Consider the following 45,362-nt stretch of genomic DNA (forward strand, 5'->3'; position numbering starts at 1 on the left):
TGCCCTGATCCCATGCTTGTGTTCCCATGCCCGCCGATGCTGCTCAGCCATCGTCACAGGCGGTTCGCCGTGGATGCGCTCTTGTCCCTGCGCTTCGGCAGCGTCGGCCAGTTCATCATCCGTCATGGGACGCCAGCCATGGCCGCAGCAGATCGGGCAGTCCTCTTCATGCACACCGGAAATGATGCCGAAGCGGCGGACCTGAACCCATCCATGGCCTGCGCAGTGATCGCACTCGACCGATGGGCCATCATAATCGCGGATAGCCATCTCCCTACCCCTTCACCGGCAGAGCATCGACCGCATCACGGAAGGATGCGGGCGCGGCGTCATGCTCGCGGATCAGATTGAGGACGGCCTCTTTGCATTCGGCGGCGGTCTTGAGGACGGGCGCGGCGTTCTTGACAGCATCGATCTTGGCCAACATGATATCGACGGCTTCGGCAACGGTTGCCGCGTGGCCATGACAGAACTTGTCCCGCGAGCAATCGCCGTTTGGATAATAGCAAGAGGCTGAAAAATAGGCCCCATCCACGCGGATGCTCAGGCCCATTTTTGCGGGCAGCGTGTCGGCCAAGAACTCCTGCGCGATCTGCGCCTTGGAAACGGTTTCGATATTCATGATCACTTCTCCTCCCGGCGCCCAAGCGCCATGAATGCGTCGATGCTCTCAGCCATCTGGTGGCGGCGGACGGTTCCGATTGCGCCGCCCGGATAGTGACGAGAGGCCACCCGCCGCAGTTCTTCGCGAGAGCGGATGCGATTGATCGCCTGCATCTCGCCAAGACCCGGCATAGCGTCCATCTCGGCGCGGATTTCCTCGCTGGTGGGCATGTAGCTCATTGCCCTGCCTCCAGCTTGGCGAGCAGTCGGCGGGCCTGACGTCCATCAGACGCGAGCGGCCCGCAGCGCCCCATCAGAAGCTTGACGCACTCCACCAGTTCCGCCTTTTCGGCTTCAAGCTTGGCGACCAGTTCACGCGCAGACCGGGCTTCCCGTTCAGCCGTGTCTATCCGCGACCGGATGTTGAACTGCGCATTGTCGATCAGATAGTCTTGGACGCTATCGAGTATTGCCTCATAGACATCATCGACATGCTTCTTGACCATCGGCTGTATCCGCTCAGCAGCGCCGATTAGCGCGCTTTCGGGGAAGTCGTGTGCGGTAGCCATCACAACCCTCCCGCCACAATCCAAAGCGGCAGAGCCACCAGAACGAGAGCAATCGTCACGGCTTCAAGGCGGGTCAGAGTTATGCTGACGCGGCCATTGCGAAGGGCGTTGGTGAAGCGGGTCATGCAGCACCTGTGGCTTTGGCGATAGCGGCGCGAATGTCGGCAAGCTGCTCGCGATGCGACATTGCGTCGGCAGGCATCATGTGCTGAAAATCGCCCTCAGGGAGATCGAGCCAGCACTCGACCTTGCGAAGAACATTCAGCATCGCCGGCCCGGCAATCAGCAGCCGCAAATCTTTTTCGGAAAATCCGGAGATGCGCCCGACAGTTCTATCTGGGCCGTCACAGTAAGAATTGGTCCCTGCCGCGATCTCATAGCTTGTTTTGCCGTCCGCTGAGCGGATCGTGGAAAACACATGCCATTCGTCCAACTTGTCCTTAGAAGCCATCATACCTGCTCCTGTGATGCTGAAATCATGGCCAGCCCGGCGCGAAACCGGGATGGAACAGATGTCAGTTGACGTTGGCGCGAACAGCGGCGTCCTTAGCCTCCAGCAGCTTGCGGAGGGCTAGGGTGCGCTCTGGATTGCGCGGCAAGGTGGTGACGATGTGGTTCGCCAATTCGCAGAAAGGCCGCGATGCTGCCTGCAACAGGACCGGCAGATGCGAATAATGGAAATAGCGCAGGATTGGGTCAGCGCCGATCTGTTCAGCGGTAAATTCCGTGGGCGCCGGGTGAATTGCTTCTGTCATTCTCTTCCTCCTGTCGTAAATCTCATCCGCGCCCTGCCCCCGATAAGAGGCAGGACAGGGGGAGATTCAGGCGGCAACCGCCGAGATCATGGCACCCGAGTTTGGGTGACGGCCGAACAGGTGGGCCATGCCGTCTTCATGAATGGCGCGCTCAACCTGCATCTGCTGGGCAAAGCTGGACGAGCGGTGGATTGCGGAAAGGCTGCGGGCATAAATACCGGCCTCGCCCATCCGCAGTGCGAGGCGAGCTTTCGCCACATCGCGAGCGTTCGCCTTGTTCAGTTTGGCGGCGGGCATCTGGGTTGTGGTAACGGTCTGCATTCTCTTCCTCCTTCGGCTTGGCCGGTAGGAGGGGTTGTAATTGGATAATTCCTACTCGTCAACTACAAGTTGGATTTAACCGACAAATAATTCCTACTGCATTGAGAATAGGCACAAAAAAGCCCCGCCCCTCAGGCGAGAGGCGGGGGCAGTCGGGTCGCACACGGGCAAAGCCCGCAGCGCAGTAGATCACGAAGGAGGGTTGATTCGCATACCGAGAATGGGGGATGGCAAAAGAAAACCCCGCTGGCGGGCGGGGATGGGGCTACAGCAGTTCTATGCGCTCAAGGCTAACTAGGCGCTTTTCAGGGTCGATCGTATAATAGGCGCGCAGGCGAGGAAGGCGCGGCACCTTTGGGCTTTCGTAGGCCCAATGCTCGACGCCAGGTGCATCTTCTCGGAACCGCTGTCCGATCGATCTGGGATCTCGCTCCAGCCGTCTATAGATGCGCCGCAATTCGTCTTCAGCGAGGGCGTTACCTTGAATCGTCCACTCGTAAGCGCGCTCTGAAAGCTCGCTCGTCCTCACTCGCCAAATATCTGGGGGGGGACGCCTCAACTTCGGCCGCCATTTGCTCGGCCCAGGATAGGGTTTGCGCTGACGGTCGGCTGCACTCTTTCCATTCCTCTAGTATCGCGCTTGGCGGGATTGTCGCGCCCCGCGCGCCGGGATCGTAATACTTCTCCCAAGCGCCGCCCGGACGGTGAGTATAATTCACCAATTGACCAGCCGACATGTGCAAAGTCATCGTGAAGGCGTCATCAATAGCGAATGCCTCTGATGTACCAAACGCGAATGTAGATGCAACCGCGATCGACGTAACAAATCCTCTATTGAAGGACTTAAGTTCATGGTAAAGCGCCGGAACTACAGGTCCATGATCCCACGCCTCGAAGTTTTCTTCGAAAAGAGGGCGCTTTTCTCTTCCAAGGTGGATCATCTGGGCTACATAGAGTATCTTCTGATACTCTAGTGGGGAAAGCTTCCAGCCACTCTCTTCGCCCAGCGTCCGTGCAGCGATCAGAACTGACATAGCTTATCTCCGGTCCATATCAGAACGCTACCACATAACCATGTGCTAGTCGAGGGAGGGCCGTTTCATGCCTACTCCCCCACCCCACAAAACACCGTCAGGGATGGGGTTGGCTTCAATCAACGGCAGACAAGCTTGATCCATGCGCTTCCTAGGCTGCCCGGCACCACTGGCTCGGTCCGCGAAGGATAAGCTTCTGTAAAAAGAACCTGACGGTCAGGCCTGTATGCCACCCTGTACAGTTGAGTAAGTTCCATGCGGGTGCAATCGAACTGATATTTTGCCTTGGTTTCGCGATATTTCACATCCGGGTTTCTGGCATGATATCCACGTATCCAAACAGTTCTATATTGCCCGGTCGCACTGTAAAGATCGGTCGCTAGGATGCCATAATCGTCGCGGCCACCCACCGGGGCTACGTTCACCCAGGCAATCAGATTTGGAGAATCAACCGTAACGTCGAATCCGTACGGCATGGAAGTTAACCAACCATCCGGCACTCCAAAAGCATCTTGAGTTGGAGTTTGCGCGGCCGACTGCGTGGCGACTGTACTGGCCAACAAAATACAACCTAAATACCGCACCTTACCCACCCCAAAACAACTAAGCGTAATCGTCGGTTGTTAGAACCCGATCGATTCGCAACACGTCCTTCATGGGAATGCGGAACACCTTGGCAGGGTTGTACTGTTCCAATTCGACATATTGCGCAGATCGGCGCACCAGTCGCTTCACTAGGACGCAGGTAGACCTATCCCCGTCATCGCTTTCATCTTGGGGGCGCAGATATACAACAACATCGTCATCGACACGAAGCCGTGCGTCCCTTTGAGCGAACAGGAATGCGCCATCACGGTGAGCCGGATACATGCTGGCGCCTTGTACGTACAAGCCATAGACCTTCTCGACACCGTGGCTGATCGGTGGACGCTTGCGATATTCGATGATGTCTCCCGTATTGAGGGTGGTTTGCTCTATCCTCTCACCCTCAATCAGCATTTCCGCACCTAAGGCAGTTCCAAATACCGGTAGATCGTCCCTCGGCCGCTCCAGTGATGCACCTTCGAATTGAACCGGAGACGCATTCGCTTGAGGCCGCTCCGCAGCATCCACCAAGTCGGCTTCCGTTTTGCCAATATGGTCCAGCAGCTTGCGGAGATTGTCACTCCTTATGCTGCCGTCCTTGCCTTTCAGATTGGTAAAGAAGCCACGGTTCAGACCCGCCGCCAGCGCCCAATTGGTCGCAGCCAAGCCTGGAGGCTTTAGGGCCATCAGTTTGTCGTAGAGGCCTTGACCTCTTGAATCATTGCTTCCTGCCATGTTGGACAAATCCCACAGGCTGCGGTCGCCATCCAGCATGACGTTTCCAACTTGCATAGTAGGATTTATCCAGTTATGTAGGATTTATGGAACAGAAGCTCCCCACAGACGCGGACATGCTCGCCAAGATCGAAGCATTCTGCGCCAAGCACTCCATCCCGCCGACCACCTTTGGCCGCCTCGCCGTTGGCGACGGTAATCTTATTCCCGGTCTACGAAAAGACAGGTCCATGACCCTGCGTACCGGGCAGAGGGTAATCGACTTCATGGCCACCTACCGCCCCACCAAGCAGGCGGATGCAGCATGAGGCGCATCCTGGAAACGCTTAGGGGGAAGCGCCCTCAGAACGCGCCGGACGACCGCCACGAGATATTGATGTCCGCGCTCCGGAAGATTGATCCGGAGAACCCTCTCCTGCGCTTTGTAGAGGAGAGTTTCCGCCATGATTAGCTCAAGTCTTGCTGATAGGCACCTCTTTGACAGCGCGCCTGAAGCGTTCGTAAATGGCAATGACCTGTGCGTCGAACGGGCGGCTGGGATCAGCTTTGCCCGCGCCAGTTCTAGTTGCCCACGCAACGGTAAGCTGGGCAGCAACAAGCGCGGCAGTGTCTTCGCTGATGGCCATCGTGATTCCTTTCGTGGTTGTTTCGCAATCGCCACGATGACCGAAGCCGCTGGGGAGTCAATCTCCAGCGGTGGAGGCTCAAGCCTGTGAACCACCCTCTCCACAACCTCCCCAATAGCAACGAGACCAGCACGGCGGATGTGTTGGCCGAACTCGCTCGCGCCAAGGCGGTATTCCAGATGCGCGCCATCGCCACCGTTTTGGGCGCTCCATCTATTATCCGCGATGTTGATGGTGACGGCCTGATGCTCACTGTCGAGCCGCTTCAGTTCCTTCGGGTCGTCGAAGGAAGCGCGGACAGGGCTGATCCCCCTTCCGGTTCTGTCCGCGCCGTTTGTTTCGAATCCGTATCTCATGAGGATGCTGTCTAATGATCAGGACAGGCAATGTCTTAGCCCGGCGCAACCGGCCGACCACAAAGTCCTACCGCACTGCGGTAAAGAAGGTCGTCCTCACTTTGCAGGCGCAGCATGACCTTTCGGACGCCGAACTGGCTGAGCGCCTTGGCTGTTCCGCCGGCACGGTCAAGAACGCCCGCAACGAAGCTGGCAACCTTGACGGCGTGACGCTGATGAACGCCGAATATGAGTTCGGCCCCGGCGCGATTGACCATGTTCTGTCGCTGTCTGGGTCGCGTGCGGTTCCTGAGGGAGCGCATTGCGATACGGACTTCAACCCCGCCCTGCCGCTGTCTCAGGCGCTGACCGCGATCATCGCAACGCAGCATGAGAACAGCCCCGGTGGCCCACGCACTGTCGCGGAGGAAATCCTGCCGATCATCCAGCAGCTTCGCGAGGCTCGCGCCACGTTGGACCGGCTCATCATCATGGGAGAGCGGGGATGAACTTTCAGGACGCCCAGACCCGTGCAGCGGCGACCTATTATCGCGCCAAGGCCGACTTCGAACGGTTAGACGCCCTGTCTCGCCAACGCGCCCTCACAGAGCAGGAAAGCCGCCTGCTGGAGAACGCCATCAATCGCATGGCTGTGTGGGGAGCGGCGGCATGATCCGCGCCATCCGCCGCTGGGCTGCAAAGCGCTCCCTCGCCCGCATGTGCCGCCAGAACATGGCGCGCATCAACTCAGGCCCGGCGCGTGATCGCTTCGGCCGCTTCACTCAAAGGAAAACAGCATGAGCGGTCCGCGCGAAGTGTGGATGCCGGTGCCGAATTATGAGAACCGGTATGAGGTAAGTAATCTTGGGCGGGTCCGGAACAGCGAAACGCTCAAAATCCTGCGGTCCGGAGTTAATCGGGGGTACGCGCATGTGGCGCTGTATCACGCGCCGGGCGAGTCCAAGACCCAGTATATCCATGTTCTGGTATTGCGCGCCTTCTGCGGCCCGCCGCCGTTCCCCGGCGCTGAAGGGTGCCACAACAACGGCGATCGCCAGAATAACGCGCTGACCAATCTGCGCTGGGGTTCGCGTCAAGAAAACGTGGATGACAGGGGGCGGCATGGCCGCACCCGGTTTGGAACCGGCCAACGCTGCGCCAAACTCAACGAGGATCAGGTGCGCGCGATGCGCCAGTCATACCGCTCCGGGAAGGGCACCCACACTCTGGCCCGTGAATACGGTCTTTCAACCCACACCGTCTGGTGCGCTGTCACCGGCAAAACGTGGAAGCATGTCGAAGGGGCAATCAACAATGTCGGATAACGTCGCTGCTGAGCAATTGAAGCTTTTCATCGAGCGAATTGAGCGCCTGGAAGACGAGAAGAAGGGCATCGCGGACGACATCAAGGATGTCTATCTAGAGAGCAAAGCCAACGGGTACGACCCCAAAACGATGCGCAAGATCGTCCGTCTGCGGAAGATGGAGAAGAACGCACGTCAGGAAGCTGAGGCCCTGCTGGCCACCTATGCCGCTGCCCTAGGCATGCAGTTGGGCTTCGACATCTGATGTCGAAGTTCCGCGCCATCAAGACCGACTGCAACCATGGGCACACCCATGACAGCAAGAAGGAGGCTGCACGCTGCAACCAACTTCATGACATGGAGGTCGATGGCGCGATCACCGATTTGCGCCAGCAGCCGTCCTTCGCCGTCAACATCGGTGACAGCTACATCTGCACCTATGTGGCAGACTTCGAATATCGCGTGCAGGACTGCCGCATAGTCGAGGACGTGAAGGGCGTCCGTACCGCCGTCTTTCAGCTTAAGCGCAAGCTGGTCGAGGCAACCCACCCCGGCGTCGTCGTCACGATCTATCCGCCTGTGCGCCGCAAGAAGCGCAAGGTGAAGAAGGAGGCGGCGCTATGACCCGCACCCCCCACAGCGGCTACCTATCGCCCACGCGCAGTTGCGGCGCCTTCGGGACGTTCGATCAGGCTGAGCGCCGCCGTGCCGCTACTGTCGGTTCCGCACGCCTGCTGGACGCCCTGATGCGCTTCTATGAGCGGAGGCGGGCGGCTTGAGCAGTGAAGCCCTCGCATGGGCCTTTAAGCAGGACATTAAGCCCTCCAGCGTCAAGTTTACGTTGGTGGCCCTATGCGAGTGCGCCAACTATCGCACCGGCCGCATCATGCCGTCCATTGCGCACCTGTCTGAGATTACAGGGCAGGACCGCAAAACCGTCATCACCAATATTGCAGAATTGGAGCGCCGGGGGTTCATCACCGACACTGGCGAGCGTTCCGGGGCAACGAAACAGATCAAGGTATACAGTGCCGCTTTGGGTACCGTTCCAAGTACGGAACCATCCCAAAAGCGGAACAGTTCCAAATTTCCCCCGAAACAGTCCCAAAAACGGGACACGGAACCTTCTAGGGAACCTTCATCCTCAGAAGCTAAAGCTTCTTCGGATAAGCGCGCGAAGCCTTCGAATGAGAATTGGCATCGCCTTCCTGATGATTGGACGCCGACCAAGCCCCTGCCCGCCGAACTAGCTGCGGCAGTCGCGCAATGGCCACCCGGCAAGATCGAACACGAATTGAACGCCCTCCGCGATTGGGCGGCCAACGCCAGCAACGAGAAAGGCAAGGGCCGCAAACTCGATTGGGACAGGGCTTGGCAAGGATGGCTCCGCAGGGCCGATGAAAGGACACCCCGCAATGGAACAGGATCACGACCAGTTCAGAAAACCGCAGACGGCCGAGGAATGGGCCGAACAGAAGCGGCAGCAAAATCAGCTTTTGAAAAACTCGCTGCTTCAGGAAATTTCCGAGTTGGAAGCCAAGCTGGAGCCGCGCTCGCTGGAGGAGATCATGGTGGCTCTCTCGCGCTGCCTGACCCTGACCGCCCCTACCGGCATGTCGCAGGAAGACCGCGATGAATGGCTGATGGTTGCTGCGCCGGAACTGGCGGACCTTCCTTCGATGCTGTTTGATGATGCTTGCGCCCATGCACGCCGCACTGCCGACCATCCGGCTAAGATCATTCCGTCGATCCTGAAATATGAGCCGTCATCCTATTGGCTCGGCCCGGCCCATGCACGCCAGCGGCTATCCGATGCCCGTGCCAGGCTGGCTAACCTGAACGCGCCGCGCCTTCAGCAGACGGTGGACGAAAACGAAAAGCATGAAGTCGGCAGCGGCATGAAGGATTTGCTGCGCGACCTGATGAAGAACGCGGAGGCCAATCTGTGAGCCGGGTCGAAACCATCGGGAAGGCGAGTGACATCGCCGCCACCCTACAAGAGCGCGGCAATCGCTACGGAGCCTTCGACCGGCACGCAGCCATAACGCAGGACATCAAGCGCACGATCTTTGAATATCGGCACCGCGACGGGTTCGCCCCCGATCAGGTGGAAGCGCTGGAGATGATCGCGCACAAGCTGGGCCGCATCGTCAACGGCGACCCCGACTATGCCGATAGCTGGGTGGACATCGCCGGTTACGCGAAGCTTGTGGCTGATAGGCTGCTGACGGACGGTGGCGCATGACATGCCCGCCAACCCCGGCCGCAATCCATTCGAAGGCAACGACAACCCGCCGCTCGTTGATATCAAATATCGCAACGGCATCGTCGTCAGAGCGATCGATCCCAACAAGCGGCGCTGGGTTCGTTGGCCAGAGGGACCGCATGACTTCGATATCGTCAGTTATCAGATCGCGACGGGCAAGGATTACGAGGTTGTGTGGCCAGCCGACGGAGATGCTGGAACGGCAAAGGAACTCATCAATAATCCGCGCAAATCTGCGGGTTTCGCGGCCCGACGGTGAGTTATGTGACTCGGCTGCAAGCCTCAATACTGGCACCGCAATGTACGACGCCGCTGAAGGAGATGAGTGATGGGGAACGAATTAGCCGTCTGGGCTGAACGCAGGCCGCAGAGATCGGAAAGCGAGAGATCACAGATTGCGAACCGTTATGCATCGCACCTCCCGTTGGCTACCAGCCCTGTGAATGTGTCCGATGCCGACCTGAGCGCCATGCGCGCCGCATTCATTCGACGGTTCGATGAAGACTTGCCGCGCACCGAAACATTGATGGCTGTGGCGCATATCGGATACCGGATGGCGCTGCGCGACCGCGACCGCAAGCACAAGGAGGCGGGGGAGTGAGGAAGGGCGAAGCGATAGAGGCAATCGCGACGGGTGCCGCGATTGGCATGGTGGCTGGTCTTGGCGGATCAGCAATCGGTCTGTTGATTGCATCATTGGTTCTGGATGCGCCCAAATTCCCCGCCACAGCCTCACCAGACGCGAAAACGCCGCCCGGATGTATCGAGGTAGCCAAGAGCATCCAATCGCGCTCTACGGGTCTTAAAACCGCCCGCCCATCCACAGAGGGGAGGTAGGGGGATGGCTAAGCTACGCGCGCATTTCGAACGGATGCAGCACATGGCTGCCCGCTACTTGGAGCCGGGCCAGTATGTAGACCGGAACGGCAAGGTCGCTGCCGCGCATGATGATGAGGCCCGCATGAGCCTATGGGAAAACGACATCATCCATATGCTTGACGGACCGGAACAGCGGGAAGCGGAATCAACGGAATAACCACCTAACGGGGGCAGAAAATGGCACGTCGCCGCAGCAAGAAGAAGGTCGCAGTTGCATATGTCCCGCCCGTGGACGCCACGCCCGAAAGGCTCGCGAAGGGGGATGACAGCGAATGGGTCAACGCCGCAGAGATCGATGATACGGAGCAGGCCATCAACCGCGTGCGCCGGTTCCGATCATCGACGCTGGACCGCCTGCACAACAATGGAAAGATCAGTTGGCCGCAATGGTATGCCGGGGATCAATACCGCAATGCCTACCACCGCGCAGCCATGTTGCCCGGCGTGGTTGCCAGCTATGGCGAGCGCACGACCGTGGGTGAATGCAGCTATGGATTGGCGCGGACAGAGAGCCAGGTAAGGGCACGCCAGTTTGTTCGGCAGTGCCGCGAGCAAATCCCCTTCGACATGCGCGGGTTCATGGACCGGCTGCTGATCCATGACGATCTGCCGCGATATGGCGGGCGCAAGGCGATGCGCTCACTTGCGGAGGTTCGGCGCACCCTCGATTCCCTCGCGGATTTCATGCGCATAGCCAGTTGACCACAGCGGAAAATTCAAGCATACGAATTGTCATTGTCGCGCATTGCGACTTCGAAGGGCTGGCTTAACCGCTGGCCCTTTTCCGTTTCGGAAGGAGCGCGCTACTCCTCTTCCCGACACTGGCGGCGGGAACGAAGGCAATGCTGCGGCAACGTCAACGCCGTCGCGCTCCGGGGACGCGAACCCCTCATTGAAGCGGCGAAGCATTGCAACGCCATTCCAGCCAACTCACCGCCCACCCTTCGGGAGCGGAAAGGACGAGGCCATGAATAAAATAACGAGCGGAAAACCCGGCCCAGGTCGGCCTAAGGGTTCTCAGAACAAAGTCACCAAGGCGGCTAAGGATGCGATAGCGGAGGCCGCTGAAAAGCTCGGCGGCGTCAATCGCATCGTGGCATGGGCAAAGGAGGCCCCTGAGAACGAAAAGGCGTTCTGGTCGCAGGTGTATCCCAAACTGCTGCCGCTCCAAGTGAACGGCGCTGGCGATGATGGAGAACATATCATCGCCCATGAGATCGTGTTGCGTGGCGTCCGTCCAGATTGAGATACCGGACAAGCTGGTCCCGGTATTCGAAGGCGAGGCGGATGTAAGAGGTTCGCACGGAGGGCGCGGGTCGGCAAAGTCGCGAACCTTCGCGAAGATGACCGCCGTTCGCACTCACATGTGGGATCAGCAGAAGCGAACCGGCGTGATCCTTTGCGGTCGCCAGTTCATGAACTCGTTGGCCGATTCCTCCATGGAGGAGATCAAGGCGGCGATCCGGTCTGAGCCTTGGCTGGCCGCGCATTTCGATATTGGCGAAACCTACATCCGCACCAAGTCAGGGCGGATCAAATATGTGTTTTCTGGTCTCGACCGGAACATTGACAGCATCAAGTCCACCTCTCGCATTCTGCTGGCGTGGATCGAGGAAGCGGAGAACGTCACCGAAGAGGCTTGGGTCAAGCTGATCCCGACGCTTCGTGAGGAAGACAGCGAGCTTTGGCTGACCTGGAACCCGGAGCGGGAAACGTCAGCGACGAACAAGCGCTTTCGCAACCCGATGGACCCGCGAACCAAGATCGTGGAAATGAATTGGCGGGACAATCCGTGGTTCCCGGAGATACTGAACCGCCAGCGTTTGAAGGATCAGAAGGAACGCCCGCACATTTACGGGCATATCTGGGAGGGCGAATACCTTTCTGCGCTGGAGGGGGCTTACTTCGGTGAGCATCTGAGAGCGGCGAAGGAAGAGGACCGCATCGCTTTCGTCCCCGAAGACCCGCATATGGTGATCCGGCTTTATGCTGACATTGGCGGCACGGGCGCCAAAGCGGACAATTTCGTATTCTGGGCCGCGCAGTTCATCGGCTTGGAAATCAGGGTGGTGAATCATTACGAGGTGCAGGGCCAGCCTATCGCCGCGCATCTCAACTGGATGCGGTCGCAGGGATACACGCCCGATCGCTGCAAGATTTGGTTGCCACATGACGGCGACACGAACGACCGGGTTTTCGATGTGTCGTACCGCTCCGCTTTTGAGGCGGCGGGATACACGGTCGAGGTTGTCCCGAACCAAGGCAAGGGCGCTGCGGCTGCCCGTATCGAGGAAGCGCGCAAGCTGTTCCCGCGTGTCCGGTTCGATGAGGTGAAGACCGAAGCCGGGCGCAAGGCGCTGGGCTGGTATCACGAGAAGAAAGACGAGAAGCGCGACATAGGGCTTGGGCCTGAGCATGATTGGGCATCGCACAGCGCGGACGCCTACGGCCTGATGTGTGTCGCCTACGAAGAGCCGCGAGCGCATCGCCCGATCCGCAGCGGCATGAGAGTGGGAGTTGTGTGATGGCACGACCGAGGAAAGCGGCGGTGGAAGGCGCTGGCATCAATGCAGCGATGCGTGGTGCAATGGCTGAGATCGCCAAGACCCCCGATCCCGTTCCCGGCAACAACGGCGAAGCGCTCGCCCGCATCGTCGCCTTCTTCCAGGCTGAGCATTCCGACGCATGGGAAGAACTGCGCCTCTGCCCGCTCCAGCATGGGCTTCAAGATATGGTTGAGCGACTGAAATAATGGACATCGCAACCGGCTTCCTCACCACTGGCGAGCAACCAGTGGGCGGCGAAGCTATGCCTGATACCGAACTGGTTTCGATCCTTGGCGGCTATGAAGCGCAGGCCATCGGCTATGATACCGGTGGCGACGGTGAAATCACCGAAGCGCAGAAGCGGGCGCTGGATTATTACAACGGCACGATGGACGATCTGCCCGCCGCAGAGGGTACGTCATCGGTCGTTGACGGGACGGTGGCGCTGGTCGTGGACAACGGCCTTGCTGCGGTCCTGAAACCCTTTGTGTCGTCCGATGAGACAGTGATGTTTTCGCCGCGTGGGCCTGAGGACGTGCAGGTCGCTGAGCAGGCGACCGAATATGTGAACTACATCTTCAATTGCGACAATCCCGGCTTCCTGATCCTGCACAACTGGTTCAAGGACGCGCTGCTGTCGAAGTTGGGCATCATCAAGGTCTGGTGGGAGGAGTCGAGCCGCTTCAACGGCGAACATGTCATCCTTGGCGATGAATTGCAGGCCGAACTGATCCGCCGTCGCCCTGACTATATGGGCGAGGATCAGGGCGTGGCCATGGTCGGCCAGATGATCAATGACGGCCGGGTCAAGGTCGAGAATGTCCCGCCTGAGGAGTTCCGCATCTCCCCCCTCGCCCGCTCGGTCGAGGACGCGGAATATGTGGCGCATGTCCCGTCCAATGTGACCCGCTCCAAGCTTATTGAGATGGGTTTTGATCCGGAGATCGTGGAATCACTCCCGGCCTATAGCGAGCGCCCTGAGGGGTCGACGCTGCGGGACAGCCGTTATGCGGACGAAGACAACAGCAGTTGGTCGATCCAGTCGGCCAATCACAAGCCATCTGACCGGATGGCCGTTCGCGATGAGTATGTGAAGATCGACTATGACGGCGACGGGGTTGCCGAGCTTCGCCGGATCATTCGCGTGGACAGCACGGTCCTTCTCAATCAGGAGATCGATGACAACCCGTTCGCCACGCTCTGCCCCATTCCCATGCCGCACAAGGTGTTTGGACACTCAATCGCTGACCGGGCGATGCAGGAGCAGAAGATCGGTACGGCGATCTGGCGGCAATCACTGGACAACCTCTACAAGTCGAACAACCCGCGCCCGGTCCTTGGTGACGGCGCCCGCTGTCAGGATGGTTCGACCGATGACAGCCTTGCGGACAATGCCCCCGGCGCTGCTGTTCTTGTCCGCGATGTCAATCAGTTCCGTTTCGACGCTGTTCCCTTCACCTCCGACAAGACGTTCCCGATGCTGGAACTGCTGGACAAGAAGGTAGAGGAGAATACCGGCATTTCCCGCGCCGGTCAGGGTCTCGATACCAACGCCCTGAAGAAGACCGGGCAGACGACCGCAACTGAAATGAACCTGATCGCGGCAGGCAAGAACGCGCGTGCCGAGATGATCGCCCGCATCTTCGCGGAAACTGGCGTGTCGCGGCTGTTCAAGCTGATCCTTGGGCTGGTGACGAAGCATCAGCAGGAGCAGCGCATCATCCGCCTGCGCAATACGTTCGTCCCGATGGACCCGCGTGGCTGGCCGGAGATGGACGTTCAGATCAGCGTCGGGCTGGGTATCGGGGACAAGCAGGAGCAGATTTTCCAGGCGCAGACGGTCCTCCAGACGATGGAGACGCTGGGTCAGACGCCTTACGCCAATCTGATCGATGCGGAGAAGGTCTATAACGCCCTCAAGCGCCTCTACAACGCGGCGGGCATCAAGAATGTGGACGACTTCCTGAACGAGCCGTCGCAGTTTCAGGAGATGCCTGAGAAACCCGATCCTGAGTTGGTGAAGGCGCAGGCGGAAGCGCAACTGAAGGCGCAGGAGCTACAGGGCAAGCAGGAAGAGGCCGCGCTCAATCTGCAACTGAAGCGCGAAGAGAGCGCGATGAAGCTCCAGCTTATGCGCGAGGAAGCCGCCGCGAAGCTGGAACTGGAGCAGCGTCGGCAGGAATCGGAGGCGGCTCTGGCGCTTCGCCAGCAGGACTTCGAAATGGAGATGGCCCGTCAGCAGATGGCCCTCCAGCGGGAGCAGGCCGCGCACAAGGCGTCACTCGATGAGCAGAACGCCATCAGCAAGAAGCGTGAAGGCGGGGATCTGGATAAATGATCGATGTCCACGCAAGCCACCAAGATCTAGGGCGCACTAGCGAGAAAACTAAACGAATTTTTATCGCGCAGGTTCTTGAGGATGGTCGCCCGGTTCGGTTGGCGGATCGAACAAACCTTATCGCTTCTCAGGTCTATTACGGTGGTGATGGGGCGGATGAGGCTGAGCGCCGGGCGTTTAGTGATTTGCGGCGCTTATGGCTTGCATTGCGGCCTGGCTCCTCTGTTCCTTCTTGTCTTCGCAAGGGTTTAGCATGACCCCCGAACAGCGCCGCGCTCGCTCCTATGCCGCAAAGGCCCTGATGGACGACGCCACCCTGAAAGAGGGCTGGGATCAGCTTGAGAACGATCTGCGGCAGCAGTGGGAGAACTGCATCTTCCCACGGCGCCGTGATCGCATCTGGAACGAATTGAAGCACCTGCGCGGCCTGCGCGGGAAGCTCGCCACTTTCGCGGGACAGGCCCGCGACTGACCGCCCCAAGGGGCATTTCTCAAAGGTGATGGACGATGGACACTGCCCAGCCGCTCGCGGCAGCAGAAACGGACCCCAATGTGCAACTCGCAAGCGCGGCGGATGCCTTCAAGGCGTTCGACAATCCCGTGGCAGCGCAGCCCCGCGATGAAAGCGGACGCTTCGCCCGTGAGGAGCAGCCCGAAGAGATCGCTGAGGACGAACCCGACGCCGAACTGGCTGAAGGTGAACCCGAAGCACAGGAAGACGAGCCTGAGGCAGCGGAAGACGCCCAGCCAATGCCGCCTTCATGGCCTGCGGACCAAGCTGAACAGTGGTCGCAACTCCCACCCGAAACGCAGGCCTTTCTGGCCAACCGTGAGGGAGAGCGCGAACGTGCGGTTCAGGCGAAGTTCCAGGAGAGCGCCAACGCCCGCAAGGAAGCTGATTCCGTGCGTGCCGAGGCGAGCGCCAGACGCGATGAGCTTATTTCGGCTTTCGAGACGGTAGAGGCCCTGTACCAGACGCCCGAACCCGATCCGCGTGCTTTCGGATATGGAACGCAGCAATTCAACGAAGCGGCATTCCTTGCCGCTCACCAGCAGTGGAAACAGACTGCCGGGGCCATCGCTCAGTTCAAGGAACAGCGGGAAGCCCTCCAGAAGGAACAGGTCGAAGCCCAACAGGCCGAGGCCGCACGGTGGCTCACCAGCCACAACGAGGAATACGCGCCCAAATTCGCTGAACTGGTCCCCGACATCAAGGACCAGACCAAGGCGGCGGCCATCTTCGATAGCGTGTTCAAATACGCGATGGAGAATGGTGTGGATGCTTCGATGTTCTCGCCTGAGAATATCAAGGACATCCCGTTGGGGCATATCCTCGCCTACTGGAAAGCGCAGCAATATGACCAGTTGAGGCAGGCCGAAAAGGCCACGCCGAAGCCGAAACCTGCTGGTCCGGCGATCAAGCCGGGGGTCTCCAGCCCGCGTTCCGCACAGAAGGCCGCACGCCGTCAGCAAGCATCTGAGCGACTGTCTCGTGAAGGCAGCATCGAAGCCGGTGCCGCCATGTTCAAACAAATCTTCCGATAAGGACATCACACCATGACGAAAGTTACCGGTGCGGTCGCCACCTATGACGTGACCACCAACCGCGAAGACCTTGCTGATACCGTCTATCGCATCTCGCCCGCCGACACGCCGTTCATGTCGGCTGTTCCCCGCACAAAGGCCACCGCCGTTCTGCACGAATGGTCGCTGGATACGCTGGAGGCCACGAACACCACCAACGCCCGCCTTGAAGGTGACGCGCTGACCCGTTCGACTTCCGGCACCCCGTCCCGCCTCCAGAACTATTGCCAGATCAGTTCGCGTGACGCGACCGTGACCGGCACGCAGCGGGCGACCAATCCTGCCGGCATTGACGACATGATGGCCTATCAGATGGCCAAAAAGTCGCTGGTGCTGCGCAAGGATATGGAATCGATCCTGCTGGGCAATCAGGGTCAGGTCGCGGGCAACACGACCACGGCGCGCAAGCTCCGTTCGTTCAATGCCTGGATCAGCGGCAATGGCTCGCGTGGCACGGCCGGCGCCGACTCCACCGCAGCCACGGCGGCGGCAACCGATGGCACGGCCGGCGACATCCGCACCTTCACCGAAGACATGCTGAAGGACGCCATCAAGGATGCCTTCGATGACGGCGGCGAACCCTCGCTGGTGTTGGTCGGATCGTTCAACAAGCAGAAGTTCTCGACCTTCACCGGTCGTGCGACTGCGCGTGAAAACGTGAACATCGGCACGGTGCAGGGTGCTGCGGAGCTTTACGCCTCCGACTTCGGCACGCTGAAGGTCGTTCCGAACCGCACCCAGCGGGGACGCGATGCTTTCGTGGTCGATACCACGAAGGTTGCCGTCTCCTATCTCCGGGCTTTCGAGCCGCAGGAGTTGGGCCGCGTCGGTGACGCCGTGACCCGCGACATCATCAGCGAATACACGCTGGAGATGCGGGCGCCGGATGCTCACGCGGCGATCTTCGACCTCGCCACCTCGTAAGCCAATGGAGGGGCGGGCTTAGGTTCGCCCCTCCCCTTTCCGGAGGCATCATGAGCAAATCCGCTCTCCTTGATCTTGTGACGGATAGCCGTCGCAAGCTGATCTACCATGAGCAGGACAGCCAGCGGTTCATCGAATCCCGGCAGGACGTGGAGCCGGTGATCAACGCGGCCAAGGAGATGTGGAGCGATAGCCCTCCGCTCGACATGCGCCGCGTGGCGTTGATCCCTGAGGAAGTTCTCAACCAGGCCTTCGCGGAAGGCTGGTTCCACGACGAAGCGGCTTGGAAGAAATGGGCCAATAACCCCGACAATGCCTGCTATCGCACATGCAAAGGGTCCATATGATCCGTCTGGCCATCTGCATCCCCTGCTACGGGGATACCAAGGCGAAATTCACCCTCTCCCTGTCCCAAGCGCTGATCCATTTCATGGAATGCAAGCTGTTGGACCATGAGGGCAACAGCATCCCGCGAGAGGTGGAAATCTTCATGGTTTCCTGCTCGATGCTGACCGAGAGCCGCCACCGGCTTGTAGGCGAGGCCCTGTCCTGGGGGGCGACCCATCTGCTTTGGCTGGACGCGGATCATGTGTTCCCGGCCGATACGATCCCCCGACTGCTGGCGCATAATGTCGATGTAGTCGGCGCCAACTATGCGCGTCGGTCCACCCCAACGGCTCCAACCGCATGCCGCCTCGACAGGAACGAGGACAGCGAGGACATCAAGAACCTTGTCTACACGACGCTGGAGAAGGCGCAGGGCGGCGATCTGGAGGAAGTTGCTCATCTGGGCTTCGGCGTCTGCCTGATGAACATGACGGTTCTGGACATGCTCCAGATACATGCCGAGCGGAACGGCGACGGCAATTTCATGCCGCTGTTCGAAATGAAGGCCACGCAGGGCAAGCATGGCATGATCGGGGAGGACGTGTTCTTTTTCGGCAAGTGCCGCGAGGCGGGCGCAAGAATCTTCTGCGACCACGGCCTGTCATGGGAAGTCGGCCATATCGGGGAAATGATCCTGACCAACGCCCACGCGAACAATCATCGCGAGCGCTGGACCGCCAAGCATCAGGAATTGGCGGATCGATACCGCAACCAGATCGAGCAACTCGAAGCAGCGGAGTAGCCCATGGCGATTGCGATTGCGCTGGCTGATGCCTTCGACATTGAGACCTATGACGGCCTGGTCGCCTATGTCATCGCGCACCTTGAACTTGACGGCGAGAGCGAGGCGCAGGTGCCGACCTTCATCCGCCAGGCTGAATATCGCCTCAATCGCCTCTGCACGACCCCTGAGCGCGAAACCAGCATCATCATGACCACGACTGCCGGTGAGCAGTCCGTAGCCCTCCCTGTGGACTACAGGCAGCTTCGTGCGGCGCGTTTCGTGGCGGACGATGGCTATCCCTTGGCCCAAGCCTCGCTCAACGTCCTGCATTCGGATTATTCCGGGACCAGCGGTCGCCCTCAGGCCTTCTGCATCAGTGAGCAGGCGGTTCACTTCGGACCGATGCCTGACGGGGAATATACGATCTATGCCACCTATCTGGCGCGCATTCCTCCCCTCTCCCCGGCCAACCAGACGAACTGGCTCCTGTCGGGCAATGCGGACGCCTACGTCTATGCCACGCTGATGCAGGCAAGCGTGTGGCTGGAGGATTTGGAGGCCGCCACGACCTATCGCGCCGAACTGATGAGCATCATCGATGAGGTGAACCTCCAGGGCAATCGCTATCGCATGTCCGGCCCCATTCGCATGCGGTCCCCGGTGGTGGTGTGATCACGCGCATCCCGCTTCCGGAATACAAGCCGGATCAGTCACAGAATAGCGGGGTTCTGCTGAAGGCGCAGAACGTCTTTCCGGCGATGGACGGCTATCGATCGGTTGGGGCTATCGAAACGCTGTCCGACGCTCTTGCGGCCCCGTTCCAGGGCGGTGCATCGGCCATTGCTTCGAACGGCAATGCCTATCTGCTGGCGGGGACGGAAAGCGAGCTATTCCGCCTCAACGCGGACTTTTCGTGGACCTCGCTGCTGGACAGCTTGACCGCGCCGAAGCGGTGGAGGTTCGCGCAGTTCAAGGAATATACGGTCGCGGTCAACGGCGGTGACACACTGCAGGTTGATCTGGGCACCAGCACGGCTTCGGTCATTGCCGACGCGCCCACCGGGACAAGCGTTGCGGTTGTAGGCGATTTCGTCGTCATCGGGCAGGCGGACGGCAATATCAACCGGGTGCAGTGGTCTGCCTTTGACGATCACACCGCATGGACGCCAGCGGTCAATCAATCCGGGTTTCAGCCCATGAATACCGGTGGTTCGGTCATGGGAATCTGCGGCGGGGAATATGGGATCATCCTCCAGCGGGAACGGCTGGTGCGCATGACCCGCACCGGGGATTCGGACGCGCCGTTTCAGTTCGATGAGGTATCCAGCAATTTCGGCTGCGCGGCGGGGGCTACCATTGCGCAGGCCGGGCGGTCCATCTTCTTCCGGTCGGACAGGGGGTTCATGGCCTTGGATGACGGTCAGGCGCTTCGCCCAATTGGCTCCGAGAAGGTGGACCGGACCTTTGACCGCCTCGTTTCGCGGGATCAGTTGGAGAATATCTACACCGCCGTCGATCCGCAGAACAAGCTGGTCATGTGGCTGGTCCCCGGCGCTCCGGGCACGATGTGGACCTATAATTTCGAACTGGATCGCTGGTCGACCATCGTCCTGACGGCCAAGGGCCTGTTCCCCGGCTTCACCACTTCGGTGGGCTTGGATGATCTGGAGGGGCTTGGCTACACCGATCTGGACAGCATGCCGTTCAGTCTGGACGATCCGCGCTGGACCGGTGGCAATCCGAAGCTCTACCTGCTGGACGCAACCAACGCCATCGGCACGCTTGCCGGAGCGACGTTGGAAGCCCAAATCGAGATGGGCTATAATGAACTGGCGAACGGTCGTCGCGCTCGTCTGCGCAATGTCCGTCCGGTTTGGGACGGCACTTCGGGGATGACCGTTACCGCAAACGCCAAACAACGCCTTGGTGACGGCAACAACATTTCGACCGCTTCGACTTTGCGGGCATCGGGACGTATCCCGATCAGGGCTTCAGGCCGGTATATCTCGACCTCTCTGCACATCGCGGCGGGGGTGGATTGGGACTATATCCAGGCGCTGGACTATGAGTTCGAACAGGGCGGCGCGCGGTGACCTGGAACCGCGTCCCTGTCGATGGCAACGGCAAGGATGCCTACCGGAGGCTGGCGCAGGCGATCAACTATTTGTTGATGCAGGACGCGAAGATAACCAGCCTTGCGGACTATGCTGATGATGCCGCTGCTGCTGCTGGCGGCGTTCCTGTCGGCGGCTTCTACCGGAACGGCTCTGTCGTCATGGTTCGGGTGACGTGAGAATTGGCATAGTTGCCGATCCCCTCTCCCATCCCGACTGGCTCAAAATGAAGGCGCTGCTTGAACCGGCCGCACGTCGCGGCGGCGTTCCGGTTCTCGCGCCCAGTGAGGCTGTTTGGGCGGTCTATGAGGGGCATCTGAGAGCAGTAGCCACGGCAAGGCTTACTGACGCAGGCCACGGCGAAATCATCCTGTGCGGCGGCTCTGAGGCCAAGGAATGGGCCGCCCCTCTGGCCGATATGATCTGTGAATGGTTCCGGGACGAAGGAATGAAGGCGGCGCGCATCTACGGGCGCCGGGGATGGGTCCGCTTGCTCCCAGGCTGGCGGGTCATCGGGTGTCAAAATGGATTTACCGGGCTTGAAAAGGTGCTGGCATGAGCAAGAAATCGAAGTCGTCTACAACCCCTTGGAAGTCGGCCCAGCCATATCTGCTTGGCGCGGCGAACAACCTCCAGGGTGCGTACAACGACAATGCCGGGGCTATTCAGGACGCAACCGATAGCGTCACCTCGCTCCTGCCGGCGGTGATCCAGAAATATCAGCAGGGCAACCCGGCGCTGAACGCGGCGCAGGGGTACAACACCGATGTCCTGTCCGGGAAGTATCTCAACGGCAACCCGCATTTGCAGGCGATCATCGACAACACGAACAACGATGTCACCAATTCGGTGCAGTCGAGCCTTGGGACACGCGGCCTGACCGGGGGCAGCGACTATGCCAAGATCATCGCCCGCGAGCTTGCGAAGAACGAAAGCAATCTGCGCTACGGCGACTATTCCAATGAGCGCAATGCCATGGCCACGGCGGCGGGCCAGTCTCCATCGCTCGCGGCAGCGGACACGATCCAGATCAACCCGATGCTGCAACTGCTCGGGGCCTATTCCACCCCACTTGATGCGGCCAGCCAGTATGCGTCTGGGGTCGGTGGGTTGTTCAGCCCCTATTCGACCACGACGCAGAAATCCGGGCTGGGCAACACGCTTGCGGCGCTTGGCGGCTCGGCACTGTCGGCATGGGCCGGGGGAGGCTTCAAATAATGGCTGTGAACTTCAAGAGCGGCCTGTTTGGCCCGCCTCCCGCTTATCAGACGCCGGGCATTGGCGACGGCCTTCCCGGTGCGCAGCCGCTTGGCGCACCGGGGCTTGGTTTTCCATCCGCCGCGCCGGAGCAGCAAAAGCCGTCATTCTTCGGACAGGGCGGTGTCGGTCGCGGTATCGCGGGCGCCATCGGTGACGCGCTCATGCAGTTGGGCGGGTTGCGTCCTACCTTCGGCCCGTTGATGCAGCAGCGGCAGGCGATGGCTTATCAGGAGAAGATGCGTCAGCAGCAGCGCGCCGATGATTGGGCGGATTTCCAGCGGCAGCGGGATTACACCGTCGCCCACCCCATGCCGCGAGCGCCATCAGAGTTTGAGCAGTTGCTTGATCTTGGCGGTTTCACCCCGGACCAGCGCACACAATTGATCCGTCAGAAGGCCCAAAATGCCGCTGATCCGTTCCAGGCCGTCCCGACATATGGCGCCGATGGTTCGCAGGGTTTACGGTTTATCCGGCCTAGCGAGATGGGCGGCGTCATGGGGCCATCGCCTCAGTCTACCCCTTCCCTACCATCTGCGGAGCAAGGCGGCTTCATGTCGCTTGACCAGTTCAAATCGATGCAGGGTGCGTCAACCTTCAAGCCCGGCCATCCGCTTTGGGACACTCCCGTCCGGATCACCAGCCAGGCTGAATATAATCAGATTCCATCCGGCAAGACGTACATCGCCCCTGATGGCAGCGTGAGGACCAAGAACTGATGGCACAGAATTGGTGGGAAAATGACGCTGTAGCGGGGCAGGCGCCTTCGCGTCCGTCTGGTGGGATGACGATCCAGACGCGGCCGGCTGATCCTAAATTGCCATTCGAGGTCCAGCGCCTTCAGCAGCAGATTGGATCAACTGCGGCTGATGAGGCGCGTCAGGCGGCGCTGACCCCCGCTCAGCTTGAAGCGCTGCGCCTGGACAATGAAAAGAAGCGCCGCGACCTTGCTGCGCAGCAGGCCACCGCAACGCCAGAGCAGCAGAAGGCGCAGTCGAATCTTGCCAACGACGAAATTCTGTTCGCCATCCAGCGAGCGAAGGCCGACCTTCAGAACGGTGGTGCCGCAGGCTATTGGGCACGCCTGCCTGAGATGTTCCAGCCTCAATCGGCGTTGAACCTCGCTGGGTCGCTCAACACCATTTCGTCCCGCCTAACGCTCGACAAGCTGGCGCAGCTTAAGCAGGCGTCTCCCACGGGCGCGTCCGGTCTTGGTTCTCTTACCGAGAAGGAAGGATCGTTGTTGCGGGATAGCGTTGCCGCCCTTGGGCAAACGCAAGACCCTGCCCGCTTGATGGAGAACCTGAACGCGGTAGAAAGGCACTATCGCAACATTAAGGCCCTGTCGGACGGTTTTGATTATCGCGACCCGAAGGTTGCAGAGCGATATGGAATCGTGACCGCCATGCCCAAGATTGGCGGCGGTTCATCTCCGATGGAGGTTGACCCAAGCGGAGGCAATGTTGGGCCGAACCCGGCGCTAAAAGGCGTCAACGATGAAGTCCGCGCATTGCTTGGCGCGGGTCATTCCGTTGAGGAAATCCGCAATTATCTGCGCTCCAAAGGCGTTGATGACAGCCAGACACAGGGCTTAGAGGCTGCGGCGCAATTCATCAGGGATAACCCGTCAGAGCGGGGCAAACCCTATCGCGGTGATGTGTCGGTGGATCTAATGCGAACGGCTGATCCGAATACATTCGGAGCGCTGTCGGCTTCTCCAGTCGGGTCTTATTTTGGTGGGGGCTTTAATGGCTTCACCGCAGGCCTATCAGATGAGCTGGCGGGCAGCCTGTCTGCGCTGACTGGTGGCGATTACACGCAATCCCGTGATGCCTACAACGCCCGCAAGAGCCTGCTGAGCGAGGCCAATCCCACCGCCGATATGCTGGGCAACATCACAGGTGGGGCGATGGCCCTCGCCGCGCCGGGAACCGCCCTATCCCGGTTTGGCATCGGAGGCGCAGCAGAAGCGTCTACGCTAGCCCCTCGCCTATTGGCCGAGGATGCGCTCTATGGCGGCCTTTATGGCGCAGGCGAGAATAACGACAATCGCTTGTGGGGTGGTTTCAGAGGCGCCTTAGAGGGAGTCGGCGGTGGGATTGCAGGGCGAGGGGTCTTCCGAGGCGTTGGCGCAAGTCTGCGCGGCGCCCGCGGCCAGCTTGCCGACGCAGCGCGCTACCTGCGTGAGCAAGGCATTCCCCTCACCCCGGGACAGGCGGCTGGCGGTCGTCTCAAGACGCGGGAGGATAGGCTTGCCGGGTATCAGGGCATTGGTGATCGAATTGGCGAAATGCGTCGGGGCGGCCTGGATGCTTTCAACGAAACGGCTTTCCGCCAAAATCTCGCACCAGTAGGTGAAGCAATCCCGCCCGGAGTTGTGGGCGAAGAGGCTGTAAACGCAACGCGGGGCGCAGTTGGGAGAGCCTATGACGCAGCGTTGGGTGGCCGCACGTTCGATGTCAACGATCCTCAATTTGTTGCCGATCTAGGCCGCAGCCTTTCGGATGCCCGTGGACTCCCCGCAATAGGCGACCAAGCGGAATACTCGATCCGCCGCAGCATTGAGCCTTTTGTCGGCCCCAACGATATAATGACTGGTCGGGGGATGCAGCAGGCCAGCCAAGAATTGACACGGCGGGGAACTCGTTTCGGCAACTCACAGGACGCCGTTGGACCCGACGCGGCCAACACGCTAACTGATGCCCTTGCGGCTTTGGAAGGTTTAGTACAGCGGCAAAGCCCTGGCACGGTCGAGGCCTATAGGGCCGCGAATGGAGCGTATCGGGGCGGTAGGGTTCTGGAAGATGCGGTGGGTGCTGCTCGAAACGCGGGGCTTGGCACTTTCACCCCGGCCCAGCTTACCAATGCCGCCTATTCCAATGCGCGGCGCTTTGGTGGGAGGCAGTCAACAACGGATCGACCGTTCTTTGAATTGTCTCGGGCTGGACAGCGGGTCTTACCATCCACAGTTCCAGACAGCGGAACGGCGGGCCGCGCTAGTGGGCCTATTCGCGATGCTGTGCGGAATGCGATCAACGCGCCCCTGTACAGCGATGCTGGACGGGCTGCGGCAGAGGCTTTCTTTCTTGCTCAACGTCCCGAATCGGTCGCCCGTGTAGGCGACATCATGGTCAACCGCGCACGGCTTCCTGGCCTATTCGGGAGCGTCGGCGCGGTGCAGTATTATGGCCAATAGTCAGTTAAACCAGCCGTTGGCCACTGCATTGTATCCAAGGAAACACATCGCACCTGCCGCACCCCAAGCCGCTATCTTCCCGAAGCGCTCCCATCGACGCAGCTTCAGATCGGGTTCGTATGTCTGGGTGCGCGGGTTCCAGTCGAGCGGGATTTCTGTGCGGCGGGATTTCCAGTCCCGGTATTCGAACATGAGGGCGCGCATGCCCGCAAATCCCGCTGACGCGGCGACTATCTGCCAGTTGATGTCCACGCCCCACCCCTATCCTATCGAGGGATGAGACTCAATCTGGCGTTAAACTGCTTATGCAAGATCATCCAACGCAACATTGAGAGCATCCGCCAGTTTTTTGAGCGTTGCAATCGAACCTGAACTGCGCCCAGCCTCGATGTCCAAAATCTGGACGCGGTTCACGCCGGACTCCTTCGCCAATGCAGCTTGGCTCAAGCCCCGATACTCACGCCATACACGAACCGGGCTTTCACCACCGACCATGCGAGCGACATATTCAGCCGGAATAGTCTCCTCATGACCAGCGGCAAGAGCAGCCGTCACGCGGTCAAGAATGCGAATATCCTCAAGGTCATGTGCCGCGCCCTGGAGGCGCTTATACTCGTCCAGCGGGATAGTAATCATTTCGCCCATATCGTCCTCCTTCAATCGTAGATGCCGCCGCGTGGACCGATTTCCAGCACTTCAATTACCACGCCGTCCAGCATGATCACCCGCCAGTCCTGCACTCGAAGGCGAATGCCGTCACGACCCTTGAGGTTGGTGACATTGTTCGCGAGCGAAGCAGGGTCAGCGGCATATTGGTCAACCTTTGCCATAATCAGCTTAGCGACGTTCGACGGCATGCGGCGGAGCGTCTTGGCGGCTGACTTGGTATAGGTGACCTGCTTCATGCCACTTATGTAGCACGTAGCTACATGTAGTCAAGTGCTACAGTTCAATCTGCTTGATGAAAATAGGCGACAACTTTCACCACCAACCACCTGCCAAGCCGTCCTTCGGGGCGGCTTTTCTTTTGGGAGGCCGCTTTGGCAATCACCGACTACAGCACCACGCCAGCAGATAATACGAGCGTCGGGGGCGCCTCCATCGCGGAAGGCAGCACACCACCGGGCGACGTGAACAACGCAATCCGCCAGATTATGGCCGACATTGCCACGGCTCTGACGGACGGGACGTTCATTGGCGGCGCATCCTATCAGCCGCTGGACGCGCTGTTGACGGCCATTGCGGCCCTCACGGTTGCAGCCGACAAGGGCCTGTACTTCACCGGCTCCGACGCCCCTGCGACCTTCAACCTCACCAGCGCGGCCCGTACGCTGCTGGGCAAGGCGAACACAGCGGACATGCTGAGCTACATTGGCGGGCAAGCGGCGCCGGCTGTTTCCGGTTCCGGCACATCTGGCTCCATACCGCTCGGTGGCGGCTTCATCATGACGTGGCGCGCCTTGACCCTGACCGGTTCGGACGGAAGCAGCCAGAGCGTCGCCTATGGCAACAACACGACCTACACCTCTTGGGCGAAGGCTTGGGTTGAGGGCGATGACGGCACCAGTGACGCATCGATCTACGTCACCAGCCATGGCCTATCCAGCGCCATCGTCAAAAAGCAGACCGGCAATTCCGTGCCGATGGTCATCTTCTCGATTGGGGTCTGAGTCATGGTAGCGCACTATTTCGAGACGGTGGAGAACACTGTCACCGGCAAGCCTGTTGCGAACGCTTCGGTCTCGGTCCTGACAGCCCCATCGGCGGATGGTGGAACGGAACTGACGATCTATTCTGACGAAGGCCTGACCACGCCGGTTGATAACCCGCTGACCACGGACAGCACCGGCTATTTCGAGTTCTACACCGATCAGGACGAGTGCTGCCTGGAGATTTCCTATGGCGGCACCACGCGCCGGGTAATCGAGAATGTACAGTTGATCGGCGGGAGCGTATCAGGCGACATAACCTCCCTGCTGGTGCGCATGGATCAGGCCGAAGCGATCACGCAGGATGTGATGGTTGTCAGCCTTGCGTCTCTCGCGGACCCTGACGCTGACCGGATCATCTTTTGGGATGATAGCGCCAGTGGGCTTGCATTCCTGACCGTTGGAACCGGGCTTTCCCTTTCCGGCACAACGCTCGCCGCTGACGACACAGCAATCAAACCGACTGAAAGCCTTGTCATCGCTTGCTCGGATGAGACCACGGCGCTCACCACCGGAACGGCGAAAGTCACCTTGCGGATGCCCTACGCCTTCACCCTGACGGCGGTGAGGGCCAGCGTCACAACAGCGCCCACGGGGTCAACTCTGGTTGTCGACATCAATGAAGGGGGAACGTCGATCCTCTCGACCAAGCTCTCTATTGATGCGAGCGAAAAGACCAGCACGACCGCAGCAACGGCCGCCGTTATATCCGATGCATCACTGGCAGATGACGCTGAAATCACCATCGACATAGACCAGATCGGGTCCACCGTAGCGGGCGCGGGCCTCAAGGTCGTTTTGATCGGCCATCGCACATGAGCATGGTGATCAACCCCTTCCTGTTCGAGCGGCCCTTCCTGCTGCTGAACAACGGGTTTGAATCGGGATCGCTGTCACCTTGGGCGAATCTCGTAGGAACGGGGAGCGTCACCGGCACATATTTCGGCGGGGATCAGACGATCATTCCGCATGACGGGTCCTACATGTTGAGCGCCATAGGTGGGGGTGGAACGGTCACTTTCGGCCAAGTCATTCCAATCCCATCAGCCAATTGGGCGCAGGTGGACGCGGGCGATGCGTGGCTCTCAAACGTCTCCTGCTACCATAATCCGGGCATTGCAGGCTTTGGGAACGACACTGGCCGGATATTCGCCACGTTCCTCGATGGCGGCGGCTCGACTATTTCCACCGCCTATTCCCCAACAAACACGGTTGCATCGGCCTGGACGCTGATCACGCTGCCGGTCTCGCTGATACCCCCGAACACCCGCAGCATTCGCATTGGCGCCGAACTGGTGGCAGAGGACGGCACTCACGACAACTTTGTAGATGACTTCTCCCAGCCCATTATAGTTGACACCTTCATTACCGATCCGGCCATCTCGACCGATAGCGGCTTCTTCGCGCAGGGTGATACGGCGACGGTCAATTTCTCCCATCGCGGCGCCAGCACCACATACCAATGGACCCGCGACGGGGCGCCGATCAGCGGCGCAACGAGCGCCAGCTACACATATCAGGCTGGCGATGTGGGGCATGTCGTCACCTGCACCGTCACCGCCACAACCGGATCGGTAAGCGTCAGCGCGACGGCTCCGGGAACGACGATCGGTACGCCTGCCTACATAGAATATTCCCGCCTCCCTGCTGGTGACATGCAGTCCGGTTCCGATGTCCGCCTTCCGGCAGGAGACATGCAATCTGGATCAGATGTCCGTGTTTTTAGAGAAAGGACCGCCTGATGGCGAACAAGAAGATCAGTGATTTTACCGAGGATACTGCCCCTGGTGACAACGATTGGATTGAGACCGAAACCGCTGCCGGCAATTCGCGCAAGGTGAAGAAGTCGAACTTGGGCGGCGGCTCTCTCGCGCTAATTCAGGAGGTCGTAACCTCTGGGACTCAGGCAACGGTCACGTTTTCTTCCCTGCCTTCTACGTACAGAGATCTGATCATCGTGGTTCGTGGTAGGTCTACCAGAACCGGCAACAACTTCGATGAAGTTCGCCTGCGCTTCAATGGTGACTCCGGTAATAACTATTCATACGTCCGCACCGGGCGTGCGGTTAGTGGCGCATTCTCGGATGGAAGCGAAACACAAAGTTCCCTTTATTGCGGCGCCATTCCTGCGGCCACATCAACCGCGAACCTAAGCGGTTTATCGGAAATAGCTATAGGGGACTATAATGGCGCCACCTTCATGAAGGTGGTGAACGCCCAAGCGACTGGCGGGGGTGCAGGCGACACCTATATGGCGGTATTCGGCGGACACTGGAAAAATACAGCCGCGATAACGTCTATCCTCGTCATGCTTCTTGGCGGGTCGTTTGTGGATGGCACCATTGTTTCGCTATACGGGCGCAAATAGGCCAAAGCTCTATCTTGTTTTAACTATTACCTCACCTTGACATGGCAAGCCTTCAGCAGGTTATTGTCGGCTCAAAGTGGGGGGAATTATGTTAGCATCATCGCATCTTGCTCGACATTCCAACGGCTGCATCTGCTGCGGAGGTCAGGCGCTGGACGGCGAGCATACTGTGGTGTCGCCCTATCTGGCATTTAAGGCGTTCGGGACCGGCCCCCAGCCATGCATGATGTATCGCTGCATCGAATGTGATGTTCGTTTCTATGATCGCGGCCTCAGCGAAACGGAGAGCGATGCCTATTATAGCGCATACCGCGATGAAACATACTTTGTAGAACGCAATCGCTTCGAGCCATTTTATACCAGGGCGGTTCACGATGGTCTCACGGAACACATGAGTTCGGAAGAACGCCGCGTTCACCTGGCGAAGCTATTGGGTGACCGATCTTTCGAAACGGTAATAGATTTTGGTGGCGGCGACGGCTCGATGATTTCGAGCCTCCCAGCCACAAAACGGGTTTCCTTCGATCCCTCCAATGTCCCTGCGCGACCCGGCGTGGAAATCATTAAGGAGCGGAATGCGCTTCCATCGGAGGTTGACCTGATCACCTGTGCCCAGGTGTTGGAACACGTGACCGATCCGGCAGCGATGGTGAAAGATATGCTGTCACTGCTTCGCGCTGGCGGCTATTTGTATCTTGAAGTGCCGGACCAGCTATGGACGCGCATCACTCCAATGCGGCCAGGAAATCGCTTTGTCTCCTGGCTATCCCGGAACCCGAAACTACTTCTTCTTGCCGATATTTACTCGACGGCATTTCGGGTAAAATTGGGAATGCTGCCACCATTCGGGTTCGTCCCCATGCGCGAGCATATCAACTTTTTTTCGGCCGCATCGCTGCGGGCGATTGTCGATGGCATGGGGCTTCTGGTCGCTGCTGAGGGGCGAACGGATGACCCATACTTCTACATCTTGGCACAGAAACCATAAGCGCACCGACGCCGGCGAAACTTGACCTGCTGTAACCGGCGACATTCCAACAAATTCGGATGCAATCAGGGCGCTTCGGCGCCCTTTTTCGTGCGCGATACTCATCTAGTTGGGGCTGCAAATGACCGCACCTGAATCTGCATCAAGGCACTGTTTTAGTGGGGATGTTATCCATGCCCGATGATCAATCCCTCACATTGGCGGTAGGACGCATGGAAGGACAAATGCGTGAGGTGGTTCATACGGTAAACAACCTCGCGCAGAAGTTCGAAGATCTAGCCAGGGCGGTTGATAGATCGGCCCACCTCCCCGCTGCGGTGGAGGAAAACAAGGCGGACATCGCGGCTCTGAACGTCCGCGTCACAGCGCTGGAAGCCATCGAAAACCAGCGCAAGGGCGCACTGTCCCTTGGTGCGGTCCTTATCAAGACGATCCCTTGGCTGATCCCTGCCGGGGTTCTTGGGGGTGTTGCTGCATTGGTTGGAAAGGCGGTGGGGCTGTGAACGTAGACGCACTCATTGACGATGTGATCCGTCGCGAAGGCGGATACAGTAATCATCCGGCAGATCGCGGCGGCCCCACGAACTACGGCATCACCGAACAGGTAGCGCGGGCATGGGGCTATTTTGGCGACATGAAGGCCCTGCCCCGCTCCGCTGCGGCTACGATCTACAAGAACCGCTACTGGAGCGGCCCTAAGTTCGATCAGGTCTCGGCCATCTGTCCGGCGATCGGTGATGAACTATTCGACACGGCGGTGAACATGGGGCCTGCGACTGCTGGGAAATTCCTCCAGCGGGCGCTCAACGTGCTGAACCGGGGGGCTACGGACTATCCCGACATCGGCACTGACGGGATGATCGGGCCGATGACCCTGCACGCCTTGGAAGGCTTCATGAAGAAGCGCGGGGCGGAAGGCGGGGAAGTGCTGCGCAAGGCGTTGGATGGCCTTCAGTGCGCCCGATATGTCGAACTGGCGGAGAAGAATGCCAGTCAAGAACAATTCGCATACGGCTGGATTGCCAACAGGATCGGGCAATGACCGCCAAAGACCTCCCCCGCGTCATCATCACCGCCGTGATCATGACTTATTTCGGCTACGCGCTGTTCAACCACTGGTCTGAAGGGCTGGAGGAGACGCTTAAGAACGTCGTCATGCTCGCGGTCGGCTTCTGGCTGGGTTCGTCCAAGGGCAGTTCCGATAAGGCCGCTACCATCGAGAGGATCAGCCAATGATGTTCGTCGCGGGCTTCTTCATGGGCGCCGGTTCGGTGGTCGGTATCCTGATCCTCGCCGCCTGCGCGATCTGGAAGGATTTGAGCGCGTGATCGCCCGCCTCATCGACAAGGCCCAATCGCTGGTCACTGGCATCAACCTGCAAATGGTTGCCTATGTCGTCGGCGCTAGTTTCATATGCTTCACGCTGGGATACTGCCAGGGGAAGAGCAACGCGAACGCGGCGAACGCGGCCAAGGTCGAACTGGCAGCCGAAAAGGTGAAACGCGCCGCCACGCAGGCGGAACTGGCTGCAACGCTGGCCGACATGACGCGGCAGGCGAAGACCAAGCAGGAAATCACCGAGCTACAGGAGATTGTCGATGAGGCTCAACCGGGCAATGATGCTGGCCCCGCTGTTGCTGGGGTGCTTGACCGCTTGCGGCGGCAAAGAGGTTTACGTTGAGCGTATCACACCGCCGAAAGAGCGCCTGACCTGTGCCGCTGAGCCTGCGCCTCCTGCCGGGAACAGCGACAAGGAAGTAGCGCAATTTCTGGTGGACGCGCTGAGCGCCGGCCGCGACTGTCGCAACGCGCTCGCATATTTACGTGACTTTTTCGAAGAATAGGTTAAGAATAACGGGGTCCACGTTGTTGCAACCAGCGTGAACCCCTTACCAGCAGCTAAGAGGTTTTAGCATGCCAGCTTCAATCGATATTACAGGCATCCGATATGGCAAGCTAGTAGCCATCCGAAGAATGCCAAAAATAGGCAGCCATACAAGGTGGCTCTTTGTATGTGATTGCGGCTCTAGCAAAGAAATTCGATTATCCCATGTGATAGCTGGATCAATTAAATCATGCGGATGCATCGTTAAGACGAGGGATGGGTGGTCGACAACTAGGATAATGCGCGTTTGGCGGGGCATGCATAAGCGCTGCACCGATCCAAAAGATCACCGTTATTCCAGGTACGGTGGAAGGGGAATTTCAGTTTGCGAAGAATGGTCTTCGTTTGATGTTTTCAAGGATTGGGCATTTGCTAATGGTTTTGATGAATCTCTGGAGATAGATCGGAAAGATAATTCATCGGGATACTCTCCAGAAAATTGTAGATTTGTTTCTCACGTGGAGAATACCAGAAATCGAGATATATCGAGGACCATTCAAATTAATGGCAATAATATCCATATAAATGAAGCCGCTTCACAATATGGTTTAACGCCAAGCGCTTTAATTTCTAGGATCGCAAGGGGGGATGACGTTGAACGGGCGATACGACCCCCGAGGTATAACGTTTTCTTTGGCGAAAGACTTTCTCTAGGAGCGGCGGAGAAGAAGTTTGGGATATCCCAATACACAATTGCTTACCGGATACGGAAAGGCATGACGCCAGATCAGGCGGTTAGCAACCCTCCCCAAAAGGGCAGGATCAAGGATTGGGCACAGCAGCCCTAATGCCCCACCCCATAAACGATAATCGCTATCCCCATAGCAGCAAGCATGAGAATGCCGCCTAGGAGGAAGCGGGTGGGGGCGGTCATTGCTGTTGTTCTATCAGGGCAGCGCGGATACGAATGGCTTTGTCGGAATACCTGTAAGTCCGCTGTTTGCTGCCGTACATGTTCCCGCCGACCAAATAGCCTGCCTGCTCAAGGGAAGCCATGGTTCGTCCTGCCGCGCCGATGTCAGCCGCAGCCCAGCCATAGGGATTGTTTCCGATCTTAAACATCTTGATCAACGCTGCCCGCTGCGATGTGGTCAGCCTGCTCACCTGTTCCTTACCGTCCATCATGAGGGCCTTTCATTCTCCGGGCTTCGCATAGGTAACAGCACATACGCAACGAGGCATGGCATGTTGCTGGAGATCGTGAAGCGTTGCGAGGGCTGAGCCTAGTGGTGAAAACTTATGCTCTAGAGGAAAATCCCGATCCTCCATTAACTGGTGCACCAGCCGGTCCAGAACGTCATATAGGTGCTCTGCATCGCTGGTCAGCGTGGCATTCGCCGCCCTCTCGCTATCCAGGGTGGTGATCGCCTCATGATACTCCCTGCCCTTCGCGGTCAGATGAGCCATAATCTCCTCCTGTGTGGCCAACAGGGAGCGCATTGCGCTGTTCTGGCGGCGCATTCCGGCCCGTTTTCATATGCGAACGACTCACGAACAGAATGTGCCACCTCATGTGCCACCCCTGACCGATTGCGGTCGCGTGATTCGCGTTTTCTGCGTTGACCGGAAATGCTGGCTTCTCTAGGGAAACCGCCACGTGGCCGGCTTAGCACAGCGGTAGTGCAGCGGTTTTGTAAACCGAAGGTCGGGGGTTCGATCCCCTCAGCCGGCACCATGACTTCCAGAACCGTTCATGCCGGGGTGAGGCCGGACGAAGCCGAAGTCCTCCTGTCGAAACATTCCGCACAGCCCGAACCGAACCGACAGGTTCTGATTCCACGCCACCTGCCCTATACTCGCCCGATGGCATATCGACGCCTGAAAAACTGGGCCCGCGCGCTGAAGGTCGACATCATGGCCCTGTGGCTCGCCGCTCGCGACAGGCGCACGCCCCCGGCCGCAAAGCTCGTCGCCGCCGCCGTCGCCGCCTTCGCGCTCAGCCCGGTCGACCTGATCCCGGACTTCATCCCGATCCTGGGCTATCTGGACGATCTCATCATCCTGCCGCTCGGCATCGCCCTGGCGATCCGCCTCATTCCCGCGCCGCTGATGGCGCAGTTCCGCACCGAAGCGCAACGCCTGTCGGACCGCCCCAAAAGCCGCACGGCAATGGCGGTCATCCTCCTGATCTGGCTGGCTTCGGGTCTGGCGCTGTCACTGTACGCCGCCCACTGGATCGCCCATCGCGCCCGCTGATCATGTTTCAGAGCGCGACCTGCGCAATCTGACGCAGCGCGCCCTGGCCCCAAAAACAAAATGGGGGCCGGCATTTCTGCCGGTCCCCACTTCCGTCGCGTCTCTCGATCCGCTTCTCTTTCAAGATGCGATCATCGGACTCGGCGTGCGATAGGTCCGCCTCAAAGGCTTTGCTATCGTGTCGGCTCCGTTTGCCCGGCCGGTCGGCCGTTCTCCCGCAGCCTGTCCTCTTTATTCGATGCCCGACGTTCACTTTCGCGCGTGCACGGCACCGTCTATTGAGAACCATCGGATTTCCGCATTTTCCTTCCGGTCCATGCTTCTTTCCCGACGCTCGAAAATTCCTTCAAGTCGCTGATTTCTCATCGACTTTGGCATCCAGATCGCTCTGTCTCCCGGTCTTTCCGATAAGAGGATGCTCTCACCAAAAGCGAGTCGCTCAAAGCGGAATCTTGCACCCTGAAGACCGCCTCCCGCTAAAGCTGTGGATAAGTGTGGATAATTTTTCCGCATGGTTCAGCCGCCCGGCGACCAGCCTGGCGGCGCCAGCGTGAAGCCGGAAAATTCAAAGCCCGGCACGACCACGCAACTGACCAGCGTCCATCCGCCCATCGGCCGCGCCGCCTGCCAATGATGGGCCGGGACCAGCCCTTGCGGCTGCTGCCCCGCCAGCACGTCCCCGCCCAGCAGCATGTCCCGTGCAGCCCCTCCTTCGTCCGCGATCGACAGGGTGAGCGGCGCCCCGGCATGCCAGAACCAGTGCTCGACGGCGTCGACCCGGTGCCAGTGCGAAGCCTGATGCGCCTCCAGCAGGAAATAGATCGCGGTCCCGCCTGCCCGTTCGCCCGCTCCGGCCGCCGCCCGCCAGCTTTCCCGAAACCATCCCCCCTCCGGATGCGGCGCAAGGTCGAGGAGGCGGATCAAAGCCCCCGCTGCCGCTTCATCGCAACCGTCCATCGCCCTGCCTCAAAATTTATGCCGGGAAAAACAACATGATGCGTCGTTGTCGCAGGTTCATGCAACCTCCATCAATATGCGCGGGTTGAACGATCAAAGCACGTCTTTTGGAGGAGAAAAAATGCGTAAAGCCCTTATGGCCATGGCCGCCGTCTCGCTGGCCATTCCCGCTTCGATGGCGATCCCGACGGATGGCGCCAACGCCCGCCGCCATTATCAATATCGCGAATGGCGCGGCCGCGACGGCCGCATGTACTGCCGCAAGTCCAACGGCACCACCGGCCTGATCGTCGGCGGCGTGGGCGGCGCTCTGGTCGGCCGCGCCATCGACACCCGCGGCGACCGCGCGACCGGCACGATCCTGGGCGCCGCCGGCGGCGCGCTGCTCGGCAAGGAAATCGACAGCAAGCGTCGCTGCCGCTGACAGGCGCGAAAAAGGGCGGCTTCCGATGGGAAGCCGCCCTTTTTTCATGTCTTCAAGACATTCAAGGCTTATTCGGCAGCCGCGCCGCGCGCCTCATCGACCTTGAAGGCCACCGACTGACCGCCGGAAACGCCCGACACGCGGCCATTCTTGACCGACAGGTTGAAGGCGACGGCGTCGGAATAGCGACGGCCCGAAATCACCTTGCCGGTCTTGGTGTCCTTGACGTCATACACATAGGTGTAGCCCTCGTGCGTGAACTTCTGCTTGGCAGCGTCTTCGGCATGGGCGGGAGCGTTGGCGGCGCCGGCGGCGAACAGGGCGGAAAGGACAAACTTGGACAGCATTCGCATGGGTAAACTCCTTGTGAATGCCGATCAAACACCTCTGGAATATTCTTTTCTGTTGATGCCGATTTATGGTGCGCCGCGCTAAAACGACAATCGCAAACAAAGGCGAAACGATTGCATTTCCCGCAACCGCCAACTCAATCCTTTGATAAATCAAGGATATGTTTGAATTCCGCCGCTGTCAGCGGGGACACGGAAAGGCGCGATTGGCGTATCATCACCATATTGGCCAGCTTCGGATCGGCCTTCATCGTCTTCAGCGTGACGGGCTTGGCGAACTTTTCCTTCGGCGCCACATGCACGGCCACCCACTTGCCTGTCCCGTCCGTGCTGTCGGGCGCGGCTTCCTCGACGATCTCCATGATGCCGACCGCCTCGACCCCGATATTGCTGTGGTAGAAGATCGCAAGATCGCCCTTGCGCATCGCCTTCATATGGCCTTGCGCGGCATGATTTCGCACCCCGTCCCACTCCGCCTTCCCCTTTGCGGCCAGATCGTCGTAGGAAAAGGCGTCGGGTTCCGATTTCATCAGCCAATAGTTCATGGCTTCTCCTTGCATCAGCCGCGAAGGACGATCAAGGATGCGCGCATGGCCCGGCGGCGCCAGGACGGCGCGCCTGGGCGGGTCCAGTTGAATTTCGGAGAATCACGTGTCGCAATCCCTGCTGGGACAAGTGCCTGTCCTGTCCTTGGGCAATATGGAAAGGGCCGACTTCGCCGCCGCCTTCGGCGGCTCCTTCCAGCGCTTCGGCTTCGCCATGGTGAAGGACCATGGCATGGACCCGGCGCTGATCGACCGGGGCTGGGCGCTCGCCCGCCGCTTCTTCGCCCTGCCGGAGGAGGCAAAGCGCCGCTACGACGCCCGATATAATGGCGGCCAGCGCGGCTACACCGCCTTCGGCGTGGAAATCGCCAAGGGCGCGAGCGAGAACGACCTCAAGGAATTCTGGCATGTCGGTCGCGACCTGCCCGAAGGCGATCCGCTGGCGCAAAGCATGCCGCCCAATGTCTGGCCGGACGAGCTGCCGGAATTCCATGAGACGTTCACGCGCCTCTATGCCGAATTCGACCGCGTCGGCGCCGAACTGCTGTCCGCCATCGCCCTATATCTGGGGCTGGAGGAGCGCTGGTTCGACAAGCCCATCGAAAACGGCAATTCGATCCTGCGCCTGCTCCATTATCCGCCCGTCTCGCCGGAAGCGCCGGGCATCCGCGCCGGCGCGCATGAGGACATCAACCTCATCACCCTGCTGCTGGGCGCCGAGGAAGGCGGGCTGGAACTCAGGGACCGGGACGGCAACTGGCTGCCCGTGCTTCCGCCGCCGGGCGCGCTCGCCATCAATGTGGGCGACATGCTCCAGCGGCTGACCAACCATCGCCTGCCCTCGACCAGCCACCGCGTCGTCAACCCGCCGCCGGAACGGCGCGGCCATTCGCGCTATTCCATGCCCTTCTTCCTGCACCTGCGGCCGGACTTCCTGATCGACGCCCTGCCCCAATGCGTCGATGCGGCGCATCCCCGCCGCGACCCGCCCATAACCGCGCACGACTATCTGACCGAACGGCTGCGGGAAATCGGCCTGATCAAGGGGTAGCGACGGGAATGACGGGCGATCGGTTCCGATCGCCCGGAAACCGCCCTATCTCCGCCCGCGCCCCATGGTGATCCCGATCTCCTCGCCCTTCTCGCTGAGGGCGAGCTTCACGATCTTCACCTCGACATGGGTCACCTTGTCGTCCTGGAGGAAGATCGTCTCGATGATATGATCGGCCACCGCCTCGATCAGCGTGAAATGCTGTCCTTCCGGCAGGGCCGCGGTCGCGGCATGTTTCAGGTCCATGTAATTTTTCGACCGGGACAGCGGCGTGTCGGGATCGTAATGGTCCGCGATCTTCAGCCGCGCCCTGATCGATATGCGCAGCGGTTGCGGCAGGTGCGTCTCCTCCGAATAGATGCCGGTCAGGACATCCACGTCCAGATTATTCACCTCCAACGTCAGGAAATCGTCAAATCCGCTGTTCATAGCTCGCCACATTCAGGCCGTCCCTGCCGCGGGCCGGCCCCAGTTTAGACTTTTATTTTGCGAGCCACGCGCTAAAGCCCGCCGCTCTCGGCGCGTCCATGCGCCATTGAGGACGGATCGGCAAGACGTGTCTGTGATAGTGCCCCTCAACATGATGTCGCGGAACGCGGTCGAGCAACTGCTTGACGCGGCCTTCGGCCCTGACCGGCACGGTCGCACCGCCTATCTGATTCGCGACGGCATGCCCTGGCTGCCCGAACTCTCCTTCGGCATGCGGGATGGGGAGGGCAGGCTCATCGGCTCCCTGCAAAGCTGGCCCGTCGCGCTCGCCCATGAAGACGGCAGCCGGACGCCGCTCATCATGGTCGGCCCCGTCGCGGTGGACCCCGCGGTGCAGGGCGCCGGCCACGGCCGCGCCCTGATGGACGCGGTCGTCGCGGCCGCCCGCGCGCGGCGAAGCGATCCGCTGATGATGATCGGCGATCCGGAATATTATGGCCGCTTCTGGGGCTTTTCGGCCGAAGGCACCGGCGGCTGGGACTGCCCCGGCCCGTTCGAGCCGCGCCGCCTGCTGGCGCTGTCGGTCGACGGTAGGCCGATAGGCGGCACGGGCATGCTGGGTCCGCGCGCCACCGTCCGCGCCTGAAATTTCCCTTTTGCCTTCGCGCCCAAGCGCCCCTATCTCGGCCCCATGCCGATGGAGCCGCCCCCCGATCTTTCCAGCCTGTCCCTCAGCGATGTCGCGCGCCTGCTGGCGGAAAAGCGCCTTCCGCCCGTGGAGAAGTGGAACCCCGACCATTGCGGCGACAGCGACATGCGCATCGCCCGCGACGGCACCTGGTTCCATCAGGGCTCTCCCATCGGCCGCGAAGCCATGGTCCGCCTCTTCTCCACCATCCTGCGCCGCGAACCCGACGGCAGCCACGTCCTGGTCACGCCCGTAGAGAAACTCTCGATCGAGGTGGAGGATGCACCCTTCATCGCCGTCGAGCTCAAGAGCGAAGGCGAAGGCCGGGCGCGCAACCTCGCCTTCCGGCTCAACACGGGCGACCTGGTCGCCGCCGGCCCGGACAACGCCCTTGTCCTGCGCGAAACGCCGGACGGGCCGCATCCCTATCTCCATGTCCGCGGCGGGCTGGAGGCGCTGATCGCCCGCAGCGTCTATTATGAACTGATGAACCTGGCGCTGGACGAAGGCGCCCAACCCATCGGCCTCTGGAGCAACGGCGCCTTCTTCGCGCTGGACGGATCGGCATGACCCTGGCGGAACGGCTGCGGACCGCCCTCAGGCAGGGGCATGAGCGGGAGGTCGGCCTGATACCCTCCGACACCCGCGACCCCCGGATCGACGGCGACATCCTGCTCTCGCCCGCGGCCGTGCTGGTCGCGATCACCGACCGTCCCGAACCCGGACTGATCCTGACCCAGCGCTCCGCCGGACTGCGCCAGCATGCCGGACAGGTCGCCTTCCCCGGCGGGCGGGTCGACGACGACGATCCAGACGAAATCGCCGGCGCCCTGCGCGAAGCGCAGGAGGAGATCGGCCTCCCTCCCGGCCTCGTCGACATCATCGGCACGTCGGACCGCTATCACACCTTCACCGGCTTCGACATCGTCCCCGTGCTCGGCGTGATCCCGCCCGACCTTCCCCTCTCCCCCCGCGAAGCGGAGGTGGCGGAGCTGTTCGAACTTCCCCTCTCCTTCGCCCTCAATCCTGCCAACCGGATCAGGAAATCGATAGATTATCAGGGTGTTGAAAGGCATTATTACGAAATATTCTGGGAAGGACGCCGCATCTGGGGCATCACCGCCGCGATTCTCGCCAATCTGTCGCGCAGGCTAGGCCATGACCAGCCTGCTACCTGACGCCGACTGGCGCCATCGCCCCGGCCTGGACGCGCTGCTGAGGGCGCTCGGCGCGGAACAGGGCCTCGCCCGCTTCGTAGGCGGCGCCGTTCGCGACGGCCTTCTGGGCCTGCCGGTCAACGACCTGGACATCGCCACCGTGCTGGAGCCGCAGCCCGTCATCGACCGTCTCAGGGCCGCGGGTATAAAGGCCGTCCCCACCGGCATCGACCATGGCACGATCACGGCGGTGATCAACGGCTGGCCGGTGGAGATCACGACCCTCCGCCGCGACGTCAGCACGGACGGCCGCCGCGCCACCATCGCCTATACCGACGACTGGCGCGAAGACGCCGCCCGGCGCGATTTCACGATCAACGCGCTCTATGCCGACCCCCTCACCCACGCCATCACGGACTTCTTCGGCGGCGTCGCCGATCTCCGCGCGCATCGCGTCCGCTTCATCGGAGAGGCAAGCGCCCGCATCGCGGAGGATCATCTCCGCATCCTGCGCTATTTCCGTTTCCTCGCGCGCTTCGGCCATGACGAACCGGATGTGGAGGCCTATGCCGCCTGCCGCGACGCCGCCAACAGCCTGATGGCCCTTTCGCGCGAACGCATTGCGGACGAACTGCTCAAACTGCTCGCCCTGCCCGGGCCGCTCGCCTCGCTCCGGCTCATGGTCGACGGCGGCATATTGCTGCCCGTCCTGCCGGAGGTCGACCATGACGGACTGGCCCGCCTGTCCATGCTGATCGAGCGGGAGGCCGCCTCCGGCACCGCTCCTGCGGCCCTGCGCCGCCTGGCGGCCCTGCTTCCACCGGACCCGCGCGCCGCCGATCAGGTGGGCGCCCGGCTCAAATTGTCCAACAAGGCCCGCAAGCGCCTGACCGCCGCGCTGGAAGGCGCCGCCACCGGCGCGACCCCCCGCGCCCTCGCCTTCCGGATCGGCGTGGAAGGGGCCATCGACCGTATCCTGATCGATCCCTCGGCTCCGCTCGACGGCCTGAAGATGCTCGCGGACTGGGCCCCGCCGCGCCTGCCGCTGGGCGGCGGCGCCCTGATCGCGCGGGGCCTTCAGCCCGGCCCGGACGTGGCGAAGGCGCTGGCCGAGGTTCAGGACATCTGGGTGGCGGAGGATTTTCCCGACGCAGCCCGCGTCTCGGAAATCGCGGATCAGACCGTTTCGAAATTCCAGCGCGCCCGCCAATAGTCATAGGCATCGCCCTCCGCCATCGGCCGCGCGAAATAATAGCCCTGCCCCTGCCAGCACCCCAGATTCTGCAACGCATGGGCCAGTTGCTGCGTCTCGATCCCCTCGGCCGTGACATGCAGCCCCAGCGATTCGGCCAGCGACAGGATGGTGCGCACCATGATCTCCTTGTCCCGGTCCTCCAGCATGGATGTCACGAAACTGCGGTCGATCTTCAATATGTCGATGGGCAGGCTGTGCAGGCTCGCCAGGTTGGAATAGCCGGTGCCGAAATCGTCCATGGCGATCGGCATGTGCAGGTCCTTGAGCGCGAACAACAGCTTCCGCGCCTTTTCGGGGTCCGCCACGATGGCGCTTTCGGTCAGTTCCGCTGTCAGCCGCTTGCCCGAAATGCCCGCATAGCGCAGCGCTTCCTCGAACATGGATGCGACATCGTCCCGCGCCATCTGGATCGGGGAAAGGTTCACATTGACGCCCACCGGCAACGCCTGGCCGAATTTCGCATCCCACCGGCTGAGCGCCTGCGCCGCCTCATAGGCCGCCCAGCGGCCCAGCGGCGTGATCAGTCCGCTTTCCTCCGCCACGGCGATGAACTCGGCGGGCGACACATGGCCCAGTTCTTCATCCTCCCACCGCGCCAGCGCCTCGAAGCCGGTGATTTCACCCGTCTGCAGGTGGATCAGCGGCTGGAAGGCCAGCGTCAGCCCTCCCTGGGCCAGCGCATCGCGCAGCCGGCTCTCGACGGAAAATCGCCGCTGCGCCTCCTTCAGCACGCCATTGCGGTAGATTTCCACCTTGCCGCTGCGCTTGGCGATCTTCACCGCGGCCTGCGCCTTGCGCACCACATCCTCGGGGTCTTCGGTCAAGCTGGTCGACAGGGCGCAGCCGATCGCGCAATCTACCCGGATTTGCAGATCGCTCAGCCTGATCGGATAGCTGAGCGAGTCCCGGATGCGCTGAACGATATGAAGGGCGTCCGACAAACCATTGTTAAGCCTGGCGAAAATCGCAAAGTCGTTGCCGCCGATGCGCGCCAGCACATCGCCCTGCCGCAGGCTGGACTTCAACCGCTTGGCCACCGTGATCAGCAACTCGTCGCCGGCCATCGGGCCCAGGGATTCATTGACCCGGCTGAACCGGCTCAGATCGATGGCGAGGATGCCGAACTGCGCATTGTCCGGCCAGGGCGTGTTGGTCAGCCGGTCCTCGATCTCCTCGCCAAATCCCGTGCGGTTGGGAAGCGCGGTCAGGCCGTCGGACAATAATTCCCGCCGCAGGTTCTTCTCGATGGTCCGGTCGCTCGTCCGGTCGAGGGCGGTGAACAGGAACAGATTGGGTTCGCCATCCGGTTCGGGCAGCCGCCCGACGGTGCAGTAGAAATATTCGGGCCCCAACATGCCGTCGCGGCGCAATTCGAAACCTTCCGAATCGCGCCCGGACAGGACGCTCTGCACGATCCGCCTGCGCCATTCGGCCGCATGGGGCCGTTCGGCTTCGCCCGGGTTGCTGCAGGTGAAGCAGTTTCCGAACGGCGCATTGGTCGCCACCATGGACAACCTATTGTCTTCGAAGGAGAATGCAGCCGCCGGATAAGGCAGCGCAGCCAGCCAGTCCGCTATCGCCACGCGATGGGAAAGATGCGCGTCATCCTGCCCCAGAAGGAGCTGGATGTCCGGCATTTCGGTCGGCCGATCACGCATCGACATGGCTTCCATAGGCCCGGCGATAGGCCCAAAGGGTAAATTTTCGGGAAACGACATTCCCGATTCCAGCGCGATAGTAACGAAAAAATCAGCTTCTCAGAACCGGTTATCGCGCGGGAAGCCCGTGGGCGGCATGCGCCCGGCCGCGCCCCTGGCTACGCGCCATGGCGTCATGTCGGCTTCCGTGCGCACCCGCCCCGTTCCTCCACCCATGGCCCAGCTCAGCCCGTCGGACAGGCGGAAGGCGATGGCATCGGACAGCCCGCCGTCGCGATAGCGCTGCATCTGCACGCCCTGACCGCGCGCCATGCGCGGCATTTCAGTGAGCGAGAAGACCAGCAGCTTGCGGTTTTCGCCCATCACGGCGACGCTGTCCGCCTCCGGCGCGATGGGATGCACGACGCTCAGCTTCGCGCCGGTCCGCACATTGACGACCTGCTTGCCCTTGCGCGTTTCGGCGATCACATCCGCCACCGCCGCCACGAAGCCGCGCCCGTCCGAGGATGCAAGCAGCAGTTCGCCACCCGCCCGCGCAGGCAGCAGGGCGACGATATTGCCGGTGCCGTCCATGTCGACCAGCGACCGGACCGGATCGCCAAAGCCGCGCCCGCCGGGCAGCTTGTCCGCGCCCAGCGTGAAGACGCGCCCGGTCTCCGTCGCCAGCAGCAGCTTGTCGGTGGTCTGCGCGTGGAAGGCGATCATCGGACCGTCGCCTTCCTTGAATTTCAGCGTGTCCGCCGAAGCAAGGTCGCGATGCCCGCTCATCGCCCTGATCCATCCGCGCTCGGACAGGATCACGGTGATCGGCTCTTTCTCGATCATCGCCTCCAGCGGGATTTCCCGCGCCGGCGTCGCCTCCTCGACCAGCGTGCGCCGCCGGCCGAAATCGCTCTCGGGCGAATAGCGCTTGCGAAGGTCCGCCAGGTCCTTCTTCAGCCGCGTCCGCTGCCGCGCCGGGCTTTCCACCAGCTTTGTCAGCTCGTCGCGTTCCTTCAGCAGTTCCGAATGCTCGCGCCGCAGCTCCATCTCCTCCAGCTTGCGCAGGGACCGCAGCCGCATGTTCAGGATCGCCTCGGCCTGCCGGTCGTTCAGGCCGAACTCGGCCATCATCACCTCTTTCGGCTCATCCTCGGTCCGGATGATCTCGATCACCCGGTCAAGGTTCAGATAGGCGATGATATAGCCGTCCAGCAGCTCCAGCCGCGCCGCGATCTTGTCCAGCCGGTGCTGGGCGCGCTTCACCAGCACGTCGATCTGGTGCTTCAGCCATTCGACGAGGACCGCCTTCAGCCCCAGCACCCTTGGCGTGCGCGTCGCGTCCAGCACGTTCAGGTTCAGCGGAAAGCGGTTTTCCAGATCGGTCAGCCGGAACAGGCTGTCCATCAGCACGTCGGGGTCGACGGTGCGGGCGCGGGGTTCGATGACGATGCGGATCTCGGTGTCGCTCTCGTCGCGCACATCGGCCAGGATCGGCAGCTTCCTGTCGTTGATCAGCGCCGCGATCTGCTCGATCAGCTTGGACTTCTGCACCTGGAAGGGGATCTGCGTCACCACCGCGACCCATGTGCCCCGCCCGCCATCCTCCTTGTGCCAGCGGGCGCGGGTTCGAAACGATCCCCGCCCCGTCGCATAAGCCTCCGAAATGATGGAAGCGCTGTCCACCAGCACGCCGCCGGTCGGAAAGTCCGGACCGCGCACGATCTGCATCAGATCGGCATGCTCGGCGTCCGGATTGTCGATCAGCAGGCTGGCCGCATCGATCAGTTCGGCGACATTATGCGGCGGGATGCTGGTCGCCATGCCGACCGCGATGCCGGTGGCGCCATTGGCCAGCAGATTGGGGAACAGGCCGGGAAACACCTCCGGCTCCTGATCCTCGCCATTATAGGTCGGGCGGAATTCGACGGTGCCTTCGTCCAGCCCGGCCATCAGGTCGGCGGCGGCCTGCGTCAGCCGCGCCTCGGTATAGCGCATCGCCGCCGCATTATCGCCGTCGATATTGCCGAAATTGCCCTGCCCGTCGACCAGCGGCGTGCGCAGCGAGAAATCCTGCGCCAGACGCACCATGGCGTCATAGACCGACGCGTCGCCATGGGGGTGATATTTGCCGATGACGTCGCCGACGACGCGGGCGCATTTCTTGTACGGCGTGGTGTTGCGCGCCGGATTGGCGACCAGCACGTCGGGCGAGGCCCCGCCCGGCTCCATCCGCAGCAGCCGCATCGCCCAGAGCAGCCGCCGGTGCACCGGCTTCAGCCCGTCGCGCAAATCCGGCAACGACCGCGCCGTGATGGTGGAGAGCGCATAGACGAGGTAGCGCTGGGACAGCGCATCGTCGAACGGGTGATCCTTGATAGCGTCGAACGGGTCGCGAAATTCGGTCATCGCAACGGGGAATAGCAGCGCCGCGACAAAACGGAAACGGGGTTTAATCCCACCGTACTCCTGCGAAGGCACTCGAAGGAAACAAGTGGCTCATGAGAACCCGGTTCAGCTGTCGCCCTTTCACGCCAGGCAGCGTGGACAAATTCAAGACCCCCCAGACTGAGTGATCCGGGTGGTAATCGGACATTCCCCCTCCCGCAGGCGGGAGGGGGAATGTCCGATTACCACCCGG

General features: G+C 60.7%; 70 protein-coding genes, 1 tRNA gene and 1 pseudogene. 50 read left to right on the top strand and 22 right to left on the bottom strand.

All coding sequences use genetic code 11. From position 1 onward, the window contains the following. The 10 genes from K7W03_RS14195 to K7W03_RS14240 form a co-directional block, all read right to left on the bottom strand. A partial coding sequence (locus K7W03_RS14195) for a hypothetical protein (protein ID WP_222886585.1) occupies positions 1-270 on the bottom strand: 270 nt, incomplete at its 3' end. Positions 271-274: 4 nt separating this feature from the next. After that, complete coding sequence (locus tag K7W03_RS14200; protein WP_222886586.1) at positions 275-622, bottom strand: hypothetical protein; 348 nt, start codon at positions 620-622, stop codon at positions 275-277. A 2-nt stretch (positions 623-624) separates the two neighbouring features. Next, entirely contained in the window at positions 625-843 is a 219-nt protein-coding gene (locus K7W03_RS14205) for a hypothetical protein (protein WP_222886587.1), read from the bottom strand. Then, complete coding sequence (locus K7W03_RS14210; protein WP_222886588.1) at positions 840-1,172, bottom strand: hypothetical protein; 333 nt, start codon at positions 1,170-1,172, stop codon at positions 840-842. Before K7W03_RS14210 ends, K7W03_RS14205 begins: the two co-directional genes overlap by 4 nt. 121 nt (positions 1,173-1,293) lie before the next feature. Beyond that, on the bottom strand, positions 1,294-1,626 hold the full coding sequence (locus K7W03_RS14215; protein WP_222886589.1) for a hypothetical protein: 333 nt from the start codon (positions 1,624-1,626) through the stop codon (positions 1,294-1,296). 61 nt (positions 1,627-1,687) lie between these two features. Then, on the bottom strand, positions 1,688-1,927 hold the full coding sequence (locus tag K7W03_RS14220; RefSeq protein ID WP_222886590.1) for a hypothetical protein: 240 nt from the start codon (positions 1,925-1,927) through the stop codon (positions 1,688-1,690). 66 nt (positions 1,928-1,993) lie between these two features. Continuing rightward, positions 1,994-2,248 (bottom strand): hypothetical protein, encoded by a 255-nt coding sequence (locus K7W03_RS14225; RefSeq protein WP_222886591.1) that lies wholly within the window; start codon positions 2,246-2,248, stop codon positions 1,994-1,996. A gap of 476 nt (positions 2,249-2,724) precedes the next feature. After that, the gene (locus K7W03_RS14230; protein ID WP_222886592.1) at positions 2,725-3,282 is read right to left on the bottom strand and encodes a Panacea domain-containing protein; all 558 of its coding nucleotides are present in this window, start codon (positions 3,280-3,282) and stop codon (positions 2,725-2,727) included. Between the two features lie 119 nt (positions 3,283-3,401). Next, positions 3,402-3,842 carry a surface-adhesin E family protein gene (locus K7W03_RS14235; RefSeq protein WP_222886593.1) on the bottom strand — a complete coding sequence of 147 codons (441 nt, stop codon included), beginning with the start codon at positions 3,840-3,842 and terminating at the stop codon, positions 3,402-3,404. Between the two features lie 43 nt (positions 3,843-3,885). Next, positions 3,886-4,641 carry a helix-turn-helix transcriptional regulator gene (locus tag K7W03_RS14240; RefSeq protein ID WP_222886594.1) on the bottom strand — a complete coding sequence of 252 codons (756 nt, stop codon included), beginning with the start codon at positions 4,639-4,641 and terminating at the stop codon, positions 3,886-3,888. 47 nt (positions 4,642-4,688) lie between these two features. Here K7W03_RS14240 and K7W03_RS14245 point away from each other — a divergent pair, with 47 nt between their 5' ends. After that, positions 4,689-4,910, top strand: coding sequence for a hypothetical protein (locus tag K7W03_RS14245; RefSeq protein WP_222886595.1), 222 nt, complete (start codon positions 4,689-4,691; stop codon positions 4,908-4,910). Between the two features lie 144 nt (positions 4,911-5,054). Here K7W03_RS14245 and K7W03_RS14250 read toward each other — a convergent pair whose 3' ends face one another. After that, positions 5,055-5,228 (bottom strand): hypothetical protein, encoded by a 174-nt coding sequence (locus tag K7W03_RS14250; protein WP_222886596.1) that lies wholly within the window; start codon positions 5,226-5,228, stop codon positions 5,055-5,057. 143 nt (positions 5,229-5,371) lie between these two features. On the opposite strand from K7W03_RS14250, the gene K7W03_RS14255 reads away from it, so the two are divergent. From K7W03_RS14255 to K7W03_RS14400, 31 genes and pseudogenes are all read left to right on the top strand, one after another. Further along, positions 5,372-5,599: a hypothetical protein gene (locus tag K7W03_RS14255; protein ID WP_222886597.1), complete on the top strand. Its 228-nt coding sequence runs from the start codon at positions 5,372-5,374 to the stop codon at positions 5,597-5,599. Then, a complete protein-coding gene (locus K7W03_RS14260; RefSeq protein ID WP_222886598.1) occupies positions 5,599-6,072 on the top strand; it encodes an XRE family transcriptional regulator in 474 nt (157 codons plus the stop codon). The genes K7W03_RS14255 and K7W03_RS14260 overlap by 1 nt, the downstream gene beginning before the upstream one ends. Beyond that, positions 6,069-6,236, top strand: a complete 168-nt coding sequence (locus K7W03_RS14265; RefSeq protein WP_222886599.1) for a hypothetical protein — start codon at positions 6,069-6,071, stop codon at positions 6,234-6,236. Before K7W03_RS14260 ends, K7W03_RS14265 begins: the two co-directional genes overlap by 4 nt. Next, a complete protein-coding gene (locus tag K7W03_RS28105) occupies positions 6,233-6,364 on the top strand; it encodes a hypothetical protein (RefSeq protein WP_264319069.1) in 132 nt (43 codons plus the stop codon). Before K7W03_RS14265 ends, K7W03_RS28105 begins: the two co-directional genes overlap by 4 nt. After that, entirely contained in the window at positions 6,361-6,888 is a 528-nt protein-coding gene (locus K7W03_RS14270) for an NUMOD4 domain-containing protein (protein ID WP_222886600.1), read from the top strand. The genes K7W03_RS28105 and K7W03_RS14270 overlap by 4 nt, the downstream gene beginning before the upstream one ends. After that, the gene (locus K7W03_RS14275; RefSeq protein ID WP_222886601.1) at positions 6,878-7,132 is read left to right on the top strand and encodes a DUF2312 domain-containing protein; all 255 of its coding nucleotides are present in this window, start codon (positions 6,878-6,880) and stop codon (positions 7,130-7,132) included. Before K7W03_RS14270 ends, K7W03_RS14275 begins: the two co-directional genes overlap by 11 nt. Then, positions 7,132-7,491, top strand: coding sequence for a DUF1064 domain-containing protein (locus K7W03_RS14280; RefSeq protein ID WP_222886602.1), 360 nt, complete (start codon positions 7,132-7,134; stop codon positions 7,489-7,491). The genes K7W03_RS14275 and K7W03_RS14280 overlap by 1 nt, the downstream gene beginning before the upstream one ends. Then, positions 7,488-7,646 (top strand): hypothetical protein, encoded by a 159-nt coding sequence (locus K7W03_RS14285; RefSeq protein WP_222886603.1) that lies wholly within the window; start codon positions 7,488-7,490, stop codon positions 7,644-7,646. Before K7W03_RS14280 ends, K7W03_RS14285 begins: the two co-directional genes overlap by 4 nt. Before the next feature lie 62 nt (positions 7,647-7,708). After that, positions 7,709-7,834: pseudogene (locus tag K7W03_RS28355) on the top strand (helix-turn-helix domain-containing protein); the annotation flags it as partial. Between the two features lie 448 nt (positions 7,835-8,282). Next, positions 8,283-8,816, top strand: coding sequence for a hypothetical protein (locus tag K7W03_RS14295; protein ID WP_226870169.1), 534 nt, complete (start codon positions 8,283-8,285; stop codon positions 8,814-8,816). Continuing rightward, positions 8,813-9,112 carry a DUF6378 domain-containing protein gene (locus tag K7W03_RS14300; protein ID WP_222886606.1) on the top strand — a complete coding sequence of 100 codons (300 nt, stop codon included), beginning with the start codon at positions 8,813-8,815 and terminating at the stop codon, positions 9,110-9,112. The genes K7W03_RS14295 and K7W03_RS14300 overlap by 4 nt, the downstream gene beginning before the upstream one ends. 1 nt (position 9,113) lies before the next feature. Next, on the top strand, positions 9,114-9,392 hold the full coding sequence (locus K7W03_RS14305) for a hypothetical protein (RefSeq protein ID WP_222886607.1): 279 nt from the start codon (positions 9,114-9,116) through the stop codon (positions 9,390-9,392). Positions 9,393-9,458: 66 nt separating this feature from the next. Beyond that, a complete protein-coding gene (locus K7W03_RS14310) occupies positions 9,459-9,734 on the top strand; it encodes a hypothetical protein (protein ID WP_222886608.1) in 276 nt (91 codons plus the stop codon). A 240-nt stretch (positions 9,735-9,974) separates the two neighbouring features. After that, positions 9,975-10,169: a hypothetical protein gene (locus tag K7W03_RS14315; protein WP_222886609.1), complete on the top strand. Its 195-nt coding sequence runs from the start codon at positions 9,975-9,977 to the stop codon at positions 10,167-10,169. A 20-nt stretch (positions 10,170-10,189) separates the two neighbouring features. After that, on the top strand, positions 10,190-10,714 hold the full coding sequence (locus K7W03_RS14320) for a hypothetical protein (RefSeq protein ID WP_222886610.1): 525 nt from the start codon (positions 10,190-10,192) through the stop codon (positions 10,712-10,714). 265 nt (positions 10,715-10,979) lie between these two features. Then, on the top strand, positions 10,980-11,258 hold the full coding sequence (locus K7W03_RS14325) for a hypothetical protein (protein ID WP_222886611.1): 279 nt from the start codon (positions 10,980-10,982) through the stop codon (positions 11,256-11,258). Next, positions 11,239-12,537, top strand: coding sequence for a PBSX family phage terminase large subunit (locus tag K7W03_RS14330; protein ID WP_222886612.1), 1,299 nt, complete (start codon positions 11,239-11,241; stop codon positions 12,535-12,537). The genes K7W03_RS14325 and K7W03_RS14330 overlap by 20 nt, the downstream gene beginning before the upstream one ends. A gap of 23 nt (positions 12,538-12,560) precedes the next feature. Continuing rightward, a complete protein-coding gene (locus tag K7W03_RS14335) occupies positions 12,561-12,764 on the top strand; it encodes a hypothetical protein (RefSeq protein WP_222886613.1) in 204 nt (67 codons plus the stop codon). Further along, positions 12,764-14,896, top strand: a complete 2,133-nt coding sequence (locus K7W03_RS14340) for a hypothetical protein (RefSeq protein ID WP_222886614.1) — start codon at positions 12,764-12,766, stop codon at positions 14,894-14,896. The genes K7W03_RS14335 and K7W03_RS14340 overlap by 1 nt, the downstream gene beginning before the upstream one ends. 253 nt (positions 14,897-15,149) lie before the next feature. Beyond that, positions 15,150-15,368: a hypothetical protein gene (locus tag K7W03_RS14345; RefSeq protein WP_222886615.1), complete on the top strand. Its 219-nt coding sequence runs from the start codon at positions 15,150-15,152 to the stop codon at positions 15,366-15,368. A gap of 35 nt (positions 15,369-15,403) precedes the next feature. Further along, the gene (locus K7W03_RS14350) at positions 15,404-16,441 is read left to right on the top strand and encodes a hypothetical protein (RefSeq protein ID WP_222886616.1); all 1,038 of its coding nucleotides are present in this window, start codon (positions 15,404-15,406) and stop codon (positions 16,439-16,441) included. A 12-nt stretch (positions 16,442-16,453) separates the two neighbouring features. Then, on the top strand, positions 16,454-17,404 hold the full coding sequence (locus K7W03_RS14355; RefSeq protein WP_222886617.1) for a DUF5309 family protein: 951 nt from the start codon (positions 16,454-16,456) through the stop codon (positions 17,402-17,404). Between the two features lie 50 nt (positions 17,405-17,454). Further along, a complete protein-coding gene (locus K7W03_RS14360; RefSeq protein WP_222886618.1) occupies positions 17,455-17,751 on the top strand; it encodes a hypothetical protein in 297 nt (98 codons plus the stop codon). After that, positions 17,748-18,533, top strand: coding sequence for a hypothetical protein (locus K7W03_RS14365; protein ID WP_222886619.1), 786 nt, complete (start codon positions 17,748-17,750; stop codon positions 18,531-18,533). Before K7W03_RS14360 ends, K7W03_RS14365 begins: the two co-directional genes overlap by 4 nt. A 3-nt stretch (positions 18,534-18,536) precedes the next feature. Next, positions 18,537-19,187, top strand: coding sequence for a hypothetical protein (locus K7W03_RS14370; RefSeq protein WP_222886620.1), 651 nt, complete (start codon positions 18,537-18,539; stop codon positions 19,185-19,187). Continuing rightward, positions 19,184-20,608 (top strand): hypothetical protein, encoded by a 1,425-nt coding sequence (locus K7W03_RS14375; RefSeq protein WP_222886621.1) that lies wholly within the window; start codon positions 19,184-19,186, stop codon positions 20,606-20,608. The genes K7W03_RS14370 and K7W03_RS14375 overlap by 4 nt, the downstream gene beginning before the upstream one ends. Then, positions 20,605-20,808: a hypothetical protein gene (locus K7W03_RS14380; protein WP_222886622.1), complete on the top strand. Its 204-nt coding sequence runs from the start codon at positions 20,605-20,607 to the stop codon at positions 20,806-20,808. The genes K7W03_RS14375 and K7W03_RS14380 overlap by 4 nt, the downstream gene beginning before the upstream one ends. 47 nt (positions 20,809-20,855) lie before the next feature. After that, the gene (locus K7W03_RS14385) at positions 20,856-21,188 is read left to right on the top strand and encodes a hypothetical protein (protein ID WP_222886623.1); all 333 of its coding nucleotides are present in this window, start codon (positions 20,856-20,858) and stop codon (positions 21,186-21,188) included. Then, positions 21,185-21,847 (top strand): hypothetical protein, encoded by a 663-nt coding sequence (locus tag K7W03_RS14390; protein WP_222886624.1) that lies wholly within the window; start codon positions 21,185-21,187, stop codon positions 21,845-21,847. Before K7W03_RS14385 ends, K7W03_RS14390 begins: the two co-directional genes overlap by 4 nt. After that, positions 21,847-22,605, top strand: a complete 759-nt coding sequence (locus tag K7W03_RS14395; RefSeq protein WP_222886625.1) for a hypothetical protein — start codon at positions 21,847-21,849, stop codon at positions 22,603-22,605. The genes K7W03_RS14390 and K7W03_RS14395 overlap by 1 nt, the downstream gene beginning before the upstream one ends. Further along, positions 22,605-25,082 (top strand): hypothetical protein, encoded by a 2,478-nt coding sequence (locus K7W03_RS14400; RefSeq protein WP_222886626.1) that lies wholly within the window; start codon positions 22,605-22,607, stop codon positions 25,080-25,082. Before K7W03_RS14395 ends, K7W03_RS14400 begins: the two co-directional genes overlap by 1 nt. Here K7W03_RS14400 and K7W03_RS14405 read toward each other — a convergent pair whose 3' ends face one another. From K7W03_RS14405 to K7W03_RS14415, 3 genes are read right to left on the bottom strand one after another with little or no spacing between them, the layout of a single operon-like run. Then, entirely contained in the window at positions 25,083-25,334 is a 252-nt protein-coding gene (locus K7W03_RS14405; protein ID WP_222886627.1) for a hypothetical protein, read from the bottom strand. 51 nt (positions 25,335-25,385) lie between these two features. Then, positions 25,386-25,727 carry a helix-turn-helix transcriptional regulator gene (locus K7W03_RS14410; protein ID WP_222886628.1) on the bottom strand — a complete coding sequence of 114 codons (342 nt, stop codon included), beginning with the start codon at positions 25,725-25,727 and terminating at the stop codon, positions 25,386-25,388. A gap of 11 nt (positions 25,728-25,738) precedes the next feature. Next, positions 25,739-25,987, bottom strand: coding sequence for a type II toxin-antitoxin system RelE family toxin (locus K7W03_RS14415; protein WP_222886629.1), 249 nt, complete (start codon positions 25,985-25,987; stop codon positions 25,739-25,741). A 135-nt stretch (positions 25,988-26,122) separates the two neighbouring features. Between K7W03_RS14415 and K7W03_RS14420 the strand changes: the two genes are divergently transcribed. The 10 genes from K7W03_RS14420 to K7W03_RS14465 all read left to right on the top strand — a co-directional run bounded on the left by K7W03_RS14420 (position 26,123) and on the right by K7W03_RS14465 (position 32,820). After that, a complete protein-coding gene (locus K7W03_RS14420) occupies positions 26,123-26,752 on the top strand; it encodes a hypothetical protein (RefSeq protein ID WP_222886630.1) in 630 nt (209 codons plus the stop codon). Positions 26,753-26,755: 3 nt separating this feature from the next. Next, positions 26,756-27,610 (top strand): hypothetical protein, encoded by an 855-nt coding sequence (locus tag K7W03_RS14425; RefSeq protein ID WP_222886631.1) that lies wholly within the window; start codon positions 26,756-26,758, stop codon positions 27,608-27,610. Then, positions 27,607-28,533: a hypothetical protein gene (locus K7W03_RS14430; protein ID WP_222886632.1), complete on the top strand. Its 927-nt coding sequence runs from the start codon at positions 27,607-27,609 to the stop codon at positions 28,531-28,533. Before K7W03_RS14425 ends, K7W03_RS14430 begins: the two co-directional genes overlap by 4 nt. Continuing rightward, the gene (locus K7W03_RS14435) at positions 28,533-29,159 is read left to right on the top strand and encodes a hypothetical protein (protein ID WP_222886633.1); all 627 of its coding nucleotides are present in this window, start codon (positions 28,533-28,535) and stop codon (positions 29,157-29,159) included. The genes K7W03_RS14430 and K7W03_RS14435 overlap by 1 nt, the downstream gene beginning before the upstream one ends. Positions 29,160-29,331: 172 nt before the next feature. Then, positions 29,332-30,147 (top strand): class I SAM-dependent methyltransferase, encoded by an 816-nt coding sequence (locus K7W03_RS14440; protein WP_222886634.1) that lies wholly within the window; start codon positions 29,332-29,334, stop codon positions 30,145-30,147. A gap of 173 nt (positions 30,148-30,320) precedes the next feature. After that, positions 30,321-30,650 carry a hypothetical protein gene (locus tag K7W03_RS14445; RefSeq protein ID WP_222886635.1) on the top strand — a complete coding sequence of 110 codons (330 nt, stop codon included), beginning with the start codon at positions 30,321-30,323 and terminating at the stop codon, positions 30,648-30,650. Next, on the top strand, positions 30,647-31,189 hold the full coding sequence (locus K7W03_RS14450; RefSeq protein ID WP_222886636.1) for a glycoside hydrolase family 108 protein: 543 nt from the start codon (positions 30,647-30,649) through the stop codon (positions 31,187-31,189). Before K7W03_RS14445 ends, K7W03_RS14450 begins: the two co-directional genes overlap by 4 nt. Then, the gene (locus K7W03_RS14455; RefSeq protein WP_222886637.1) at positions 31,186-31,383 is read left to right on the top strand and encodes a hypothetical protein; all 198 of its coding nucleotides are present in this window, start codon (positions 31,186-31,188) and stop codon (positions 31,381-31,383) included. Before K7W03_RS14450 ends, K7W03_RS14455 begins: the two co-directional genes overlap by 4 nt. Positions 31,384-31,471: 88 nt before the next feature. Then, on the top strand, positions 31,472-31,828 hold the full coding sequence (locus tag K7W03_RS14460; RefSeq protein ID WP_222886638.1) for a hypothetical protein: 357 nt from the start codon (positions 31,472-31,474) through the stop codon (positions 31,826-31,828). 233 nt (positions 31,829-32,061) lie between these two features. Beyond that, positions 32,062-32,820: a hypothetical protein gene (locus K7W03_RS14465; protein ID WP_222886639.1), complete on the top strand. Its 759-nt coding sequence runs from the start codon at positions 32,062-32,064 to the stop codon at positions 32,818-32,820. Between the two features lie 82 nt (positions 32,821-32,902). Here the strand turns inward: K7W03_RS14465 and K7W03_RS14470 are convergent, their stop codons facing one another. Both K7W03_RS14470 and K7W03_RS14475 read right to left on the bottom strand, forming a co-directional pair. Beyond that, positions 32,903-33,157, bottom strand: coding sequence for a hypothetical protein (locus K7W03_RS14470; protein ID WP_222886640.1), 255 nt, complete (start codon positions 33,155-33,157; stop codon positions 32,903-32,905). A gap of 9 nt (positions 33,158-33,166) precedes the next feature. Then, complete coding sequence (locus K7W03_RS14475; RefSeq protein WP_222886641.1) at positions 33,167-33,439, bottom strand: hypothetical protein; 273 nt, start codon at positions 33,437-33,439, stop codon at positions 33,167-33,169. A gap of 193 nt (positions 33,440-33,632) precedes the next feature. Here K7W03_RS14475 and K7W03_RS14480 point away from each other — a divergent pair. After that, a tRNA-Thr gene (locus K7W03_RS14480) sits at positions 33,633-33,707 on the top strand. 128 nt (positions 33,708-33,835) lie between these two features. After that, a complete protein-coding gene (locus K7W03_RS14485) occupies positions 33,836-34,228 on the top strand; it encodes a YkvA family protein (protein WP_140042940.1) in 393 nt (130 codons plus the stop codon). A gap of 516 nt (positions 34,229-34,744) precedes the next feature. On the opposite strand, the gene K7W03_RS14490 is transcribed toward K7W03_RS14485, so the two are convergent. Next, positions 34,745-35,185, bottom strand: a complete 441-nt coding sequence (locus K7W03_RS14490) for a cupin domain-containing protein (protein ID WP_222886642.1) — start codon at positions 35,183-35,185, stop codon at positions 34,745-34,747. 121 nt (positions 35,186-35,306) lie between these two features. Between K7W03_RS14490 and K7W03_RS14495 the strand changes: the two genes are divergently transcribed. Then, complete coding sequence (locus K7W03_RS14495; RefSeq protein ID WP_025551246.1) at positions 35,307-35,609, top strand: glycine zipper 2TM domain-containing protein; 303 nt, start codon at positions 35,307-35,309, stop codon at positions 35,607-35,609. A gap of 68 nt (positions 35,610-35,677) precedes the next feature. On the opposite strand, the gene K7W03_RS14500 is transcribed toward K7W03_RS14495, so the two are convergent. Both K7W03_RS14500 and K7W03_RS14505 read right to left on the bottom strand, forming a co-directional pair. After that, on the bottom strand, positions 35,678-35,956 hold the full coding sequence (locus tag K7W03_RS14500; RefSeq protein WP_222886648.1) for a hypothetical protein: 279 nt from the start codon (positions 35,954-35,956) through the stop codon (positions 35,678-35,680). A gap of 140 nt (positions 35,957-36,096) precedes the next feature. Beyond that, positions 36,097-36,504, bottom strand: coding sequence for an EVE domain-containing protein (locus K7W03_RS14505; protein WP_222886643.1), 408 nt, complete (start codon positions 36,502-36,504; stop codon positions 36,097-36,099). A 106-nt stretch (positions 36,505-36,610) separates the two neighbouring features. Here K7W03_RS14505 and K7W03_RS14510 point away from each other — a divergent pair, with 106 nt between their 5' ends. Next, positions 36,611-37,555: an isopenicillin N synthase family dioxygenase gene (locus K7W03_RS14510; protein WP_222886644.1), complete on the top strand. Its 945-nt coding sequence runs from the start codon at positions 36,611-36,613 to the stop codon at positions 37,553-37,555. 45 nt (positions 37,556-37,600) lie between these two features. On the opposite strand, the gene K7W03_RS14515 is transcribed toward K7W03_RS14510, so the two are convergent. Continuing rightward, positions 37,601-37,984: a dihydroneopterin aldolase gene (locus K7W03_RS14515; RefSeq protein ID WP_025551250.1), complete on the bottom strand. Its 384-nt coding sequence runs from the start codon at positions 37,982-37,984 to the stop codon at positions 37,601-37,603. A gap of 151 nt (positions 37,985-38,135) precedes the next feature. Between K7W03_RS14515 and K7W03_RS14520 the strand changes: the two genes are divergently transcribed. Genes K7W03_RS14520 through K7W03_RS14535 form a run of 4 tightly spaced genes read left to right on the top strand, consistent with a single transcriptional unit; the run spans position 38,136 to position 41,042 of the window. After that, the gene (locus tag K7W03_RS14520; protein WP_173676450.1) at positions 38,136-38,630 is read left to right on the top strand and encodes a GNAT family N-acetyltransferase; all 495 of its coding nucleotides are present in this window, start codon (positions 38,136-38,138) and stop codon (positions 38,628-38,630) included. A 45-nt stretch (positions 38,631-38,675) separates the two neighbouring features. Further along, the gene (locus tag K7W03_RS14525; RefSeq protein ID WP_044661985.1) at positions 38,676-39,242 is read left to right on the top strand and encodes a DUF1285 domain-containing protein; all 567 of its coding nucleotides are present in this window, start codon (positions 38,676-38,678) and stop codon (positions 39,240-39,242) included. Beyond that, positions 39,239-39,850: a CoA pyrophosphatase gene (locus tag K7W03_RS14530; RefSeq protein ID WP_222886645.1), complete on the top strand. Its 612-nt coding sequence runs from the start codon at positions 39,239-39,241 to the stop codon at positions 39,848-39,850. The genes K7W03_RS14525 and K7W03_RS14530 overlap by 4 nt, the downstream gene beginning before the upstream one ends. Further along, positions 39,831-41,042, top strand: a complete 1,212-nt coding sequence (locus K7W03_RS14535; RefSeq protein ID WP_222886646.1) for a CCA tRNA nucleotidyltransferase — start codon at positions 39,831-39,833, stop codon at positions 41,040-41,042. The genes K7W03_RS14530 and K7W03_RS14535 overlap by 20 nt, the downstream gene beginning before the upstream one ends. Here K7W03_RS14535 and K7W03_RS14540 read toward each other — a convergent pair. Together K7W03_RS14540 and parC are read right to left on the bottom strand one after the other, a co-directional pair. After that, positions 41,006-42,748: a putative bifunctional diguanylate cyclase/phosphodiesterase gene (locus K7W03_RS14540; RefSeq protein ID WP_413469337.1), complete on the bottom strand. Its 1,743-nt coding sequence runs from the start codon at positions 42,746-42,748 to the stop codon at positions 41,006-41,008. The two genes, K7W03_RS14535 and K7W03_RS14540, sit on opposite strands and share 37 nt — an antisense overlap. Before the next feature lie 93 nt (positions 42,749-42,841). Continuing rightward, the gene (gene parC / locus K7W03_RS14545) at positions 42,842-45,130 is read right to left on the bottom strand and encodes a DNA topoisomerase IV subunit A (protein WP_222886647.1); all 2,289 of its coding nucleotides are present in this window, start codon (positions 45,128-45,130) and stop codon (positions 42,842-42,844) included. Positions 45,131-45,362: the final 232 nt, after the last annotated feature.

The sequence above is a fragment of the Sphingobium sp. PNB genome, assembly GCF_019873065.1.
Lineage (GTDB): Bacteria > Pseudomonadota > Alphaproteobacteria > Sphingomonadales > Sphingomonadaceae > Sphingobium > Sphingobium fuliginis.

Excerpts from the sequence above, each read along its gene's own strand:
- K7W03_RS14505 (WP_222886643.1), bottom strand. The coding sequence starts at position 36,504 with ATGAACTATTGGCTGATGAAATCGGAACCCGACGCCTTTTCCTACGAC.
- K7W03_RS14320 (WP_222886610.1), top strand. The coding sequence starts at position 10,190 with ATGGCACGTCGCCGCAGCAAGAAGAAGGTCGCAGTTGCATATGTCCCG.
- K7W03_RS14490 (WP_222886642.1), bottom strand. The coding sequence starts at position 35,185 with ATGGACGGTTGCGATGAAGCGGCAGCGGGGGCTTTGATCCGCCTCCTC.
- K7W03_RS14275 (WP_222886601.1), top strand. The coding sequence starts at position 6,878 with ATGTCGGATAACGTCGCTGCTGAGCAATTGAAGCTTTTCATCGAGCGA.
- K7W03_RS14285 (WP_222886603.1), top strand. The coding sequence starts at position 7,488 with ATGACCCGCACCCCCCACAGCGGCTACCTATCGCCCACGCGCAGTTGC.
- K7W03_RS14455 (WP_222886637.1), top strand. The coding sequence starts at position 31,186 with ATGACCGCCAAAGACCTCCCCCGCGTCATCATCACCGCCGTGATCATG.
- K7W03_RS14345 (WP_222886615.1), top strand. The coding sequence starts at position 15,150 with ATGACCCCCGAACAGCGCCGCGCTCGCTCCTATGCCGCAAAGGCCCTG.
- K7W03_RS14430 (WP_222886632.1), top strand. The coding sequence starts at position 27,607 with ATGAGCATGGTGATCAACCCCTTCCTGTTCGAGCGGCCCTTCCTGCTG.
- K7W03_RS14410 (WP_222886628.1), bottom strand. The coding sequence starts at position 25,727 with ATGGGCGAAATGATTACTATCCCGCTGGACGAGTATAAGCGCCTCCAG.
- K7W03_RS14475 (WP_222886641.1), bottom strand. The coding sequence starts at position 33,439 with ATGGCTCATCTGACCGCGAAGGGCAGGGAGTATCATGAGGCGATCACC.
- K7W03_RS14355 (WP_222886617.1), top strand. The coding sequence starts at position 16,454 with ATGACGAAAGTTACCGGTGCGGTCGCCACCTATGACGTGACCACCAAC.
- K7W03_RS14515 (WP_025551250.1), bottom strand. The coding sequence starts at position 37,984 with ATGAACAGCGGATTTGACGATTTCCTGACGTTGGAGGTGAATAATCTG.
- K7W03_RS14295 (WP_226870169.1), top strand. The coding sequence starts at position 8,283 with ATGGAACAGGATCACGACCAGTTCAGAAAACCGCAGACGGCCGAGGAA.
- K7W03_RS14230 (WP_222886592.1), bottom strand. The coding sequence starts at position 3,282 with ATGTCAGTTCTGATCGCTGCACGGACGCTGGGCGAAGAGAGTGGCTGG.
- K7W03_RS14535 (WP_222886646.1), top strand. The coding sequence starts at position 39,831 with ATGACCAGCCTGCTACCTGACGCCGACTGGCGCCATCGCCCCGGCCTG.
- K7W03_RS14270 (WP_222886600.1), top strand. The coding sequence starts at position 6,361 with ATGAGCGGTCCGCGCGAAGTGTGGATGCCGGTGCCGAATTATGAGAAC.
- K7W03_RS14530 (WP_222886645.1), top strand. The coding sequence starts at position 39,239 with ATGACCCTGGCGGAACGGCTGCGGACCGCCCTCAGGCAGGGGCATGAG.
- K7W03_RS14390 (WP_222886624.1), top strand. The coding sequence starts at position 21,185 with ATGAGCAAGAAATCGAAGTCGTCTACAACCCCTTGGAAGTCGGCCCAG.
- K7W03_RS14210 (WP_222886588.1), bottom strand. The coding sequence starts at position 1,172 with ATGGCTACCGCACACGACTTCCCCGAAAGCGCGCTAATCGGCGCTGCT.
- K7W03_RS14400 (WP_222886626.1), top strand. The coding sequence starts at position 22,605 with ATGGCACAGAATTGGTGGGAAAATGACGCTGTAGCGGGGCAGGCGCCT.
- K7W03_RS14250 (WP_222886596.1), bottom strand. The coding sequence starts at position 5,228 with ATGGCCATCAGCGAAGACACTGCCGCGCTTGTTGCTGCCCAGCTTACC.
- K7W03_RS14205 (WP_222886587.1), bottom strand. The coding sequence starts at position 843 with ATGAGCTACATGCCCACCAGCGAGGAAATCCGCGCCGAGATGGACGCT.
- K7W03_RS14435 (WP_222886633.1), top strand. The coding sequence starts at position 28,533 with ATGGCGAACAAGAAGATCAGTGATTTTACCGAGGATACTGCCCCTGGT.
- K7W03_RS14305 (WP_222886607.1), top strand. The coding sequence starts at position 9,114 with ATGCCCGCCAACCCCGGCCGCAATCCATTCGAAGGCAACGACAACCCG.
- K7W03_RS14350 (WP_222886616.1), top strand. The coding sequence starts at position 15,404 with ATGGACACTGCCCAGCCGCTCGCGGCAGCAGAAACGGACCCCAATGTG.
- K7W03_RS14395 (WP_222886625.1), top strand. The coding sequence starts at position 21,847 with ATGGCTGTGAACTTCAAGAGCGGCCTGTTTGGCCCGCCTCCCGCTTAT.
- K7W03_RS14465 (WP_222886639.1), top strand. The coding sequence starts at position 32,062 with ATGCCAGCTTCAATCGATATTACAGGCATCCGATATGGCAAGCTAGTA.
- K7W03_RS14340 (WP_222886614.1), top strand. The coding sequence starts at position 12,764 with ATGGACATCGCAACCGGCTTCCTCACCACTGGCGAGCAACCAGTGGGC.
- K7W03_RS14470 (WP_222886640.1), bottom strand. The coding sequence starts at position 33,157 with ATGATGGACGGTAAGGAACAGGTGAGCAGGCTGACCACATCGCAGCGG.
- K7W03_RS14370 (WP_222886620.1), top strand. The coding sequence starts at position 18,537 with ATGGCGATTGCGATTGCGCTGGCTGATGCCTTCGACATTGAGACCTAT.
- K7W03_RS14500 (WP_222886648.1), bottom strand. The coding sequence starts at position 35,956 with ATGCTGTCCAAGTTTGTCCTTTCCGCCCTGTTCGCCGCCGGCGCCGCC.
- K7W03_RS14225 (WP_222886591.1), bottom strand. The coding sequence starts at position 2,248 with ATGCAGACCGTTACCACAACCCAGATGCCCGCCGCCAAACTGAACAAG.
- K7W03_RS14445 (WP_222886635.1), top strand. The coding sequence starts at position 30,321 with ATGCCCGATGATCAATCCCTCACATTGGCGGTAGGACGCATGGAAGGA.
- K7W03_RS14485 (WP_140042940.1), top strand. The coding sequence starts at position 33,836 with ATGGCATATCGACGCCTGAAAAACTGGGCCCGCGCGCTGAAGGTCGAC.
- K7W03_RS14215 (WP_222886589.1), bottom strand. The coding sequence starts at position 1,626 with ATGATGGCTTCTAAGGACAAGTTGGACGAATGGCATGTGTTTTCCACG.
- K7W03_RS14280 (WP_222886602.1), top strand. The coding sequence starts at position 7,132 with ATGTCGAAGTTCCGCGCCATCAAGACCGACTGCAACCATGGGCACACC.
- K7W03_RS14360 (WP_222886618.1), top strand. The coding sequence starts at position 17,455 with ATGAGCAAATCCGCTCTCCTTGATCTTGTGACGGATAGCCGTCGCAAG.
- K7W03_RS14385 (WP_222886623.1), top strand. The coding sequence starts at position 20,856 with ATGAAGGCGCTGCTTGAACCGGCCGCACGTCGCGGCGGCGTTCCGGTT.
- K7W03_RS14365 (WP_222886619.1), top strand. The coding sequence starts at position 17,748 with ATGATCCGTCTGGCCATCTGCATCCCCTGCTACGGGGATACCAAGGCG.
- K7W03_RS14520 (WP_173676450.1), top strand. The coding sequence starts at position 38,136 with ATGATGTCGCGGAACGCGGTCGAGCAACTGCTTGACGCGGCCTTCGGC.
- K7W03_RS14245 (WP_222886595.1), top strand. The coding sequence starts at position 4,689 with ATGGAACAGAAGCTCCCCACAGACGCGGACATGCTCGCCAAGATCGAA.
- K7W03_RS14415 (WP_222886629.1), bottom strand. The coding sequence starts at position 25,987 with ATGAAGCAGGTCACCTATACCAAGTCAGCCGCCAAGACGCTCCGCCGC.
- K7W03_RS14200 (WP_222886586.1), bottom strand. The coding sequence starts at position 622 with ATGAATATCGAAACCGTTTCCAAGGCGCAGATCGCGCAGGAGTTCTTG.
- K7W03_RS14265 (WP_222886599.1), top strand. The coding sequence starts at position 6,069 with ATGAACTTTCAGGACGCCCAGACCCGTGCAGCGGCGACCTATTATCGC.
- K7W03_RS14525 (WP_044661985.1), top strand. The coding sequence starts at position 38,676 with ATGCCGATGGAGCCGCCCCCCGATCTTTCCAGCCTGTCCCTCAGCGAT.
- K7W03_RS14240 (WP_222886594.1), bottom strand. The coding sequence starts at position 4,641 with ATGCTGGATGGCGACCGCAGCCTGTGGGATTTGTCCAACATGGCAGGA.
- K7W03_RS14540 (WP_413469337.1), bottom strand. The coding sequence starts at position 42,748 with ATGTCGATGCGTGATCGGCCGACCGAAATGCCGGACATCCAGCTCCTT.
- K7W03_RS28105 (WP_264319069.1), top strand. The coding sequence starts at position 6,233 with ATGATCCGCGCCATCCGCCGCTGGGCTGCAAAGCGCTCCCTCGCCCGC.
- K7W03_RS14315 (WP_222886609.1), top strand. The coding sequence starts at position 9,975 with ATGGCTAAGCTACGCGCGCATTTCGAACGGATGCAGCACATGGCTGCC.
- parC (WP_222886647.1), bottom strand. The coding sequence starts at position 45,130 with ATGACCGAATTTCGCGACCCGTTCGACGCTATCAAGGATCACCCGTTC.
- K7W03_RS14325 (WP_222886611.1), top strand. The coding sequence starts at position 10,980 with ATGAATAAAATAACGAGCGGAAAACCCGGCCCAGGTCGGCCTAAGGGT.
- K7W03_RS14260 (WP_222886598.1), top strand. The coding sequence starts at position 5,599 with ATGATCAGGACAGGCAATGTCTTAGCCCGGCGCAACCGGCCGACCACA.
- K7W03_RS14425 (WP_222886631.1), top strand. The coding sequence starts at position 26,756 with ATGGTAGCGCACTATTTCGAGACGGTGGAGAACACTGTCACCGGCAAG.
- K7W03_RS14495 (WP_025551246.1), top strand. The coding sequence starts at position 35,307 with ATGCGTAAAGCCCTTATGGCCATGGCCGCCGTCTCGCTGGCCATTCCC.
- K7W03_RS14220 (WP_222886590.1), bottom strand. The coding sequence starts at position 1,927 with ATGACAGAAGCAATTCACCCGGCGCCCACGGAATTTACCGCTGAACAG.